General features: G+C 51.8%; 32 protein-coding genes and 2 pseudogenes. 21 read left to right on the top strand and 13 right to left on the bottom strand.

The window, feature by feature from the left end; all coding sequences use genetic code 11:
* The first annotated feature begins 147 nt into the window (after positions 1-147).
* Positions 148-684, top strand: coding sequence for a hypothetical protein (locus ACR0MQ_RS21325; RefSeq protein ID WP_170776203.1), 537 nt, complete (start codon positions 148-150; stop codon positions 682-684).
* A gap of 531 nt (positions 685-1,215) precedes the next feature.
* On the opposite strand, the gene ACR0MQ_RS21330 is transcribed toward ACR0MQ_RS21325, so the two are convergent.
* Both ACR0MQ_RS21330 and ACR0MQ_RS21335 read right to left on the bottom strand, forming a co-directional pair.
* Complete coding sequence (locus ACR0MQ_RS21330; RefSeq protein WP_170776201.1) at positions 1,216-2,481, bottom strand: NAD(P)/FAD-dependent oxidoreductase; 1,266 nt, start codon at positions 2,479-2,481, stop codon at positions 1,216-1,218.
* A 387-nt stretch (positions 2,482-2,868) separates the two neighbouring features.
* Positions 2,869-4,074 carry an aromatic ring-hydroxylating oxygenase subunit alpha gene (locus tag ACR0MQ_RS21335; RefSeq protein ID WP_170776200.1) on the bottom strand — a complete coding sequence of 402 codons (1,206 nt, stop codon included), beginning with the start codon at positions 4,072-4,074 and terminating at the stop codon, positions 2,869-2,871.
* A 465-nt stretch (positions 4,075-4,539) separates the two neighbouring features.
* Here ACR0MQ_RS21335 and ACR0MQ_RS21340 point away from each other — a divergent pair, with 465 nt between their 5' ends.
* From ACR0MQ_RS21340 to ACR0MQ_RS21360, 5 genes are all read left to right on the top strand, one after another.
* Complete coding sequence (locus ACR0MQ_RS21340) at positions 4,540-5,649, top strand: extracellular solute-binding protein (protein ID WP_170776199.1); 1,110 nt, start codon at positions 4,540-4,542, stop codon at positions 5,647-5,649.
* Between the two features lie 87 nt (positions 5,650-5,736).
* Positions 5,737-6,879: an ABC transporter ATP-binding protein gene (locus ACR0MQ_RS21345; RefSeq protein WP_480610673.1), complete on the top strand. Its 1,143-nt coding sequence runs from the start codon at positions 5,737-5,739 to the stop codon at positions 6,877-6,879.
* 17 nt (positions 6,880-6,896) lie between these two features.
* Positions 6,897-7,838, top strand: coding sequence for an ABC transporter permease subunit (locus ACR0MQ_RS21350; RefSeq protein WP_480610676.1), 942 nt, complete (start codon positions 6,897-6,899; stop codon positions 7,836-7,838).
* Positions 7,839-8,681 carry an ABC transporter permease subunit gene (locus ACR0MQ_RS21355; protein ID WP_480610679.1) on the top strand — a complete coding sequence of 281 codons (843 nt, stop codon included), beginning with the start codon at positions 7,839-7,841 and terminating at the stop codon, positions 8,679-8,681. It begins immediately after the preceding gene.
* A 70-nt stretch (positions 8,682-8,751) separates the two neighbouring features.
* Positions 8,752-9,315 (top strand): TetR/AcrR family transcriptional regulator, encoded by a 564-nt coding sequence (locus ACR0MQ_RS21360; RefSeq protein WP_480610728.1) that lies wholly within the window; start codon positions 8,752-8,754, stop codon positions 9,313-9,315.
* A 24-nt stretch (positions 9,316-9,339) separates the two neighbouring features.
* On the opposite strand, the gene ACR0MQ_RS21365 is transcribed toward ACR0MQ_RS21360, so the two are convergent.
* Positions 9,340-11,799: a GcvT family protein gene (locus ACR0MQ_RS21365; protein ID WP_480610682.1), complete on the bottom strand. Its 2,460-nt coding sequence runs from the start codon at positions 11,797-11,799 to the stop codon at positions 9,340-9,342.
* Between the two features lie 186 nt (positions 11,800-11,985).
* Here ACR0MQ_RS21365 and ACR0MQ_RS21370 point away from each other — a divergent pair, with 186 nt between their 5' ends.
* Positions 11,986-12,765: a class I SAM-dependent methyltransferase gene (locus tag ACR0MQ_RS21370; protein ID WP_480610685.1), complete on the top strand. Its 780-nt coding sequence runs from the start codon at positions 11,986-11,988 to the stop codon at positions 12,763-12,765.
* Between the two features lie 33 nt (positions 12,766-12,798).
* On the opposite strand, the gene ACR0MQ_RS21375 is transcribed toward ACR0MQ_RS21370, so the two are convergent.
* The 4 genes from ACR0MQ_RS21375 to ACR0MQ_RS21390 are packed head-to-tail and all read right to left on the bottom strand — an operon-like array spanning position 12,799 to position 18,530.
* Positions 12,799-14,178 (bottom strand): aminotransferase, encoded by a 1,380-nt coding sequence (locus tag ACR0MQ_RS21375; RefSeq protein ID WP_480610688.1) that lies wholly within the window; start codon positions 14,176-14,178, stop codon positions 12,799-12,801.
* A 13-nt stretch (positions 14,179-14,191) separates the two neighbouring features.
* Positions 14,192-15,367, bottom strand: coding sequence for an aminomethyl transferase family protein (locus tag ACR0MQ_RS21380; RefSeq protein ID WP_480610691.1), 1,176 nt, complete (start codon positions 15,365-15,367; stop codon positions 14,192-14,194).
* Positions 15,364-16,896 (bottom strand): phytoene desaturase family protein, encoded by a 1,533-nt coding sequence (locus tag ACR0MQ_RS21385; RefSeq protein WP_480610694.1) that lies wholly within the window; start codon positions 16,894-16,896, stop codon positions 15,364-15,366. Before ACR0MQ_RS21385 ends, ACR0MQ_RS21380 begins: the two co-directional genes overlap by 4 nt.
* On the bottom strand, positions 16,893-18,530 hold the full coding sequence (locus ACR0MQ_RS21390) for a phytoene desaturase family protein (protein ID WP_480610697.1): 1,638 nt from the start codon (positions 18,528-18,530) through the stop codon (positions 16,893-16,895). Before ACR0MQ_RS21390 ends, ACR0MQ_RS21385 begins: the two co-directional genes overlap by 4 nt.
* A 139-nt stretch (positions 18,531-18,669) precedes the next feature.
* Here ACR0MQ_RS21390 and ACR0MQ_RS21395 point away from each other — a divergent pair, with 139 nt between their 5' ends.
* Together ACR0MQ_RS21395 and ACR0MQ_RS21400 are read left to right on the top strand one after the other, a co-directional pair.
* Positions 18,670-19,308: a TetR family transcriptional regulator C-terminal domain-containing protein gene (locus tag ACR0MQ_RS21395; RefSeq protein WP_480610700.1), complete on the top strand. Its 639-nt coding sequence runs from the start codon at positions 18,670-18,672 to the stop codon at positions 19,306-19,308.
* Between the two features lie 78 nt (positions 19,309-19,386).
* Positions 19,387-20,688 carry an MATE family efflux transporter gene (locus ACR0MQ_RS21400; protein ID WP_480610703.1) on the top strand — a complete coding sequence of 434 codons (1,302 nt, stop codon included), beginning with the start codon at positions 19,387-19,389 and terminating at the stop codon, positions 20,686-20,688.
* A gap of 21 nt (positions 20,689-20,709) precedes the next feature.
* On the opposite strand, the gene ACR0MQ_RS21405 is transcribed toward ACR0MQ_RS21400, so the two are convergent.
* The gene (locus tag ACR0MQ_RS21405) at positions 20,710-22,002 is read right to left on the bottom strand and encodes an NAD(P)/FAD-dependent oxidoreductase (protein WP_480610706.1); all 1,293 of its coding nucleotides are present in this window, start codon (positions 22,000-22,002) and stop codon (positions 20,710-20,712) included.
* A 77-nt stretch (positions 22,003-22,079) separates the two neighbouring features.
* Here ACR0MQ_RS21405 and ACR0MQ_RS21410 point away from each other — a divergent pair, with 77 nt between their 5' ends.
* From ACR0MQ_RS21410 to ACR0MQ_RS21425, 4 genes are all read left to right on the top strand, one after another.
* On the top strand, positions 22,080-22,409 hold the full coding sequence (locus tag ACR0MQ_RS21410) for a DUF6614 family protein (RefSeq protein ID WP_170776171.1): 330 nt from the start codon (positions 22,080-22,082) through the stop codon (positions 22,407-22,409).
* Between the two features lie 172 nt (positions 22,410-22,581).
* Positions 22,582-23,250, top strand: coding sequence for a TetR/AcrR family transcriptional regulator (locus tag ACR0MQ_RS21415; protein ID WP_480610709.1), 669 nt, complete (start codon positions 22,582-22,584; stop codon positions 23,248-23,250).
* A 75-nt stretch (positions 23,251-23,325) separates the two neighbouring features.
* Positions 23,326-25,392, top strand: coding sequence for an oxidoreductase (locus ACR0MQ_RS21420; RefSeq protein WP_480610712.1), 2,067 nt, complete (start codon positions 23,326-23,328; stop codon positions 25,390-25,392).
* Positions 25,393-25,447: 55 nt separating this feature from the next.
* Positions 25,448-25,900: a GNAT family N-acetyltransferase gene (locus tag ACR0MQ_RS21425; protein WP_170477215.1), complete on the top strand. Its 453-nt coding sequence runs from the start codon at positions 25,448-25,450 to the stop codon at positions 25,898-25,900.
* A gap of 134 nt (positions 25,901-26,034) precedes the next feature.
* Here ACR0MQ_RS21425 and ACR0MQ_RS21430 read toward each other — a convergent pair whose 3' ends face one another.
* A complete protein-coding gene (locus ACR0MQ_RS21430) occupies positions 26,035-26,232 on the bottom strand; it encodes a CoA transferase (protein ID WP_480610731.1) in 198 nt (65 codons plus the stop codon).
* A 224-nt stretch (positions 26,233-26,456) separates the two neighbouring features.
* Here ACR0MQ_RS21430 and ACR0MQ_RS21435 point away from each other — a divergent pair, with 224 nt between their 5' ends.
* The 6 genes from ACR0MQ_RS21435 to ACR0MQ_RS21460 all read left to right on the top strand — a co-directional run bounded on the left by ACR0MQ_RS21435 (position 26,457) and on the right by ACR0MQ_RS21460 (position 33,915).
* Positions 26,457-28,253 (top strand): mechanosensitive ion channel family protein, encoded by a 1,797-nt coding sequence (locus ACR0MQ_RS21435; protein ID WP_480610715.1) that lies wholly within the window; start codon positions 26,457-26,459, stop codon positions 28,251-28,253.
* 417 nt (positions 28,254-28,670) lie between these two features.
* Entirely contained in the window at positions 28,671-28,844 is a 174-nt protein-coding gene (locus tag ACR0MQ_RS21440; protein WP_083828987.1) for a periplasmic nitrate reductase, NapE protein, read from the top strand.
* A 31-nt stretch (positions 28,845-28,875) separates the two neighbouring features.
* On the top strand, positions 28,876-30,063 hold the full coding sequence (gene torC / locus ACR0MQ_RS21445) for a pentaheme c-type cytochrome TorC (RefSeq protein ID WP_480610718.1): 1,188 nt from the start codon (positions 28,876-28,878) through the stop codon (positions 30,061-30,063).
* Between the two features lie 10 nt (positions 30,064-30,073).
* A complete protein-coding gene (gene torA / locus ACR0MQ_RS21450; protein WP_480610721.1) occupies positions 30,074-32,539 on the top strand; it encodes a trimethylamine-N-oxide reductase TorA in 2,466 nt (821 codons plus the stop codon).
* Positions 32,536-33,102, top strand: coding sequence for a molecular chaperone TorD family protein (locus tag ACR0MQ_RS21455; RefSeq protein WP_480610724.1), 567 nt, complete (start codon positions 32,536-32,538; stop codon positions 33,100-33,102). Before torA ends, ACR0MQ_RS21455 begins: the two co-directional genes overlap by 4 nt.
* 153 nt (positions 33,103-33,255) lie before the next feature.
* Positions 33,256-33,915, top strand: a complete 660-nt coding sequence (locus ACR0MQ_RS21460) for a universal stress protein (protein ID WP_170776157.1) — start codon at positions 33,256-33,258, stop codon at positions 33,913-33,915.
* Between the two features lie 77 nt (positions 33,916-33,992).
* On the opposite strand, the gene ACR0MQ_RS21465 is transcribed toward ACR0MQ_RS21460, so the two are convergent.
* Together ACR0MQ_RS21465 and ACR0MQ_RS21470 are read right to left on the bottom strand one after the other, a co-directional pair.
* Positions 33,993-34,556 carry a flavodoxin domain-containing protein gene (locus ACR0MQ_RS21465; RefSeq protein ID WP_170776155.1) on the bottom strand — a complete coding sequence of 188 codons (564 nt, stop codon included), beginning with the start codon at positions 34,554-34,556 and terminating at the stop codon, positions 33,993-33,995.
* Positions 34,557-34,892: 336 nt separating this feature from the next.
* Complete coding sequence (locus tag ACR0MQ_RS21470) at positions 34,893-36,197, bottom strand: ferredoxin reductase family protein (RefSeq protein ID WP_170776153.1); 1,305 nt, start codon at positions 36,195-36,197, stop codon at positions 34,893-34,895.
* 308 nt (positions 36,198-36,505) lie between these two features.
* Here ACR0MQ_RS21470 and ACR0MQ_RS21475 point away from each other — a divergent pair.
* Positions 36,506-37,213, top strand: a pseudogene (locus tag ACR0MQ_RS21475) (IS6 family transposase).
* Positions 37,214-37,481: 268 nt separating this feature from the next.
* Here the strand turns inward: ACR0MQ_RS21475 and ACR0MQ_RS21480 are convergent.
* Both ACR0MQ_RS21480 and ACR0MQ_RS21485 read right to left on the bottom strand, forming a co-directional pair.
* Positions 37,482-39,356, bottom strand: a complete 1,875-nt coding sequence (locus ACR0MQ_RS21480) for a DUF3604 domain-containing protein (RefSeq protein WP_170776102.1) — start codon at positions 39,354-39,356, stop codon at positions 37,482-37,484.
* 227 nt (positions 39,357-39,583) lie between these two features.
* Complete coding sequence (locus ACR0MQ_RS21485; protein ID WP_170776101.1) at positions 39,584-40,849, bottom strand: TAXI family TRAP transporter solute-binding subunit; 1,266 nt, start codon at positions 40,847-40,849, stop codon at positions 39,584-39,586.
* A 313-nt stretch (positions 40,850-41,162) separates the two neighbouring features.
* Here ACR0MQ_RS21485 and ACR0MQ_RS21490 point away from each other — a divergent pair.
* Positions 41,163-41,423: pseudogene (locus ACR0MQ_RS21490) on the top strand (IS6 family transposase); the annotation flags it as partial.

Genomic DNA, 41,423 nt, shown 5'->3' on the forward strand with positions numbered 1-41,423 from the left:
CGATCAGAGCCATGACAGCTTACAGCTACTTCGGAAACTCTGAGCCACCGGCCGGATTTGTCGTCGCCCTTCTTGGTGAAGACAGGTCCGAGTTTCTGATTTTTAGCAAAGGCTCGGCAAACTGGCTGGAATATGGGGACTACAGGTATGATCAATGCAATTGATACCTCCTTCCAACCAGCTTCCCAAATAGCGCGTCAGATGAAATGTTTGGTCGCCGGGATTGTGCTTGCTTCGGGCCTTGTTTGGACCTCACCGGCTGTTGCGGCTGATGTTTCGCAACTCCCGCCCGGTTTGCAGGCGAAGGTTGATCTGGCGGCACGAGCCTGCGCGTCGTTCAACGACGGTCAGTTTGACTTAGATTGGGGTGCGGTTGAGAGGGTCGATCTCGACGGAGATCTACAACGCGACTGGGTTCTGAATGAGTCGGGTTTCGCGTGTTCGAGCGCTGCATCACTTTACTGCGGTACTGGCGGATACATGTCGCACTTCTTGATTGAAGAGGAGGTTCACTCCTTGCTCAATCGAGGCTGGAAGGTCGTTGACTTCGGGCGTAAACGCATTGTCCTTACAGATGTCCACGGAACCAATTGTGACGGAATAAACCCGACGCCTTGCGCAACAGCCAGTGTTTGGGATTCGGAAGCTAAGACGTGGCGCTCGTCTGCTGGCGATTGGGAATAAGTTGCATTTGGGCACCGCAGATAAGCCTGACGACCTGTTTGTTCGATGAGTTCTCTGTAGCATGCAAACTCATGGGCAAAGTTCCAAGATTTTCTTTAATGAAATCAATGTCAGAAATGCAGCGTTATTAGCGCACCTAGATCCGATCTCGGAAATTGCAAAGTCTTTTTACGAATGTCCGCTTTGGGCTGACTGCGGTCCTTTGAATTAAGAATGCGGATGGCTGCAAAGTCCACAGAGCAGGCATAGTCGTTTTACTACACAAAGTCTGTTTTCGATCTTTAGCGGACAACCAGAAAACTGCTCAAGATAGAGAGTATTTGGTCTCCATCGAGCCACCCCGCTGAAACATAGTCAACTTTTGTGCTTCAAAAGTTTCGACTTCTTATCATCTGCCTGTGACCGGATAGCATACCCTGAATTGGCCGCGGAGCACGCTACAGATGAACTTGGACTTGCGACTTATAGTGAGAGGTTCATTCGAAGTTCTATGATTTTTCCACTTGCTGGATCAAGTTAATCGCCAGGTGTTCAGCGTAGCTGCGCCAACACATCTTCCGCGGCCCTTAGTCCTTCTAGGTGGGCTCCGCTGACCGAGCATTGTTGGTTAGGATGTGTCGCTTCACCGGCGAAGTGCACCCGCTCAGCATGACACTGACGTAAGACAGCGCGTTTGTCGTGGCCTCCTGGTCTGGCTCCAGCGTATGAACCACGCACATAAGGTTCATTTCGCCAAGCGGTGGCGTGGCCTTTGATGAAGGCTTTTCTGACTGTTGTGCCGAAGAAGCCAACCAGTGTTTCGAGCGCATGTTCTATGGCGCTTTCAGACCCCGCGTCCTGCAAGTCTTTGGAAAAGCTTCCAGAACTTTCAAAGCTAGTCAGACCGGTGTTTGAGATGTCGCAAAGAAAGCCACCTCCGTGGGCTACCCCATTGGCGTTGGGTTCTAAATGGTATGTCAGCCAAGTATCGGGTTGCACTGGCAAAGCTCCGGGGCGGAAAAGAAGGCCAGCGTGATTGTAGTCTCCCATAGTGATGAGCTCGAGCGCTGAGCGTCGGTCGGATTCTAGCGGGGGATCAAAGTGGATGATGTCTTCGGCTAAGACGCCGACGGAAACTGTAACAATTACGGTTCGAGCTTTGATCTTGCCAGTGGCCGTAGTTATCTGCACGCCTTCAGTGAGAGATTTTATTTCTGTGACCGGAGTGGCCAATTTAATTGGCAGCCCCTTTGCAGTGCATGCAATGAGGTGTCCGAAGCCTTCGCGGCAAAACCAATCGTCTCCGCCCTCCCAGGTACTGATGTCTCGCAGAGATGTATCCGGCAAATCTCTGGCAATTGACAACGCAAATGTCATCGCTGCTGTGAACGACCAATGCCCTTTGTTCTCCCAAATGTCTGCCAAGGACCGGTCTGTTGGAATTCCGGTACTTGCTTCAATTTCTGCATCGATGCGCGCCGCTTCATTGATCGTGCTTTGAAGCTCGTCGACTTCGTCCCACAGAACAGCGTCATCCTCCAAGCCATATGTCACCGCGTTGTGTGGGGCTGCATAGAGATCAAGACCAAGTGCTAGACCCGGAGCTTTCAGAGCGTTTGCATGTTCGGTGTGCATCCAATGCGCTCCCACGTCGAACGGAACGCCAAAGATTTCCGTGTCCGTGTGTGCGCGCCCCCCGACACGGTTGGATGCCTCGATGCAGACTACCGAGAGTCCCGCCGATTTGAGAGCACGAGTAGCTGCAATTCCTGCTGCTCCGGCACCAACGACAACGACGTCAAAGTCATAAACTTTCAATGTTTTCGCTCCAACACTTGGAGTGGCCTGTGAGACAATGTTCGGAGTAGTTTTTTGCTTTCTCAGCATCGTGAGAATTTACAAGGATCTGAATTGTCCAAGGATTTGGTCTTTTGCGCGCGAGAAGTCATCCGTCAGTTCTTGAGCTTAGATTGCAAACGAATTCTGGAATTGAAACGCCCTCGTATGTAGCCAGATCGAGCGGATCTTCTGCGTCAAACTTGCTGCATCTTCGGTATATTTCCAACATCTCGGCAGAAAGCTTGCCGTTCTTAAAAAAATACATGGCTGCGGCATACCTTGTGGCGCCAGAACCAGGTGTTCCGATCGTCGTTGTCAGGAACTGCCTTTGAGTTTCTGCTTCTGACGATTTGAAAACACCTTTAGTCACGATTTCGGCTCAGTGGACATTGCGTCATTCACCGCGGCAACTTCATCCTCTCCGGGCGTTACTTCAGAGTTATAGATGGGTAGTATTTTCCTCAAATGGTCGTGATGGGAGCGCACGCCGTACTCAAGATCAGAAAGATAGAAGCCCTCAAAAGCCTCTGAAGCCATGGCTTCGTTTGACCATATCGTCAGTTGAATATCTTCTTCCACTGTTTCTCGATCAATCCGGGCGGCAAGGTACCGCGCCGCTTTTTGTTGGCGGTCTTCGTTTGGGTTTCGGTATGTTGCGCTTCGAAGGATGGACTTTTCTGTCGTGACCGGAAATTCCTGATAAAACAGGGTTGTCTCAGGCGTGACCGCTATTACCGCATTCGGAAAAATGCCGTAGTAAAGCCAAGTTTTGTGCAAGTGCTCAGGTAGGTGAGGCTGTGGCTTTGTGAATTTCTTGTAGTTGCGAACGGCCCACCTACGGCCCTTCGTCGGAGTGAATTTTCCATCGGAGCGTGAGATACCATCGACATATGGTTCGTCTGCATAAGTCGAGCCATATAAGTCTTGAAGGGCAGGGTGCGCGAGAGGGACATGATACCCTTCGTTGTCGACATCTCTGATTGATTTCCAGTTTACCGGAGTTTCCTCCGTCCATATCCCGTCCGTCGGAATGTGTTCGGCCATTTTGTAGGCAGAGATTTCCTGTTCAATCGGGGCAAGAAGTTCCGCTACCGATGGCTGGGGGCCGGGCTTGAATCGGACAAAGACAAAACCCTGCCAGATTTCCATTTCGATTTCTTTCAGGCCAAACTCGTGCTTGTCTAGATCGGGGAAGGACTCCGGCCGGGCGGCGCCACGCAGTGTTCCATCAAGATTGTAAACCCAGCCGTGAAATGGGCAGACTAGAGCGTTTGCACATTTTCCTTGCTCTTTAGCGACCAGCCGAGAGCCGCGGTGACGACATACGTTTAGAAATGCGCGAATGTCCGAGTTACTGTCCTTCAAGATCAAGGCACGTTCACCGCACATGTCGAAACACAGAAAGCTACCGGGTTCCGGAAGATCCGAAACATGGCAGGCGATTTGCCAATGAGTTTTAAAGAGTTCGCTCTTCTCGAGTTCAAGAAGGGCATCGCTGTGATAGCACCACCCGGGCAACCCGCGTCGGTCCCAATTCGCGGGAATTTCTGTGTTTCTGGCTTCGTCACGCATCGGAACAACCCGCATAGTTTTAGTTTGGCCAATTGAGGTCTCATCTGGGGCAAAATCCAAGAACGATAAATTTGACTTTACTGGATCAGCCACCTTTCGACTGAGTGTAGGTGTCGCCTAAATTGATTTGCTCGTCAACTATTTCTGACTGAATGATCATTCAATACTGCGCTCTCAATCACTCCTGTAAGATTTCGTTGGTTGGTGTTTTTTGATATACACGCTCAATTTCGGTGCAAATCTAATGATTTGTAACGATATGATCAAAATCCACTCAGCCGAGCTTGACAGCGCGGATTTCCGCAGACTACCGTTCTGAATGATCAGTCAGACAAAGGTATGGCGACTGGAGGGATGGGGTGCATAGTGATTACGCCCGCAACGAAGGCGTGATCATTCGAGATAACAAACTAGCAAACAAGACAAAACAAATTCAGCCACCACTCAGGGAGAGGAAGCGAAGTTATGAACTCAATCAGAAAAATCGCCGGAATTACAGTTTTAGCAGCAACTACTACTGCAGTTTCTGGATCGGCATTCGCGCAAGAGCGTGTGCTGAAGGTTACGAATTGGGGAGAGTACATTGCTGAAGACACAATTTCGAACTTCGAAAAAGAATACGGCATCAAGGTCATTTATGATCCGTATGACTCTGCCGAAGCAATTGATGCCAAGTTGTTGGCAGGAAACAGCGGGTATGACGTTGTCAGCCATGCCGGTAGTGATACAGCTCGGCTGATTAAGGCGGGTATCGTCGCTCCGCTTGATATGTCCAAGCTCGATAACATTAAGCACATTGATCCGGCCATTTTGGAACAGCTGGCCAGCGAGTGGGATCCAGGCAACCAGCACTTCATTCCGTATATGTGGGGAACGCACGGGGTCACATACAACGAAGAATTGGTGAAGGAGACTTATCCAGATGCCCCCATCGGCTCGATGGATATGGTTTTCGATCCTATTCACATGAAAGAGTTGTCCAAGTGTGGCGTTTCATTCCTGGATTCCCCGGGCGACATCATTCCAATGGCATTGGCGCATATGGGCCTGGATGCGAACTCCACAAACAAGGAAGACTATGAGAAGGTTGGGGAGATGCTGGCTGAAATTCGGCCGTACATCAAAACCTTCGATAACTACGCCTATCAAAGGATGCCTCAGAAAGAGTTTTGTGTCTCAACCACTTGGGGGCCGGATGGTCTTCTTGCGATGTCCGGCGCAGCTGAGGCCGATACTGGTGTCGTGTTAGACTTCTTCTTGCCCGAAGGTGATCGCACAGCGCAGCTTTGGATTGATGGCTGGTTGATCCCGGAAGATGCTGCGAACAAAGAAGACGCTCATCTTTTCCTGAACTATATGATGCGTCCCGAGGTTGCAGCCAATGATAGTAACTTCACTTGGTATGCGACTGCCAACCTGACGGCCAAGCCGATGGTTGATGAGGCTGTCACCTCCAGCCCGGCCGCGTTCCCAACATCAGATCAGGTTGCCAAGATGTATACGACTGCCGTTCTTCCTCCCAAGGTCGAGCGTTTGCAGACGCGTACCTGGACTGACTTCAAGGCCGGTAATTGATCCACTCACACTGGCAAGTGCAGTAGCGGTTCTCACCGGATCGCTACTGCACCCTCCAATCCACACTGGCAGACTGCGAGGCCCAAATTGACCGTTTCCACAACTGTCAGTGCAGCACCTTGGCTCGAGCAAAAAGAGCAGCAACCCCTAGTTCAAATCAGAGGTGTAACCAAGAAATACGGTGAAGTGATCGCCGTCGATAACGTCGATCTGGACATCTACAAAGGAGAGTTATTCTGCCTTCTGGGTGGATCGGGATGCGGAAAGTCGACATTGCTTCGGATGCTTGCAGGGTTTGAGGAATTGAACGCGGGCACAATTACGATCGACGGTGTCGATATGGCTGATGTGCCCGCCTACGAACGTCCGACTAACATGATGTTTCAAAGCTATGCTTTGTTCCCACATATGACCGTGGAAAAAAACGTGGCTTTCGGGTTGGAGCAAGACCATGTCCCCAAGTTTGACATAGCGGACAGAGTTCACGACATCCTTAGGCTTGTTGAGTTGGAAGACTTCAAAAAGAGAAAGCCCAAGCAATTGTCTGGCGGACAACGTCAGCGCGTTGCGTTGGCACGGGCATTAGTCAAACGTCCTAAGCTGCTGCTTTTGGATGAACCTTTGGCGGCGCTTGACAAAAAACTACGTAAGCAAACGCAGTTTGAGCTTGCGAACATTCAGGACAAGGTCGGTGTTACGTTTATTGTTGTGACCCACGATCAGGAAGAAGCGATGACATTGTCCTCGCGAATGGCTGTCATGGACGCTGGGCGTTTCAAACAGATTGGAACGCCAACAGAGATTTATGAGTTCCCTGAAACCCGCTTTGTCGCTGACTTCATCGGATCAGCAAATATTTTTGAGGGCAGGGTAACTGAGGATGGGGCGGATCATGTTCGGGTTAAGACCGAGTTCTGCGAGGTTTTCATTGATCACGGCCATTCAGTGAAGGTTGGCAGCAAAATTTGGGTCGCTTTGAGGCCGGAGAAAATTCGACTTGAGAAATCGGATGAGGCCGCTGAAGGCTCTAACCAGACATCGGCAATCATCGACGACGTTGGGTATTTGGGAGAGACATCAATCTACAAGGTGAGGCTTCCCAATGACGAAGTCTTCGACGTCACTATGCCCAATCAATCTCGCCCGACGCATGCCACACAAAGAATAACTTGGGAAGACAAGGTGAATATCAGCTGGGATCCGTCTAGCGCCATGTTGCTCCACTCATGACGGATTTCACGGAGGATATGTCCGAACCGCTTCCGGATGAACGACAGCCCATGCTCCGTTTGGTCATGCGGCGCATACAAAATAAGTGGCGCCAGATCGTTACCGTCATACCGTTCTTCTGGCTGCTTTTTTTCTTTCTGGCACCGTTCTTTATTGTCGCCAAAATAAGCTTGGCTGAACTCGCGATTGCAAGCCCTCCATTCACCAGTTTGATTGAGTGGACGGGCGACGGGATCATGACGATCCGTCTGGTGTTCGACAATTTTATCTACATCTGGGAAGACAGCCTATACTTTGACACTTACGTCAATTCGCTCAAGATTTCAGTGACCTCCACGTTCTTGTGCCTCTTGTTTGGTTACCCCATCGCCTACGCAATTGTACGATCGGGGCCAGTCGCAAAACCGCTATTGTTGTTTGCTATTATTCTTCCGTTTTGGACGTCCTTCCTATTGCGTGTCTACTCATGGATGGGCCTGCTTGCGGATCAAGGCACGATCAACAATCTTCTGATAGCACTGGGTATAATCGACGAGCCAATCCGCATGCTGTACACGGAATTTGCCGTCTATATCGGGATCGTTTATACCTATATGCCTTTCATGATCCTGCCGCTCTACGCGAATATGGAAAAGTTGGACAACAGTCTGAACGAAGCGGCTGCTGATCTTGGGTCCCGGCCAACGAACACGTTTTTCAAAATTACTTTGCCGCTGACGATGCCCGGTATTGTCGCTGGTTCGTTGTTGGTCTTCATCCCTGCGACCGGGGAGTACGTTATCCCTGACCTGTTGGGGGGCGGGAATGTGCAGATGATTGGTCGCGTTCTCTACAATGAGTTCTCTAGAAACAGTGATTGGCCGGTCGCTGCGGCGGTGGCGATTGTTCTGCTTATCATTCTGGTGCTGCCTATCATGGTGTTCCAGCACTACCAGGGCAAAGCATCGGAGGAGCAATAAATGTACGCTAATCGCTCCCGCTTTTTGACCATCATGCTGACTTTGGGATTGGCATTCTTTTACATCCCGATGATCCTTTTGGTCATTTACTCGTTCAATTATTCCAAACTCGTACCTGTTTGGGGCGGATGGTCCATGCGTTGGTACAAGGAGCTCTTCCAATCTGCCGAAGTTTGGAGCGCTGTTTCACTCAGTCTTCAGATTGCTGTTGTCAATGCTACTTTTGCGACAGCGCTCGGCACATTGGCAGGGCTGGCTATGGTGCGCTTTGGGCGGTTCAAGGGGCGGACGTTGTTTGGTGGTATGTTGGTCGCGCCTTTGGTGATGCCCGAGGTGATAACCGGATTGTCCTTGTTGGTTTTCTTTATTTCCCTGAACCAGCTGATCGGATGGCCGGCAGAACGTGGTTTTGCGACGATTACGATCGCGCATATTACATTTTCAATGGCTTACGTGGCGGTCACAATTCAGGCGCGTTTGACCGGCGTGGGGCAAACTTTGGAAGAAGCGGCTGCCGATCTTGGAGCAAAACCGTTCAAAGTTCTGACTGCCATCACGATCCCTCAGCTGACACCAGCCCTAATTTCAGGCTGGCTATTGGCGTTTACTCTGTCGCTCGATGACCTGGTCATAGCAAGTTTTGTTACTGGCCCAGGTGCAAATACCTTGCCAATTTTGATCTTTTCGCGCATTCGACTAGGCCTCAGGCCGGATATTAATGCGCTGGCGACAATCATGATCCTTGTGATCGCCATTTGTGTCGCTATCGCAGCTATCGTTATGTTCCGGCAACAAAGGGCGGATTTGCTGGATAGGCAGATGGCAGAACGAGAGGAGAGTTAAATTGGAGACGCATGAGCTTCAGAAAAAACGACGCACCGAACCTCCTGAAGTTCGTCGCTTGCAGTTGATTATGGCTGCCATCGACTCGATCTCAAAGCGCGGGTTTTCTGACACGACGCTTAAACATGTGACCGAAACTGCAAATCTGTCCCATGGCGTTGTGAACTATCACTTCGACAGCAAGGAAGCACTGTATGACGCTGCGCTGGGTTTTCTTGCGCAAGAACACTATGAGAATTGGCTAAAGTCTTACGACGCTGCGAAACCCACTGCCGCACATAGGCTGGCTGCCATCATTCGAGCGGATTTTGACAAAAGCATCTGCACCCATAAGCGCTTGGCTGTCTGGTTTGCTTTCTGGGGTCAAGCGAAGTATCGCCCTAATTATTTGAAAATTCATAATAAATATGACAACGAAAGATACGGCCGAATCCTGCAACTGTGTGGTGAATTGATCGTCGATGGTGGTTACGCCGATCTCGATCCGGAAAAAACAGCCCGGGCTGTAGAGGCGATGTCTGATGGGGCCTGGCTCAGCTTGATGTTGTATCCCAAAGTGGCTGATCGTCGGGAATTCAGGGATGTTTGCATGCTTTCGCTGTCGCGGTTTTTCCCAAAACACTTTCCGGTTTGAAATACAGCACCGAACAACAATGCATCAGCACCTTATCTTGCGCATGTCGGGGTCATAAAGCGGCTTTAACGAGGCGGTCGCATCGTATTTCTCGTCTGCGATTTCGACCTGCCATTGCCCTGTTGCGACTACGTCGGCAGTCAACGGTTCGCCTATTTCTGCAAAACCAATACCGACCGCAGCGCCGAGAGTATGCCCATATCCACCAACTTGGATATATCCGACTTCCTTACCGTTTAGATAAATCATCTCGTTGCCGTACATGAGAGGCTTTGGGTCTTTTAGCAGGAACTGCAACATCCGGTTGTTGGGCGTGCCTTTCGCCTTGATCGTGGCGAGTGCTCCCCTACCGATGAAGCCACCGGGTTTGTCCAGTTTGACGGCAAAACCATGCCCGGCCTCAATTGGGTTGTCCGTGTTGTCCACGTCAATTCCGAAATCACGATAAGCCTTCTCTAGCCGTAGGGAGTTGAGAGTTTGCATTCCAGCATTGCGAACACCCAGATCTCGACCTGCTTCCATAATCAGATCGTAGGTCTGAATGGCCTGAGTGGCAGGTACGTGAATTTCCCAACCGAGTTCGCCAATAAACGTCACGCGATAGGCCATAACTACGGCGTACCCGATGTCAATTTCACGCGCCGTCATGAAGGGAAAACCTTCGTCCGACAAATCAGCTCCGGATATTCTGCTCAATAGTTCACGCGACTTTGGGCCGTGAACGTTGATTTGGCAGCGCCCTGCGGTGATGTCTGTTATAACTACGTTTTCATTGTCCAGGATGTGCTGTCGCATGCGCATCTCGGTATGACCCGCCGAGTTTTCTCCCACGATGACCCAGTATTTCTGATCGGATAGCCGGGTTACCGTAAGGTCAGCCTCAAACCCACCTCGTTCATTTACCCAGGCCGTGTAGACGACACGACCGGGTTCAACATCAACGTCATTGCAAGAAAGGCGAGACAGGAGGGCGCAGGCATCCGGTCCTTCGACGCTGAAACACGCCATTGATGTCATGTCCATTACGATGACATCCTCGCGTGCTGCCCGGTGTTCTTCAGCGTGCCATTCAAACCAATTTTGGCGATACCAACTGTATTTCTCGACCTTGGCCTCTTCGGGCGTCGGAGCAAACCAATCAGGTTGTTCCCAACCATTTCCTTCGCCGAAAAAGGCTCCGGCCGCTTTGAGACGGTCATAGAGCACTGAACGCTTAACGTTCCTGGCCGTTTTGTAGTTCTCATTGTGGTAGTGCTGACCAAAGAGCTTTCCCAGCAACTCAGGTGTTCTGTCGCGTCGAAAGGCCGGTGTCGCCATTTCACGGGAAAAGCGATTGACGTTGATGCCGGTAACATCGATGGGCGGCAAGCCGTCCACCATCCAATGGGCCAAGACCATTCCCGTACCCGCGCCATTCAGGATGCCAAGTGAGTTCATCCCACATGCAGCCCAGAGATTGCGCAGCTCAGGCGTCGGGCCAACAAGCGGCGCAAGATCAGGCGTAAAGCTCTCCGGACCGCAGAATAGTTTTTTGACACCGTAGTTCATGGTGTCAGGCACGCGCGAATAGGCTTTCTCCAGGTCGGGCCCAACACGTTCCCAATCTGGTTCAATCTCTCCGAATTGCCATTCATCCGGGATACCATCGAGCTTCCAAGCCGCAGCGCCGGGCTCAAAAAGCCCTAACATCATCCCGCCGACTTCTTCACGGTAGTAAGTGTAGGTGGAAGGGTCTTCGAGAACGGGTAGATCGCGAGGTAGGCCCGGGATACTTTCCGTTATCAAGTAGTAGTGTTCAGCCGCCTGGAGCGGTAGATTTACACCGTGTTTTGCACCAAGTTGGCGAGACCACATGCCTCCGCAGATCACAACGTTTTCGGCTGTTATGGTATGACCGTTCGCAGTGCGGACCCCGGTCGCAGTGCCGTTCCTGGCTAAAATCTCTTCAACCCGCACACCTTCAAAGAAACGTGCGCCTCTGTTTTTGGCTCCCTTGGTCAGAGACATTGTCACGTCCACCGGGTTGGCCCGACCGTCCTCCGGAATGAGGAACGCTCCAACGACGTCTGAGAGGTCCCCTATAGGGAACATATCCTGCGCTTCTTTGACTGAGACTTCGTGGTTGTTTATCCCAAAACGCCGCATGAAGGCTGCGACGCGGCGCATCTCGTGCAGGCGTTCTTCATTGGTTGCAATCTGCAGATAGCCAACGTCGCGGAAACCTGTGGATATACCGGTTTCCTTCTCTAGGTTCGCATAAAGGTCTCGACCGTGCGTGTAGATAGCGCACTCAGCTTCGGATTTGAGAAGGCCGGCTACGATCAGGCCGGCGGCATGCCAAGTGGTCCCTGATGTCAGTTGTCCCTGTTCCAGAACGACAACATCGGTATGGCCAAGCTTAGTCAAGTGATAGGCCGTGTTCGCGCCGATCGACCCCCCACCAATAATCACAGTTTGGGCATGCGTCGGTAGGGTGTCAGCCATTGCGATAAAATCCTTTTAGGCGTTCTTTTCTCCGAATACCAGTCAAATCACTTGCTGTCTACTGACTGAATGATCATTCAATTATGGCTGAATCTATGACCTGCGATTTCGCGATAAAGCTTGTCTGAGTTGAGAGAAAAGGTTTCACTGCAGTGACTGACTGACAATCAGATGCGGGGGAATCCTATGTCAGACGAGATCTTATATGACCAACAGGCAATCAGCTTTCTGGAGGAGCTTTGGGGAGAGGGATTTCTTTCACCGGGAGGCCCTGAAGAAGTTGCGCGTGTTGTTAAAGGGATTGATCTGAAAGATAAGCATATCCTTGATATCGGATGCGGATCTGGGGCCATTGCAGTGTTGATGGCACGGGAGTTCGGCGCCGCTAGAGTTACGGGGATTGATGTAGAGGCCCCGGTTTGCGCGGCTGCGAAAGAGCGAGTTAGGCAGGCGGATCTGGAGGGAAAGGTCGATATCATACAGGTCACTCCAGGTCCAATGCCATTCGAAGATGGTACTTTTGACGTAGTGTTTTCGAAGGACTCGATCATCCACATCCCCGACAAGGTAGCGATGGCTGCGGAAGCCTACCGTGTGCTAAAACCTGGTGGTTATTTCTCTGCTTCTGACTGGTTGACCAATCATGACGGTGAGATGTCACCGGAAATGGCGCACTACGTAAAGATGGAAGCCTTGGAGTTTCAGATGGCGTCGCCCTCTAAGTACCGCGCTGCAATGGAGCTGGCTGGCTTTGAAGACGTAGAGTTAGTCAACCGCAACGCTTGGTATGCTCAGGTATCAGCTGCTGAGCTGGTGGAATTGACCGGGCCAAACCGAGTCGACTGGGAAGCTCGTCATGGTGCGGAGTTTATTGAACATCAGATCGAGATCTGGGACGCTATGCAGCCAGTGTTGAAAACCGGAGAGCATTGCCCGCATCACATCCGCGGTTGGAAACCTGCCTGATCTGACTGGAACTTTGAATGGGCGCGACGACTGTTATGCGCCGTAATCCTTGCTGACCCGCTCCATCCCGGCTTCCATAATGTCGAACATTTCGTCTATCTGAGAGGGAGTGATAATAAGGGGGGGTGAAAACACGGCCATGTTTCCAAATGGGCGCAATAGCAATCCCATCTCCTCGCACGCATCGTCCAGTTTCTGCCCAAACTTCACATGCGCCTCGTAACTCTCGACGTTCAGTCCGGGGCGACATTCTATGCAACCGAGGAGCCCGTCACCGCGCACATCTCCAACAATCGGGAATTTTTCCTTTATTTGATGTAAGCGTTCCTGGAACTGGGGTGTGACGCGTTGAACGTGTCCCAGAATATCCTCGCGCTCCATGATTTCGATGTTTTTGATAGCAGCCGCGCAACTCACCGGGTGCCCTGAATAGGTATAACCATTATAGAAAACATCATCGCCCGGTGCTTCGGCAATTCGTTTCATTACTGCGTCCGAGATTACGCAAGCGCCTAGCGGCAGATAGCCGGAGGTTAAACCTTTTGCGCATGTAATGATGTCAGGGACGATACCAAAAACGTCTTCTGAAGCGAACCAATGGCCCAGCCTGCCAAAGCCAGTTACGACTTCATCCGAAATGTACAGAATGTCGTTTGCCCGGCAGATTTCGAGCGTGCGCTTGTGATAACCCGGAGGCGGAACGATCACGCCACCGGAACACAGGATCGGTTCGGCGATAAAGGCGGCAATGCGGTCGGCGCCTACGTCGGCAATCAGGTTCTCAAGGTCAGCAACTTTGGCGTCGCACCAGGCATCAACACTCATGCCTTCTGGCCGGTGGTAGGGATTCACGTCGGGAAGGAAACGCACCAGATCCTGAGCTTTTTCGAAGCTTGTTTCGAAACGCTCTTTTCCAGTAACAGTCGCGGCGAGAAAGGTAGATCCATGGTAGCCTTTTTCCCGGCCGATCACGATCCTCTTCTCCGGCCGGCCAAGCCGATTGTTCATGAAAAGCGCGGTCCGCAGCGCGGTATCAACGGCCGTAGACCCACCGGTTGTGAAGTGCACTGTGTTGAGATCACCTGGCGTGCGTTCTGCGATCATTCGTGCCAAAACGGCTGCGGGCTCAGTCGTAAACGACCAGGGCGATGCGTAAGGCATCTTCATAACCTGTTGGGAAATGGTATCGGCCATCTCTTGACGCCCGTATCCGATCTGTGTGCACCACATACCGCCGGGGCCATCGATATAGCGCTTCCCGGCAGCATCCCAAAGGTAGATACCATCCGCTGTATTTACCCGCATGTACTCGTCGGACCCAAAGCCATCGGTTCCGGCCCAAGGATGTAGGTGATGGTCGCGATCCCAAGCGACAAGGTCGCCGTCGGTTGGTGTATTGCCTAGGGTATTCACGTCTGCTTCTCCTTTAGGTGCGGGCCGGTGGCGTGGCACGTGCGCGGGGCGGTGCAAAAAAGGCTTTGGTGACAGGTGTAAGGCGCGCCATTCTGGTGTCCCATTTGCCTTCTTGCAGAGTGTAAATTTCCGCCTTTAAGCCGGATGACCGGCCTGCATCCGGCATACGGACATGTGCCAACGCGATATTGCGTTTGGCGGTCGGCGACCATATTCCGGACGTTATGTGCCCAACTTCTTTTTTGCGTCGGTTGTAGATCAATGACCCTTCCGAGGGTTTGAATCCTTCGACGTCGAAACGCATGAGCAGGCTTCTTGGAGTTTCACGCTTGGGCAGCAGCTCTCTTCGACCATTGAAATGACCTTTGTTGAAATCTACTAGCCGACCCAGACCGAGTTCAAAGGGTGTTTGTCCCCGATGCAATCGCTCGGTCGCATGAACTGGCTGAAAATCCACACCTGCGGTCAGAAACCCCGCTTCAATACGGGCCAAATTTACAGCTTCATATCCAATGGCGCGTAGTCCCTGATGTGCTCCACCTGTCCAAATACGGTCCCAAAGCGCTTCTGCTTTGTCCCAGTCGCACCAGAGTTCATAGCCCAGATCACCGGTAAAACCCGTCCGCGAAATCATGAGATCTTGGTCAACTTGAGCAAGATCGAATGGCTTCAGCTGGCTGACATCTAACCCGGCGGCCTCCAAAACTGCGTAGGAGGTCGGGCCCTGCAGCGAAAGTCCAGCGATACTGTGAGTTTCGTCGACGACTGAAACGTCAAAACCCCAAGCCGCGTCGAGTAGCCATGTCAGCATTTGTTCCTGACAGCAAAGGCGCCAATCGTTGTCGCCAAGATGGAAAAGGGTCCCGTCATCGATGACCATACCCTCTTCATCACACCAGATTGCGTACCCCACGCGACCAACGCCGATTTTTCGGATGTCCCGTGTCACTAGGCGATTGAGCATCGTTGTCGTATCCGGCCCAGTCAATCGGTACTTGTGCATTGGTGAGATGTCGAACAAGGATGCCTGATTGCGCAGCGCGAAGTACTCGAACTCGACACTGTCCAGCACGCCCGGGGCGGGATAACCCGCCCAATCGTACCAATTTTGCGCGCGATTTTGCTCTTCGAGTTTTTCGTGAAACGGCCCGGGGATCAAACCTAGTTTCGGATCGGTGAAGATGCTCATGCCTGTGCCTCCAGCGCTGCCAGCGCAGCATTGCGACCAGCGAGCCCCATGACATCACCGCCGGGGTGCGTTGCCGCACCACATTGGAATAGCCCCTTCGGCCCCATGGAATATCTGGCCATCCCGTTCGCGGGCCGAAGTGTCAGCAGTTGGTCCAAGGACATTTCCGCATGGTGCCAGTGCCCCCCTGGTGCTCCAGTCGCGCTTTCGATTTGATCCGGAGTTATGACCTGTTTGCCTGCGATTTGATCGCCCAAGCCGGGCAGGGCACGGCTAAGAGTTTCAACTGTGATTTGCGCAAGCTGTTCCTTGGCAGTCTCAGTCCAACCGCCTTCAATGTCAGATGGCGCATATTGCACTATTGTTGACAGCCAATTTGCCCCATCGGCTGTCTGCATTTTAAAGGCTTCAATCACCGGTGCTTTAGACATTTGACGGTACTTAGCTGGATTAAACGCTGCTTCGATGTACTCCACAGAAGGGGCATAGATCAGTCGTTCGTGGGCTAGTTCGCTAGGCAGACCGGGCAGGGCGGCGTCGTCTTTTAACCGTAGGTTGACCTTAGCCGCTGTTCCACGAGCTCGAATATTTCGAACTCGCCGCATTGCTTCGATGTCAAAAGCAGAGGGTCCGGTCATTCGGCTTGTTCGTCTTGGAGCAAGGTTGCTGAGCACAATGGGTGCGGTCAAAGTTCGTCCATCGTTAGTTGCCACTCCGGAGACTGTGTCGTCGTGCAACATAATGCGAGACACCTCAGTTTCCGGCATCAGCACGCACCCCGCCTTTTGTGCTGCTTCAACCATCAAATCGGTCAGCGCGGACATCCCACCTGCTGGTTGTGTGATGTTACCTCCGTGGCCAAGCCGATAAATCAGATTGAACACAGTGCCCGGAGATCTTGGGCCGGCGGCTGACCCCCAGATCGCATCAGCAGCAAGCATTCCAGCCACCGGTCCTTCCGGCAAGTCATCAAGTACAATGTCGTGGACATTGGATAAGACGACCTGCAAGAAACGCCGCATTTCATATTTGCCCAGCTTTTTCAGGCCTATGCCCAGTTTTGCCAGGCGCAAAAACTCTTTGAGCCCACCCCGTGAGAGGATGGCTTTTTGACCCCCGGGAGGTGGAGCCTCTGCGAGTTGGCGCAAAAGGTCTCCATACGTAGTCAACTGGCGTGTCAGATCAGACCAGGCGTCTGATTCCGGGTGTTTTGCCCCGTCGCTCCAATAGACGCCTTCGTTCTTGCAGACGATGTGCCGCCCATCCTCAGACAGAGAGACTGTGGAGACGGGTTTGCCGGACAGGACAGGGTGTTGAGTATCTATGCCGATATCACCCAAGGCCCGCGGGCTCAGGTTGTAAAGCGAGTGGGCGAGAGTCGGGCCGCCATCCACGGAATAAGACGCCATGCCGCCGAACCTGTTGGATTTCTCAATGATACAGACATTCTTGCCGCGTCGACTAAGGAGTGTTCCGGCAACCAGACCGTTAACGCCGCCGCCAATGACAATCGCATCAAATTGGCTCATGCGGCATACCCCTTCATTCGGCCATGCCGTGTTTCGTGCCTCAGGATTGCGCGGGCAGCGTTTGCACCAGGTGCTCCCATAACCCCTCCGCCCGGATGAGCGGATGAGCCGCACAAATAAAGCCCCTTGATGGGTAAATTGTACTGCGACCAACCCGGGACTGGCCGATTGAAGAAAAGCTGATCAAAAGTCAGTTCACCTTGGAAAATGTTGCCTTCTGTCAGGCCAACCTCGCGTTCGATTTCCAATGGTGAACGCACTTCCATATGAACAATGCGCTCGCGAATGTCAGGGCACGCCACGGACATCTGGTCGAGTACAGTTTCTGCCAACGTACTGCGCTGCTTTTCGTCCCAATTCTCTGCTGATCTAACGCCGTCAACTTCCAGGTCATAAGGAGCATATTGGACGAAAACCGTCATCATGTGGGCACCTGTCGGCGCCATAGTCGGATCAATCTGGCTGGGGATTAGCATGTCGATATAAGGCTTTTCCGACCAGCGCCCGACTTTCCAATCATCATAGGCCTTTTCAAGTTCAAAGAGGCTCTGCGACACATGCAAATCACCCCTGAGGAAGCTGGTGTGCTCGGGTGCTGCAGGGAAATTTGGAAAGCGGTCAAGTGCGATGTTGAGTTTCGCCGAAGAGCCACGAATTTTGAAGTTCCGCACCGCCTTCGTGAATTCATCCGGCAACTCGGCCGTATCAATATGGTGCAGAACAGTGCGTTTGATATCCATATTGGAGGCAACGACAGGGGCATAAAAAACCTTGCCGTCCTCCAAAGCTACGCCTTCAACGCGTCCATCTTTGCTGAGGATTTTCTCAATCCCCGAACCTGTGTGGATGGTACCGCCGTGATCCTTGAAAGAGGCTGCAATGGCATTCGAAATTGCACCCATCCCCCCACGTGCGAAACCCCATGCTCCGATGCCGCCGTCAATGTCACCCATGTAGTGGTGCAGCAGCACATATGCCGTGCCGGGTGAGTACACCCCAAGGCCGGTGCCGATAATGCCGGAGCCAGCCAAATGGGCCTTGATCAAGTCGTTCTCGAAATGCTCATCCAGAAAGTCACCAATGGACATTGTCCAGAATTTCAGTGTTTCGCCGAGCTCCCGACTGCCCAGCCCGTGTGCTTTTTTTACGAGATAAGCCAGTTCGCCGAGATCACGTGGATGGAGAGACGCCGGGTCCGGTGCATCTCGAAGCAGAAATGGACGGATAAAACGGCATTGCCGCATGATGGCTTGCGAATAACCGCGATAGGCGTCGGCATCTTTTGCAGAATGTCGCGCCATCTCGCGCTTAAGGGCGTTGTGATCGGAATAATAGGCGAAGTAATCCCCATCGCGCGTAAAGCTCGCGCCACCTTCATACGGAATAACCTGAAGTCCGTATTTCGGTAACTCGAGGTCCCGGGCAATCTCGCGTCGCAGAAGGGAGCAAACGTACGAGCAATTCGAGTACGTCCAACCATCGTGCAGTGAGCGGCTGACTGCAGCGCCTCCAATCCAATCGTTCTTTTCGACCACCAAAACACGCATGCCGGCACGTGCCAAATAGGCGGCGGCAGTCAATCCGTTGTGACCAGCACCGGCCACAATAACGTCGTATCTGTTCTCAACCGTCAAATTTTTCCATCCCTTTCTCTCTCGTTTACAGATCAGGTTCGAGTTCGTAAAGTTTATTTGAGCGCTCAAATAAACTTCAAGCTATTGACGCATCTTTTTTGCTCGCTGTAGATGGCTGTATTCGTCGAAGGAGCGGCAATTGGTCGAAGCAGATCGTAAACGTCCCCGGAAAGAGCGGAAGGAGAACGCAGATCGTCGTCGCCGACAGCTGCTGGACGCGGCTTGCCGCTCTATATTGGCTCATGGGTTGGCAAAAACGACGCTCGCAACGGTCGCGTCTGAAGCTGAGCTTTCTCAGGGTGTTGCGGCGTTTTACTTCAAGTCAAAGCTTGGTCTTCTGACCGAAGCTTTGCGCGACCTTTACCAGCGCTACGAAGACCACTGGACAGCTTCTTTAGAGCGATCAGGGGATAAGCCAGCCGAAAAGATAAGGGCTCTGATAAAAGCTGATTTCCACCCTGATGCATGTGGTCCGGATGTCTTACCCCTTTGGTATGCGTTTTGGGGCGAGCTTCGCTTTCAACTGAAGTACGATGAAGTTGCCGAGCATTTCGAAACACGTCGGAGAGAGACCTTGCGTGTAATCTGGAACGAATTGCTGCCCGACGATGAGGTTACTTCACCAGATCAAATGGCTGAATGGATGGAGACATTGACGGATGGCTATTGGCAGCGATTGCATCTTGCTCCTCAAGGCCTAAGCCGAAAGCAGGCGGAACAGGCTGCCTGGGGATGCCTTGTTCGCCTGGTCCCGGAATTACTTGGGGATACGGCTTAGTCAATTGCGACTGAAAGGCCCAACAATATGACGCATGTGCGGTTATCGCAGCAGCCTCGACCATCTTGGAGCGCGATCTTGAAGGAGGCGCGTTATCTTGCGCGGCTTGCTCTTCCGATAGTTATCTCTCTTGCTGCAGCTGCTTTGATTGGCGTCGTGGACACCGTGATGGTGGCTCCATTGGGAACACTTCCTTTGGCGGCGGTCTCGATCACAGCCTCGGTGCTGATCATCTTTTATTCAGCGCTCTACGGCTTTGTTTCCGCGATTGGTGTGCGAATGGCTGAAGCCTTTGGGAAAGCGAGTGACCGAGGGCTGGCATCGGCCACAAAAGCCGGAGTTTTTGTCTCCTTGGTCGTAGGGTCAGTCGGCGCTGCTGCGATGATCTGCCTTCAGCCTGCTCTTTCTTGGATTGGGCAACCGCTTGAAGTGGTTATCCTAATAGGCGGCTACTGGGTCGCGATGAGCCTTCTTTTGGTGCCCTTTACGGTTTTCTATACTCTTAAGGCTCTTTTTGACGCCATGAACCGTCCCTGGATTAGGGTTAGTCTTGCGTTTCTTGCGGTCGGTTTCAACATCCCTTCGAACTATGTTTTGATCCACGGAGTTGGTGGCTGGCCAGGTCTGGGTCTTGTTGGCGCCGGGATTGCAAGTCTGTTGTCTCAGATGGTGCCGTTGATCATGGCGCTCGTGATTATACGAGTATGGAAAAGAAAGAGAGGCCTTCTGAGAGCCGCGAGTTTCGACAGGTCCGAGGTCAAAGCGCAGATCAAAGAAGGATTCATTATCTCCGTTGGCTATTTGGGGGAGGGGGCCGCTTACGCAGTTGCCGGCCTTATGCTTGGTTTGTTCAGCGCCGCCGCGCTCGCCGCCCATCAAATCGTTTCGGCAGTCAGCGACGTCATTTACATGGTGCCATTAGGCGTTTCGATTGCGATTTCTATACGCGTAGCTCAAGCAATTGGTGCCGATGAAAGAGAAAGGTTGAAGTCGATCGTTTTAGCGTCTCTGTTGGTCGTCGTTGGTTGGATGACCGTGGTCGTCACTGGTATTTTGTTTGGCCGTGCCCCTTTGGCAAATAGCCTGTCAGATGACCCAGAGGTCGTTTCTCTCGCGATATCGATGTTCCTTGTGATTGCAGCAATGCAGATTGCAGATGGTGTGCAAGGGACAATGCTAGGCGCATTTCGGGGCATGATGGACAATCATGTTCCTGTCGCCATTACCCTGATTGCCTATTGGGTCTTTGCTTTACCGCTTGGATATGCGCTGGGCTTTTGGCTTGGGTTCGGTCCCAACGGAGTTTGGATCGGATACGGCTCAGGTCTCTCATTGGCCGCTATCGCGTTGACCTATCGCTTCTTCTCCCAAAACCGCTAAGCGGCGCTGTTTGCTGGCCTTCTAAAGGCCTAACTTGTCTAAGAGTTTCAGGCGCAGGATTTCCGCTTCGACCAGAGTCTCTTTCGCAAAGGAGAAAGGCAGTGGTCTGAGGGGGGTGACCGGAAATTCCAACTCGTCTGATTTGGTTCCACTCGCCCATTTAGCGAGGACGCGCCCCATTGTAGTAGCTATAGCAACGCCGCGCCCATTGTATCCCAAACCTGTCATAATCCCCGGTGTGAGCTCATGCAGATGTGGATAATGATCTTTGGTCAAAGCAACAAAGCCGCCCCACTCGTATTCCCACTGAACTCCAGATAAATGGGGGAAAAGTTCAACAGAAATGCGTTTCAACCGCTCAATTTGTTTGAGAGTGGACTTGTCGTTGTAGGTACCGCGTCCTCCCATAAGAAAGCGACCTTCCGCGTCTTGCCTGAAGTACAGAAGCAGGCGTCGTGCGTCTGACAAAGCGTTGCCTTCTGGCAGAATTGACTGGCGGACATTGTCGGACAGGGGCGCCGTAGCGACCTGGACCGAGCGAACGGGCAAAACGGATTTAGCCAAGCGCGGATGCAGATCTCCAGAATAGGCGTTCGTACAGATCAGCACTTTTTCTGAGATAACCGCTCCTTTGGGAGTTTCAATCCGAAAGCGACCGGCCTCTGACAAAATCTGCTTGGCGGGCGTTCCACCGAAAATTTGCACGCCATTGCGGCGACCTGCTTCGGCCAGCCCAAGTGCATAGTTTAACGGGTGCAATACTCCGCCGCGGCGATCCAGAACGCCGCCAAGGTAAGCTTCGGTCCCGGTCAGTCGCTGCATTTCGCTTTGATCAAGCCGCATCATGCCGCCGCCGTGGTTGTCCCAATCCTCGGCTAGTTTGTGCAGTTCTCTGAGTGTTTTTTGAGTATGCGCCGCGCGCAGCCAGCCAGGACGATTTGCGTCGCACTCAATCCCGTGCCGAGTTATTAAGTCAAACACAAGATCGGCGGCGTCACCGGCCATTCGGATCATTCTGGTTCCCCAGATGTCACCAAATTTGGTTTTGATGCCCGTCGGCCCGTCCTTTAGGCCTACATTGATTTGACCGCCATTACGTCCAGAAGCTCCCCAGCCCGGATGATGCGCATCGATGACAACAGCTTTGACGCCTTTCTCGGCCAGGTGAAGTGCTGCCGAAAGCCCGGTAAACCCGGCGCCAATCACGGTCACGTCAGAGTGCTGTGCGCCAACCAATTTTGGACATTCTGACGAATAGCCTGCTGTTGCTGACCACAGGCTATTTGCAATGACTGGGTTTTCGTTTCGGATCATCTAGTGGCCTCGCGCTTGCCTTGTGGGGGGAACTACGTAGGTTTGGCTCGTGATACTTGCCGGATAGTATGTGACGAATGCCCAGACTTTTGAACCAATTCGAATTGAAACCAACCGTCGAGCTCGATGCATTCGAGCAGGTGTGGAACGCGTTTGTCGAACACTTGATCAAGACGGACCTTGCCGCCGAAAGTACGCCTTTGTGCAGGCGCATTCCCGCAAGTGGTTACGATACCGACGAGCTGCGCAACCATACGCTTATGGCTGTTATAGAGTTCAGGGATCAATCGCAGGCAGAGGCGGCTTGGGCCGCCATTGAAGGCCGCGTTGAGCCTTTGGGGGCTTTGCATCGTAGAGTTATTTCTTTGGTGCACGATCCGGTTTTCACTTTTTGGTCGGAACTCTAGATCTACGATTGCGTACGTCCGGATGTTTTCACATCATTTTCTCTTTTCCATTGAATGATCGTTCAATCAATGGCATCTATCGCTTAGATGTCAATTGTCCACACGCTGAGTGAAAACGGCTGTTGGGGGCAGGCAAGACAAAAGAAGTGCTTAGTAGATGGGATGCATTTTGGTGAGACAATCGCCAATCGAAAAAACAAACCCTGAGGGACGGCGTCGTACCGAGTCCAAGGAGGTGAGGAGACAACAACTCATCGATGCGGCAATCGATTCGATTGCCGAAAACGGGATTGGTGGAACGACCATGTCCACAGTGACCGAGATTGCAGGTTTGTCATTGGGCATCGTCAACTTCCACTTCAAAAGTAAGCAGAACTTGCTGGAAGAAACGTTGCTGTTTCTAGCAAAGGAACACCACGAACAGTGGTTGGAAGCCTTTGACAATGCAGGATTGTCAGCGCCTGAAAAATTGTTGGCGATCGTCGATGCGCACTTTCACCCTCAGATTTGCACGCCCAAAAAGCTAGCTGTTTGGTTTGCGTTTTTTGGAGAGGCAGGACGGCGCGAAGTCTATCGCAGTCTGATCAATGACATCGATCAGGAGCGGTACGACGTAGCACTGAGACTGTGTTCAGAGATTGCTGAAGACGGTGGGTATGAAGACATGCCGCCAAGGCAAGTCGCCAATATTTTGGAAGCTCTTTACGACGGAATCTGGTTGGAACTTTTGACCTATCCCGAGAATTTTCAGCGTTCTGTCGCCCGGGATCACATCGCCGCCTTTCTTGCCAAGGTCTACCCGGGTCACTTTCAAATGCCCGCGTTCAACAACGGTGATTGAAGCAGAATGGCTCTCAGACCGGAAATTCCAGACAAGATCAGCCGGCGCATGGCGCAGCTAAATAAGGACAAATAAATGGGCAGGGACTCTCGCTACGACATCCTTTTCGAACCAGTCCAAATCGGGCCAGTTACTGCGCCAAACCGGTTTTATCAGGTGCCACACTGTACAGGTATGGGTTGGCAATACCCACGTACTCTTGCTGCTATGCGTAAAGTGAAGGCGCAAGGAGGGTGGGGCGTCATATGCACGGAATACAACTCGATCCACCCATCATCCGACGACCTTCCGCATCCCTACGCGTCGCTTTGGGATGACAGTGATGTTCGGGCGCACGCACTGATGACGGACGCGGTGCACGAATACGGCAGCCTTGCAGGTGCTGAACTATGGTACGGAGGCGCCAACTCGAACAACTTGTTCTCCCGGTTGCCGAGCATGGATGTGGACAGCCGGCCAAACACAAAAGGGCATCCATTTCAGACCCGCGCCATGGACAAGCAGGACATCCGGGATCTACGCCGTTGGCATCGAAAGGCCGCTTTGAGGGCACGAGACGCTGGATTTGACGTTGTCTATGTTTATGCAACGCACGGATACCTGATCTCGAATTTTTTGCATCCGCGCGTGAACACGCGCGGTGACGAATATGGTGGCAACTTAGAAAATAGGGTGCGTCTCACCCGAGAATTGATTCAGGAAACCAAGGACGCCGTTGGCGACCGGTGCGCCGTGGCCGTTCGGTTCTCGGCTGACGAAGAGATCGGCGAGGATGGCCAGCCGATCTATGGTGAGCGACGAGAGATGTTTGAGATGCTCTCTGATTTACCAGATTTGTGGGATATCAACATCGCAGATTACTCGGTCGAGATGGGTGTCTCCCGTTTTACAAAAGAAGCTGCTCTTGAACCCTATATGCATTGGGTCAAGTCCGTGACGGATAAGCCCGTGGTAACCGTTGGTCGCTTTACGTCACCGGATACAATGGTCTCGCAAGTCAGGCGGGGGGTAACTGATTTCATAGGTGCAGCGCGCCCGTCGGTTGCTGATCCTTACCTTCCAAAAAAGATCGAGGAAGGACGCTTGTCTGCGATCCGCGAGTGTATCGGATGCAATGTCTGTTACGCCAGCGACACGATCGGAGTACCTATTCGATGCACTCAGAACCCAACAATGGGGGAGGAGTGGCGCAAAGGTTGGCACCCTGAAATCATCCGAACGAAATCTTCAGACGCGCGCGTTCTGATCGTCGGAGCCGGGGCCGCCGGACTGGAAGCTGCACGGGCGCTTGGTGTGCGTGGGTATGACGTCCTATTGGCGGAAGCTTCTCGTGAGTTGGGTGGCAGGGTCTCGCGCGAAGCCGCTCTGCCTGGCATGAGCGAGTACATTCGCGTCAAAGACTATCGCGAACAGCAATTGATTGAGATGCCCAACGTTGAAATCTACCGTGAAAGTCCGCTGACAGTTGACGATGTCTTGGCTGTTGAGGCTGATCACGTAGCGATTGCGACCGGCGCGACTTGGCGAAAGGAGTATTTTGACGAAGAACGTTTCGTCCCGGTCGCAAAAGGGTCTGCCTTAGGTCGCGTCTTTACTCCCGATGACATAATGGATGGGAAGGTTCCCGATGGACCAACGCTCGTTTTTGATGGTGATGGCTACTACATGGCTAGTGTTATTGCTGAAAAAATCAGAACGCATGGACATGCCGTCACGCTGGTCACACCGACTGACAGTGTTTCTGACTGGGCAGGAAATACGTCCGAACGTTGGCGCATCCGAACGCATTTGCTTCGCTTAGGAGTCGAGACCCTGCCGTCAAAGTCGCTTAAACAATTTGATGGCGAAATCGCAGAGTTGGAGTGCGTCTATTGCGGTCCAAATGTGAATGTTCCGGTTGCCAACATAGTGATGGTTACTGCTCGGAAGCCAAATGATGGTCTCTACAGGGGATTGCTGGGGCGGGTGAGTTCCGAGGATTTGCCGTTCAGCCTTCGTCGCATAGGAGATTGCGACGCGCCGGCGATTATTGCAGCAGCGGTTTACTCAGGTCATCGATACGCCCAGGAATTGGACGAAGCAGTGGATGAGGACATTCCACTTAGACATGATCGTCTGGATGTCGAGCAGCAGCCGATTTGACTGCGCTGGGCGATCTCGGTTGTACGCACTCAAGGGAACGCAGGAGAAATCACCCATGCCGGAAGGCTTAATTATCCGTCCGCTTGAATTGAAAGACAACGAAGAGTGGCGCCGCTTATGGACGGCATATTTGGATTTCTACGAGACCTCTGTTTCAGAAGAAGTCTACGAGGTTTCGTTCAACAGATTGTTGTCAACAGATGTAGGTGAATACAATTGTCTCATCGCTGAGTTAGAAGGGAAACCGGTCGGATTGGCGCACTACCTTTACCATAGATTCATGTGGTCGGTGGAGGATACGTGTTATCTTATGGATCTTTTCGCTGATCCGCAGGTTAGGGGAAAAGGTGTTGGACGAGCTTTGATCGAATCTGTTTTTCAGATCGCTAAGCAGCACGGTGTTCCAACAACCTACTGGACAACTCAAGAATTTAACTATCCTGGTCGAGTTCTGTACGACAAAGTCGCTAAAAGAACGCCATTTATAGTTTATGAAAAAGATGAATAACTGGTAGAGACTTGCCAGAAAAACTTATCTTAGCGCTGGTCTTGTCAGAAGAACTTGTCTTGAGGTGGGCAGGGGTGTTGCGTAGCTTTCACGCATCCCGCAGCGAATTACTGCAACGAGTCCAATACCGCATTTCAAATAACTAAGTTCGTAACCGCTAAGAATTCGGGCGCCAGACCGATTTTAGCCAACGCCTCGTCCCGGAGATTCTCGACGAAGATGTACGAGTTCTTCAGAAGACCATGCAACTTGGCCAGATCATCAGCGTCTTGGATATTCAAAGTCACTGACTTCTGGCTGTGATTAAAAGTCAGAAAGAACCTAGTACCGATCTAGTTCAGCTTTTCTAGCTGAGTTAAGACAGCTTCCCACTTGTACAACAGTTACCCTTTCAACTGTCCTGATGGACCCAAGGCCGATCCGAACTACCTTTGCGTCGGATCTGAGATATTGCGCTATACAGTGATAAAAGACCAGCTTACCTCAGGGTATAAGAAAGGGGACTGTTATTAGGAGCTACATAAGCGCAACAATGCATGTAAGACGCTTTTGGCTTATGCTGATTGCGCTGTTGGTAGTTTTGGCATTTATCCCAAATTCTAGAGTGATTGCTCAGGAGCAGTTAGATGAATCAGCAGCGTTGAGTCTGGCGGCTCTTAACAACGAGAGCCCACGCGCCACACTCAGAAAGCTACTAACGCTGCGAACTTCTCTCGAGGAAGCAGTCGAAATCTATCGAAATCAACGAAATCGAGCGAACGGAAAACGTGTTAGGGAATTGGTAAGCGACCTGTCCTCGTTAATCGACCTTTCCAAAGTTCCGCCCGCAGCACAGCAAATTACCAGTATCGAGACAGTCAGTTATCTATTGAACATTGTTGCTCGAGTGCCGCTGCCGGAGTTATCGGATGTGCCTGGTGTTGATTCCTTTGACAGCAACGGTCGAGGGATCTATCGAATTCCGGGCACTCCTTTGAAAATTGTTCAAATGATCGATGGGCCGCGTGAACTCGAGTTTCTATTTAGTCCGGACACGGTGCAGGTTGCGCCTCGGATCCACAGCTCAGTATTTCATTTTCCAACAAAGCCAGAAGTCCGCATAAACGACTGGCGCGGGGAATTATTGCAGGGCACGGGACCGATGATACCTGGTTGGTTGCAGAGAAACGTCCCTTCAGCACTTACTAAGAGTATTTTAGATACACCATATTGGAAGGTATTGATCGGTCTGGTTGCAATACTGTTAGTCTCATCCGCACTGATACTCTGGCATAAGGTGACACGTAATTATTCCACCAAAAGTGTGCTCTCCGATACCCTGCTGCAAACTCTATCTCCAGTCGTAGTGATAATCGCGGCCAGTTCTCTAGCTCGATTTTTTGAGAACCAATTGTTGGTAGTCGGGCGCCTATCCTCGCTTGTTAGTTTAGTTCAAACCTTTGTCACCTACGTTGCGCTAGCATACATCATCTGGCTTTTAGTTATCGCTGCGATGCAAGGATTCATGCAGCGTGTGAATAGCGAACAAGAAAGCATAGACAGAAACATGCTTCGACTGATCGGTCGAGTTATTGGAGCAGTCGCTGCGATCATCGTCCTCGCTTTCGGAGCTGACGCTCTCGGGCTTCCTGTACTAAGTGTCATGGCCGGTTTGGGCATCGGAGGAATCGCGGTCGCGTTTGCAGTCCGTCCGACACTTGAGAACCTGATTGGTGGTTTCATTCTTTACATAGACCGGCCAATCCGTGTTGGTGATTTTTGCTCTTTCGGTGATAGGAGCGGAACAGTCGAGACGATCGGCGTACGTTCGACGCAGATTCGTGCGCTAGATAGGACACTTATCACAATCCCCAATGCTCAATTTGCTGACATGGAGCTGATAAACTGGGCCGAATGTGACCAAATGATGATCGATCACGTGATCGGCTTGCGCTACGAGACTGGCGCTGACCAGCTGCGCTATGTCCTAGCTAAGATCCGCGAAATGTTCCTTGGGCACCCAAGGATCGACAACGATACGATCCGCGTGCGGTTCTACGGCTACGGCGCAAGTTCGCTAGACATCCATATACGGATCTACGCAAGCACGCGGGAATGGAATGATTTTTATGCTGTCCGTGAGGATGTGATGCTACGCATAAAGGACATCGTGGAAGATTCCGGTACAAGTTTCGCTTTTCCTTCTAGCACACTCTATCTAAGCCGCGATGCCGGGCTCGATACTGAAAAAAGCACCAAGGCCGGCGATGAAGTTGACAAGTGGCGGCGAAGTAACCGTCTGCCTTTCCCTAGCTTTTCCAGTCCGGACGAAGCTAAAATGGAAGATCAGCTCTCCTATCCACCAATTGGGTAACCCGACTATGCCGCAACGAACGAAGAACTCGCTAGTGGTGGTGAGAGGCTTTCGGGAGCTGATCCCGAAGAAGAGTCTTGTACAAACGCTTCTAGCTCTTCACAAAAGACCTGACATGTGAGTTACATGCCAACTACGCTTTTTAGAAACGCGAGAGCGCTTTCAAGCGACCTGGGGTTGGATATCAAATCTTCGACCTCGAACGTCTGCGATGAAGCGCAAAGCTGCCGTTAGGGCTAATTGCAGCGAAGGTCTGCACCGAGCCCGGAGCCGACTTTTTTAAAGGTTAATATTCAAAGTCAGCAAGTTAAGTCGGCCTCTTTGTGCGACATTCCGACGCGCCGTTTGCTTCAGGCAAGTTTATCTATGATACTAATATTTCCATAATTGAATTTTTCTTAGCTGAGCGAGATAGCTATGTCAGACCAATCCGTCAGCAGCTCGAGAGGCGCAGCCAGACGCGAATGGCTGTCCTTCTTGTTTATTACTTTGATATTATTGCCAGGCATTACAGTCCTGGGAGTAGGAGCTTACGGTTTTACCGTTTGGATTCTGCAAATGATCTACGGCCCACCAACTGGATCTCTATAAGCCCAGAACATGAACCGAGGAGCACTTTCTCATGTCTCTGAAGTCCACATTGTCATCATTTTGGAGTACGGTTTCGCGCCCAGCTACGACGATTAGTCTTGGTGTAATCAGCCTCGGCGGCTTCATTACAGGGATAATTTTCTGGGGCGGTTTCAATACCGCGATGGAGCTTACCAACACAGAGCAATTCTGCGTTTCCTGCCATGCAATGCGCGATAATGTCTACGTGGAACTTCAGTCCACTGTCCACTGGGAGAACCGTACGGGTGTGCGTGCAACATGTCCGGATTGTCATGTGCCACACGAGTGGACCAATAAGGTTGCCAGAAAAATGCAAGCCTCGAAGGAGGTCTGGGCAGCTGTATTTGGAACCATAAACACCCGTGAAAAGTTTGAAGAGCGCCGTGCAGAATTGGCAAAACACGAATGGGCTCGACTGGAGGCAAACAACTCTCTCGAATGCCGCAATTGTCATGATTATGACAGCATGGATTGGGACGCTATGTCGGCCGAAGCGCGGTTTTACATGGAACCTGCAGCAGCACTAAATACCGGCTGCATCGAGTGTCACAAAGGCATAGCCCATCACTTGCCAGACAACGTTGCGGTCGGAAGCCCGGCCATGGCCAAATTGGAAAACAAGGCAAATTCTGGAAGTGTATCCGTCGGTGAAGACTACTTCGCTATTCGGGATATTCCCGTTTACGACAGCGCAGAGTCGACGGAACCAGTAGGCAACCTAACCCTCGGTGCCGCCGTCGAAATTCTGGATGAAAGCGGCGACCGTATTCAGTTTGCACTGAAAGCGTGGCGAAAAGATAAAGGGTTTGGCCGCGTCATATTTGACGAGTTTGGGCACAATATTCGGGTTGCGGTTCTGTCCAAGGACACCGCGCAAGACGCACAGTTGGTTGAGGCTTCTGCGCCCCAAACGGATGAGGCGACAGGGCTCGATTGGGCCCCTGTTACAGTGACCCTCTGGTCAGACAAACAGGGATACGTGGACGAGATAGATGAGCTTTGGACTGTGGCAGAGGAAAGCTATGCTTCAAATTGCTCGACTTGCCACGCACAACCGGACCCAGATCACTTTGGCACCAATTCCTGGCCAGCACAGTTCAACGGTATGGTCGGCTTTACCAACATGGATGAAGCTCAGGCCAATTTAGTGCTGACCTATTTGCAAAAACATTCCGCTGATTATGGCGGCTCTCATTGAGGAGAAACCAATGTCCACGCGCCGTGATTTTCTTAAAGGCACCGGGGCAGCAGGATTATCTGCTCTATTAGGCCCCAGCTTGCTCCAGCCAGCCGCTGCTCGAGCTGAGCAACTAACCTCTGCGGGCGTTTGGAAAACATCAGGTTCTCACTGGGGCGCTATTGAAGCTCTGGTAAAAGGCGGACAAGTTGCCGAAGTCCGCCCTCTCGCCGACGATCCGCATCCGACAGACATGGTGAACGGCATCCAGGGCCTGATCTATTCACCGTCCCGCGTCCGCTATCCCATGGCTCGTGCAGAATGGCTCGATAAACGCAAGGATGCTGATCGGACGTCTAGGGGCGACAACCGGTTCGTTCGTCTAACCTGGGACGAGGCTTTGGATTTGTTCTTTGAAGAGATTGAGCGAGTTCAGGTTTCACACGGGCCTTCGGGTCTCTATGCCGGTGCGACCGGGTGGCGGCAGACGGGTCAATTCCACTCGTGCATCAATCACATGAACCGGGCCGTATCCATGTATGGCGGATATGTGAAAAAAGCGGGTGACTATTCAACTGGCGCTGGTCAAACTATTCTTCCATATGTGCTGGGCTCCACTGAAGTGTACTCTCAGGGAACTAGTTGGCCACTGATCTTGGACAACGCCAAGACCATCATATTCTGGGCAAATGACCCGCTGAAAAACCTGCAAGTCGGCTGGACGTGCGAAACACACGAACCTTTTGAGTATTTTGATCAGTTGCGGGACAAGATCGCTTCTGGAGAAATCCGGTCCATCAGCGTGGATCCAGTGCGCACAAAAACGCAAAAACACATCGGAGCGGAGCAGCTCTATATCAATCCGATGACGGATGTACCTTTCATGTTAGCGTTGGCACACACACTTCACACCGAAGGCCTGCACGACCAAGAGTTCCTGAGTGTCTACACGCTCGGTTATGAACCTTTCATCGCCTACGTCATGGGTAAAGCTGAAGACGGAGTTGAAAAAACGCCCGAATGGGCTGCACCAATTTGTGGCGTGCCTGTTGATACGATTAAGGAGTTCGCTCGTCTTCTTGCTTCAGACCGAACTCAATTGATCTTCGGTTGGTCTGTCCAGCGGCAACAGCATGGCGAACAGCCGTATTGGATGGGAGCGATCATAGCGGCTATGCTGGGGCAAATCGGGCTGCCAGGTGGTGGTATTAGCTACTCTCACCATTATAGCGGTATCGGTGTAGCACCTTCCGGCGCCAGCATGCCTGGGGCGTTTCCCCTTAACTTGGATATTGGTGTCGATCCTGTGCGAACGGACGACAACTTCATGGGAGCAAGCAGTACGATCCCCGTCGCCAGATGGATTGATTGCCTGATGAACCCCGGTGGGACAGTCGAACACAACGGTCATACGGTTACTTATCCGGACATCCGTATGGCAATCTTCACTGGTTGCAATCCCTTTCATCATCATCAGGACCACAACAAAATGCGTGTGGCCATCCAAAAACTGGAGACCATTGTCGCAATAGACTATGCGTGGACTGCCACATGCAGACACGCAGATTTGGTACTGCCCGCGTGCACTCAGTTTGAGCGAAATGATATCGATAGCTACGGTTCCTATTCACGCTCCGGTGTGATCGCGATGAAGAAACTGGTCGATCCGTTGTTCCACTCCAAAACCGATTTTGAGATATTCTCGCTATTCTGCAAACGCTTCGATCGCGAAGAAGAATACACACGCGGTTGGGATGAAATGGAATGGGTTAAAAGCCTTTATGAAACGACCCGCAGCGCAAACGAGGGAAGCTATGAGATGCCGTCCTTCGACGAGTTTTGGGAAAAAGGCATCGTTCGGTTTGGGAGGGGTGAACCCTGGGTCAGGCACGCCGATTTCCGCGACGACCCGGAAATAAACGCTCTTGGAACGCCTTCAGGTTTTATTGAAATCTCCAGCCGTACTATCGGCAACTATGGGTACGATGATTGCGGAGAGCATCCTAAGTGGATGGAAAAAATCGAACGTTCTCATGGGGGGCCGGGGTCAGAGAAGTTTCCGCTGTGGCTACAATCCTGTCACCCTGATCAGCGACTTCATTCTCAAATGTGCGAGAGCGATCCATACCGCGCGACGTACGCGGTTAAGGATCGAGAGCCTGTATACGTCAACCCGGAAGACGCGGCCGAACGAGGTATAGAAGACGGGGATATCGTCCGTGTTTTTAATGATCGCGGTCAACTTTTGGCGGGTGCAGTTCTGAGTGAAGATTATCCGAGAGGAGTAATTCGCATTCATGAAGGTGCTTGGTACGGTCCAGTCGATGCATCGCCAAACGCTTTAGACACTTATGGTGATCCAAACACCGTCACTTTGGATGTGGGGGCCTCAAAACTTTCTCAAGCTACTTCAGCCAATACCTGTATAGTTGAGATGGAGAAGTTTGAAGGAGAAGTTCCGCAAGTAACGGCTTTTGGCGGGCCGACTAGTGTATGAAAGAAGTTTCCCCGGAACTGATACGCTTTCTATCGAATGCATTCGCGCGTGAACTTGGCTTGGCAACAATTGCGGCATGCTACAACGGAGTCGCAGACGAGCTTTTGCGTGGTGCTGCTGGAACAGATCAACTGATCCAGGAAATGAAAACGTGGTCCAATGCTCAGGAAACGCAAAGAAGGCTCGCAATCAGTTACGGAAGTGTGTTTCTGGCAGGTGGAAGGGAAGCGGCGCCACTATATGCCTCCGCCTGGCAAGGAAACGGGACACTCATGTCCACCCCACATTACAGAATGCTGTCACTTCTGAAGCAAGCCGGAAAAGAAGTTGCCAATAGCTACTCTGAACCGGCCGATCACTTGGCAATAATGCTCGAGTATCTAGCGATTTGTTTGGAAGGGCATCAAGCCGCAATAGACGCCGCACAATTTGCTTCCAGTGAGATATTGCCATGGTACAGAGTTTTCTCGAAAAAGGTCCATAGCCATAGCGGGTCCGATCCTTTTTACTTGTCGCTTGTGAAGATTACTGAAGCCGTGGTGGAGGGCTTAAAAAGAGTATAGTCAAAGTGGAATAAGCGTTTTGTGAAAAGATTATTTCTAGGCTAACGGGACATCTTGGTTTGCGTAGAAGAAGATCGGCCGGCATCTCAGGACCACATGGCGGCGAAGTATGGATCAAACAAGTTCGTTGAGGCGGGTCTGCCCGCAAACTAGTTGGACGTTCTTCACGCGAAAAATGCCGCCTTGAAGTCTCGCGCCGCTAGAGTTGAAGCGCTTCTGGTTGGGCGGGGCGTATCGGCAAATGTAGTTGCCTTTACGGGGCTTGGAGCAGAGTTACAGCAACTTGTAGCAGAACAAGCCAAATGCTCCGATATCGCCTTTCTAGACGCTGGATTGCGAAGAGATCCCGATTTATTTCACAAGATCGCGTGCGGAGTATTGTTTCATTCGCCTGTCGCTCTGATGATCAATGGAGATCCGTTTGCCCAACGCGACTGCATTTTTTTGGCATGGAATGACAGCTTGCCTGCGTCTAGGGCGACGCATTTAGCCTTACCCATTCTTCTGGCGGCCAATGAAGTTGTGATTGGGTGTTTTGATTTACCGACGCCTGAGGACTTAGAAGGTAGCGTGCCCGGAACTGACCTAGCTGAATGGCTCGGCCATCACGGTTGCGACGTGACCGTGTCGCAGTTCCAGTGCGGGGGAAATTCAATTGCAGACTGCATTCAAGAACGAGCAAGCGAAGCGGGGGCTGATCTCGTTGTTATGGGCGCTTATGGGCATTCCCATTTGCGAGAGTCAGTTTTTGGGGGCACGACGCAAGCAATGTTGGAGCAGACAAGTTTACCAGTGCTTTTCGGCCACCGATGAAGTGAGCTGACGACTGTGACTTTCTGGGAGCCAAAGCTATTAAAATTCATCGGTAAATACTTGAGAAACTATTTTTTTTAAGAGTTTGCTTGAGGTTGAAGCGTGTTCGCCCGACCGTTTTCGCCAAGGAAATCTATCACAATTGACTTTAGCTCATCCCAATCAGTAAACTCCCTTGCTCCTTCTCGTGGATCGATTTTTCGACCGAGCAAGACGACGTGCTTAAGGATCTCCCTCTCAAAATACCCGTAGTTTTCGGGCCTCACCGCGCCTGCGATCAAAGCCGTCGCATTTGGTTCAAAACCTGTTCGAAGAAGCATTTCGTCAAGATAGTCGCGTGCTTCTTCTCGACCTGACGCAAAAGCAGCTTTTAAACCGACGGAAAGCACGAGAGACTTTCGCTTCATTAAGGCATCTCTATTTGAGGCGATAAATGTCTCAAATGAATTGGGGTGCCTACGCTCGTGGACAGGGGCCAGAAGAACAACCTTGAGCGCATCGTCAAGCGAAACGTGGCTGGGCATTTCATCGGTATTGATCAGCTTTGTGTTGAAGCCGGCATTCTTTGCGAGATCGGTGATGAAGCGCGCAACCTTTGCTGTTTGGCCTTCGACCGTGGCGAAGGCGATGAGTACGGTCATTCCGATCCTCCCATAAATCGGTCTGAATAGATTGCTTATTATGAATAGGTGACCTGCGTTGCCCTTGATCTCCATCAAAGGCGTTTCATAGGGGCATATCTGGATCGTTGCGGTATTCTCATGCTGTCCACGCGGAGCATGTTTTTAAGGAAGTTCGTGACGGCATCCATCTCCAAGAAAACCTGCCTTTTCGGCCGGCAGCCTTGAAGCTAGCCAACCCCTGGTGGTCTAGCTTGTTACCTTAAGCAAAAGGCCAAGACAGCGACGAAGATTGTAATAACGATGAACCACACTGCGAATTTCACTTGCTTGCGTGCGGGCAGGTTTCTGATCAGTCTAATCATAGTCAAACCTTTCAGACAAAATCCGGTGTGACGCGGTGCCTCGCTCAATCAGATGATCTTCGACCGTGTCCATCATGGCAGGGGGGCCGCAGAGAACAAAAAGCCAGCTTTCAAATTGTTCAGAAGACAAATTGCGGTCCAACAGATGACCGTCGATCAAGCCTGTCTCTCCGGACCAATCCTCTGGCGGCTCGGATAGAACAAATACTGTTTCTTCTTTGGACAACTCCTGGCGAAAAGCAATCTGCTCCTCCACCCGGTTGCCATAGATAAGCTTGAGATCGTGTTGTGTTCCACTCAGTCGAACTTGACGCATAATGCTCGACATGGGCGCGATCCCGACACCACCTGCGATCAGAACAATGCCTGTCTCAGTGCGGTGGCTGATCGACAGGTTCCCGTGTGGGGCATCCAGATAGACTGTGGTTTGCGGAGCGATCTGTCCCAGACCGCATGTGAAATCCCCAAGCTCCTTTATCACGAATGAAACTTCGGGGCCTTCGGCGGGTGCTGAACTAATCGAGAATGGGTTCTCATGCAGCGAAAAAGCACTGTGGCCGACGTTTAGCCAGGCAAACTGCCCTGCTTCGAAGTTTAGTCCGTTGTGACCATCAGGCTTGAGACGCAACTCCCATTGCTTCGGTGTTAGTCGAGACACAGAAGTGACGCGCCACGGCCTTTTCCTCTGACGCAATGGGCGAACGAGATAGACATACAGTAAAGTTCCTACTGCAATACTGGTCAGGGCAAGCCAGAGATACGTCAATAGCGGATGCCCACCGTAGCGCCCAGCATAGACCGTGTGATGCAACAGCAGGCATGCGATCACCAAGGCTCCCAGCCCGTGTAAGAGGCGCCATGTTTCGTATTTGTAATCAAGGGATTTGCGGGCAATTGCCGAGGCGACTAAAATGAACAGCAATAAATATGCGCCGATGCCCGATACCAGCACAGAAAATTCGGTCGAAATCGTAAGTTGGTTTGTTTCATCCCACGGGCGGCGCCCGCCCGAAGGCGTGCCCTGATATAGCAGCGGGTGTATCAGCGCAAAGCCGAGTGCTGTACGCGCCATCAACTGATGCACTCGCATGGTTACATCCATACCCAGACCGGAAGAGATGAACCTGAACCGTCCAGACAGCAGGTACTCGACTAAGATTATTGAAAAAGCAAGCATCCCAAGCCCGGACGCGAGCTCTTGATGAAATGATCGTGGTGGCCATCCCAGAGACCAAGAAAAACCCAAAGGAGCCAAGATCAGCAAAACGTAAATCAGAGCCAGATAAGGCCATTTCATACGGTTTTGCTCCAGTGTGCTAAAGCTAAGCGGCTCGGGCTCATTCAGAATGAACGCTAAGCTGACCTGGGGTTCCGATCAAGACTACTGAGATTGGTGTTCACTCCGGCGCGACGCGGCAAGTTTGGTGGACGACGTTTCCCGTTTCTGTTCGTTCAGCCGCTGCGTTCTGTCTGGCTGATGCTGAGGATGCATGCTTGCGCAAGATCAAGGTCCTTGACCGTTTTTTCTGTCCGAATGTTGCGCGCGCGGGTCTTGTCAGAAGAACTTTGCTTGAGCGGGGTAGGGGTGTCGCGTAGCTTTTGCCCATGACCAATCCTGCCTCTTTCAAGTACTTCAAAACCAGTTCCGAGATCATCCGCCTTGCAGTGATGCTGTACATTCGTTTCCCGCTCTCGCTTCGGAATGTCGAAGACTTGTTGCACGAGCGAGGCATCGACGTGAGCCACGAAACTGTCCGGTATCGGTGGAATAGGTTTGGCCCGATGTTTGCTGCTGAGATCAGACGTAAGCGTGTTCAGCAGCTGCGCATATTCTCCAAACGGAAGTGGTAAGTGGATGAGGTTTTTGTGAAGGTAATTGGCAAGCGGCATTATCTTTGGCGGGCCGTGGATCATGAGGGCGAAGTGTTGGAAGCAGTTGTCACCAAACGTCGAAACAAAGCTGCAGCACTGAGATTCCTCAGGAAGTTGATGAAGCGACACGGTAAAGCGGTAAACGTCGTCACGGACCGCTTCGCATCGTACCGGGCCGCTCTCACAGAGCTTGGTGCTACCGAAAAACAGCAGACGGGCAGGTGGCTCAACAACCGCGTCGAGAACTCGCACCTGCCTTTCCGACGAAGAGAACGCGCGATGCAGCGTTTCAAGCGCATGCGAAATCGGCAGAAGTTCGCTTTCGTCCACTCCTCTGTCTACAACCACTTCAACTAGGAAAGATCGCTAGCCAGCCGAGACACCTTCAAGCTGACCCGCGCCGCCGCTCTCGCCGAGTGGCGCGGTCTTTGTGCTGAATAAAGGACAGCTCTACTGGCCTAGCTGAGACTGGTTCGAATTCGCCTGACAACACCTTTCAGGACAAGTTGCAAGCCCGACAGAAAGCGCCGGATGACCGCTTCGAGCCCAAAACGGTCTGTCAATAACGACAAGAGTTAGGCTCGTGCTGTTGTGCTGTGTCGCCGCCTAAGTATCTCTGGAGAGGTGTCAGACGTTTAGCAGATTGCAATGAATGTCTGCACCGAGCCCAGAGCAGACTAAGTGATACTTAGTCTTAACCTAATATCACTCATCCCTGAGGTGTGTACCAAATTGGTGATGTGTAGGCCCGCTCCTGTATCGAGCGCGGCGCTTCGTCTGGGATCTCCGTTCCGAACACCTTTGCATCGTATGTCGTCCAACGCGGCGTTGGTATTGCCAGCACTCTGACATAGTAAAACGCGCTTTGCGTCGGGTCGAAGTTCGGGTCTTTCCAATATCCGGCGAGAATTGCCTGGCCGATGTCATTTGTCCAATACGCGTTTTCTACATCCACCGTATTGCCAACCGGGCCGTCACACGCCGCGTTTACAAGTTCACGCCCGCCACAAGCAACATCATAAACACGTTCCGAAGTTGTGCCGTCACTGTTCAGCCAGCCTTTGACAATCTGAATACGGTCGAGGTTGGCCCCATCGGGGTCGCGGAGCGCACGGATGAGTAGGCGCGGAGATCGACCGTCTTTGTCCGCTGGCAAATCCGCCCCCATCGGGACGCCATTTTCATATCCATACGCGGCAAAATCCGCACGTGGCAGGTCTGTTTCGTCGAATTCAAATCCGGCAAAAACGCGAATACGCATGTGCGGCCCCGTGGTCGCATAAACCTCCTTCCGAGCAAAAGCATCCCAAATGGCCTCGCGTGTGTTTTCCCTTGCCCAAACGGCCGCCAAACCCGACGCCGAAGTCTGCCATGCATATTGGGCAACACTCTCGTCACCACCAATGCCGCCGACGACTTCTTCAAATCGGATCGGGTCAGCAGTAGGTTCAACAGCCGCGACTTTCCCGAAGAAATTGTCCTCGCCAACCGTGGACAGCGATGTATGAGCATCGGTTGAACCGATCACGCCAAATTTGAAAGGGTTTGTCCCTGTTTCCGCCTCGTATTCAAGCCCCCGCCGCAATGCTGCCCGCGCATACTCGCGTGGAAGCATCTCCGGTGTCTTGGGCTCTGGTCCAAGTTGTCCTCTGTCCCACGTTTCGAAGTCAGCAAATTCATCGTCTGGTGACAGCATGGGATGTGCTTCGCCGTCACCTTTCATTTGCGTGATTTCGTAGATCGGTTCCCACTTGGCACGCTGTTTGAAATACTCAACGTCGAACGCTTCGCCGGACAAGCGCACTTCGTCGAACATCAACCCGTTGGACAAATTGCCATTGTGCGGGATCGCGAGCAGCTTTTGGCCTGTTGTCTCTTCGGCTTGTTCCATCCATGCCCAAAGGTCTTCGGGGTCAAAGCTATCAAAGTTCGAGAACGGGATGATCTTGTCAGCGCCCTCTTTGTCACCGTTGAATATGACATTCCTGTGCAGATTGTTCCGCTGTGGGTTTGAGGTCCACTCGAACCCGATAAGCGCAGTAAACAAACCCGGTTGATTGTGAGCCTCAGCGGCAGAGGTAATGTTGCTCCACGCCGTTTGGTAAATCTCCTGATAATCCGCCAATGGGTCTGTGCCAGTGGACTTGGCTTGGCTCCAAATCGACCATGCGCCAACGGGATCACCGGCCTCGACAGCTGCGTTCAGTTGCTGGCCAAACGCCGTGGAGAGCAGCGTGGCATCTTTGGCTGAGAGCAACGGCGCGAGACCAAGGTTCTCGGCGTGATCGGCGATAACCAGAAAATCCAATGGTCGGCGCAACCTCGCTTCGACACCGGTGCTGGATGTAACGACTTCGCCTTTGGCAAACCTGTAAGCTTCATCAGGGCCAAGTACATTCCCGATCATGCCGGCATCAGCAGAGTACGATGTATGCAAATGGGTGTCACCGAAAAAGACCTGATTAGGGAAGTCTTGCTGTGGGTAAGGGGAATACTCTCTGTCGCCAGGTTGAGTGCTTGGGACGTCCTCAGCGTGCGCACCAGCCGCAAGCGCGATAGTCAGAATAGATGCTAAACGGATCATTTCCTAACCTCATATTTTGTTCAAACCTAACAACGCTCAATACAAGTAACTATGACGCATAATCTGAACTCTATTCGTTCAGCACAGCCGCCGCTAAATAAATCTCTGCGAACGATGGCTGCGACCCCAAAGCGGCGTACACGCAATAACTAAAGCACACACCTGTATCGAAGTCTCAAATTAAAAAGGTATTTTAGCGTGGTTTGCTTGCGAACGTTGAGGTTTCATCAACTTTTTGCAGTTTGACGACGCGCAATCTCCTGTCGAATTAGGTCTATGTGCAAACGTGCATCATATGCCCCCCGGCGGTATGCGAGCGGCAGATTCAGATTTGCAAGGGCGGTGTCCACGTTTTCGATATTTTTGGCGACTTCTTCAACCTCAGTTGAGGTCTGTGCCTTGCTGAGTTCCTCCTCAAGCGCCATGATACGCTGATAAAAACGCCAGACCCGGCGCTTTTGAAACCACACGTAACTGGACGGGACTATCCGCAAAAACGGTACTAAGAACAACAAAGGCAACAGCAATAACAGTACGCTGCCAAACTGCGCTGCGATCCAATATGGCAAGACGCCATGCAAAAAGTTTGGCCCAGAGTTTATGAGTTCTGTGGCAATTTTGTTCAGTGGTACAGGAGGTGAAGCCGTGTTCGGATACTCGCGCGCACTTTGCAAAATATTAGGTTGGCTATGAATGTTCTTTGCTGCATTCACTAACCTATCGGTTACTGCAGGGTGCAGATCGGATGCGGCGATAAGTGAAGCTCGCAATGCTAAGATCTTGACGTCCTCTGGTGGTCTCGGAGGGTCAAGTGTGATTGATCCTGCCGGTACAGTTACCGAATTCGCTCCGGAAAGTTTCAATGCAAGGGCATCGACCAAAGCCATAGGGACGAAAATGATTTCTGGATCAAAAATTGCATCCATAAGGTAAGGTGCATCGAGTGGAGCGACAAACAACGCCGCATCCGCTTCGTTGGCATATAACGCCTTTATCGCATCATTGCCCCCGACATCGACGAGGTTTATGCCGACATTTTGCAACTCGGCGGCCTCAATTAGTGCTAAAGCGGCGGCGCGAGTACCGGACGCCTTGGTTCCTGCAGCTAAGCGAATGTCTCCCCATTCTCCTGCATTGGCCCCGACTGGACTAGACTTTCCGCGGAACACCACCATGGGTTCAAGAAAAATGGCGCCCAAAGACTGTAAGTTTTCGTCCTGAGGTAATTCCAGGCCACCCTGAACAAATGCGGCATCCACTTCGCCAGAAACAAGTTTCTGAATGTTCTCAACGGACCCCTCAGTTTCAACTAAAATTACCTGAATGCCGTCACGTGCAAGTTCTGCTTTGTAGAGTTGTCCAACTTGCCAATATCCGCCGCCGCTTATGCCAGCGGCCAGCTTAATACTGTTGGGCGGTTTCAAGCCAAAGATCAGAAAAACAAGCAACCCGATAAACATAATCGGAAAGAGAATGAAAAGAGCTAAGCGCATTTATTCTCACATTCAGATGATCGGAACCGATAATTCGTTCTCATTTGATAGCAGTCTTTTTGCCAACGAGAAACCGATCACAGTGGGTAGCACTCGAAAGTTCGAGTTCTTCGGTTCAAGTATCCCTGAAGAATAAGTTGGTTGCGCAAAAAAACAAGAGCGCTTGAACGAGGTTGAAATCAAAAACTGGCCGTCTAAGCAACGGTTTATCCTATCGTAAACCAGAGTTTTAGTTTTGTCTTATTGTCGGCAATGTCCCGCAGGTATTGTCAGAAGAACTTGGCTTGAGGCGGGCAGGGTGGTTGCGTGGCTTTTGCCCATAACCAATCTTGCCTCTTTTAAGTACTTCAAAACCAGTCCCGAGATCATCCGTCTTGCGGTGATGCTTTACATCCGTTTCCCACTCTCGCTTCGAAATGTCGAAGATTTGTTACACGAGCGAGGCATCGACGTGAGCCACGAAACTGTCCGGTATCGGTGGATCAGGTTTGGCCCAATGTTTGCGTCAGAGATCCGAAGAAAGCGTGTTCAGCAATTGAGAGCTTACTCCAAATGGAAGTGGCACGTGGACGAG

This window comes from Ruegeria sp. AN6 (assembly GCF_056540425.1).

Bases quoted from the DNA above. Each gene is read 5' to 3' on its own strand.
- ACR0MQ_RS21325 (WP_170776203.1), top strand. From the start codon at position 148: ATGATCAATGCAATTGATACCTCCTTCCAACCAGCTTCCCAAATAGCG.
- ACR0MQ_RS21335 (WP_170776200.1), bottom strand. From the start codon at position 4,074: ATGCGTGACGAAGCCAGAAACACAGAAATTCCCGCGAATTGGGACCGA.
- ACR0MQ_RS21340 (WP_170776199.1), top strand. From the start codon at position 4,540: ATGAACTCAATCAGAAAAATCGCCGGAATTACAGTTTTAGCAGCAACT.
- ACR0MQ_RS21350 (WP_480610676.1), top strand. From the start codon at position 6,897: ATGTCCGAACCGCTTCCGGATGAACGACAGCCCATGCTCCGTTTGGTC.
- ACR0MQ_RS21355 (WP_480610679.1), top strand. From the start codon at position 7,839: ATGTACGCTAATCGCTCCCGCTTTTTGACCATCATGCTGACTTTGGGA.
- ACR0MQ_RS21360 (WP_480610728.1), top strand. From the start codon at position 8,752: ATGGCTGCCATCGACTCGATCTCAAAGCGCGGGTTTTCTGACACGACG.
- ACR0MQ_RS21365 (WP_480610682.1), bottom strand. From the start codon at position 11,799: ATGGCTGACACCCTACCGACGCATGCCCAAACTGTGATTATTGGTGGG.
- ACR0MQ_RS21370 (WP_480610685.1), top strand. From the start codon at position 11,986: ATGTCAGACGAGATCTTATATGACCAACAGGCAATCAGCTTTCTGGAG.
- ACR0MQ_RS21380 (WP_480610691.1), bottom strand. From the start codon at position 15,367: ATGAGCATCTTCACCGATCCGAAACTAGGTTTGATCCCCGGGCCGTTT.
- ACR0MQ_RS21385 (WP_480610694.1), bottom strand. From the start codon at position 16,896: ATGAGCCAATTTGATGCGATTGTCATTGGCGGCGGCGTTAACGGTCTG.
- ACR0MQ_RS21405 (WP_480610706.1), bottom strand. From the start codon at position 22,002: ATGATCCGAAACGAAAACCCAGTCATTGCAAATAGCCTGTGGTCAGCA.
- ACR0MQ_RS21410 (WP_170776171.1), top strand. From the start codon at position 22,080: ATGCCCAGACTTTTGAACCAATTCGAATTGAAACCAACCGTCGAGCTC.
- ACR0MQ_RS21420 (WP_480610712.1), top strand. From the start codon at position 23,326: ATGGGCAGGGACTCTCGCTACGACATCCTTTTCGAACCAGTCCAAATC.
- ACR0MQ_RS21425 (WP_170477215.1), top strand. From the start codon at position 25,448: ATGCCGGAAGGCTTAATTATCCGTCCGCTTGAATTGAAAGACAACGAA.
- ACR0MQ_RS21435 (WP_480610715.1), top strand. From the start codon at position 26,457: ATGCTGATTGCGCTGTTGGTAGTTTTGGCATTTATCCCAAATTCTAGA.
- ACR0MQ_RS21440 (WP_083828987.1), top strand. From the start codon at position 28,671: ATGTCAGACCAATCCGTCAGCAGCTCGAGAGGCGCAGCCAGACGCGAA.
- torC (WP_480610718.1), top strand. From the start codon at position 28,876: ATGTCTCTGAAGTCCACATTGTCATCATTTTGGAGTACGGTTTCGCGC.
- torA (WP_480610721.1), top strand. From the start codon at position 30,074: ATGTCCACGCGCCGTGATTTTCTTAAAGGCACCGGGGCAGCAGGATTA.
- ACR0MQ_RS21455 (WP_480610724.1), top strand. From the start codon at position 32,536: ATGAAAGAAGTTTCCCCGGAACTGATACGCTTTCTATCGAATGCATTC.
- ACR0MQ_RS21465 (WP_170776155.1), bottom strand. From the start codon at position 34,556: ATGACCGTACTCATCGCCTTCGCCACGGTCGAAGGCCAAACAGCAAAG.
- ACR0MQ_RS21470 (WP_170776153.1), bottom strand. From the start codon at position 36,197: ATGAAATGGCCTTATCTGGCTCTGATTTACGTTTTGCTGATCTTGGCT.
- ACR0MQ_RS21480 (WP_170776102.1), bottom strand. From the start codon at position 39,356: ATGATCCGTTTAGCATCTATTCTGACTATCGCGCTTGCGGCTGGTGCG.
- ACR0MQ_RS21485 (WP_170776101.1), bottom strand. From the start codon at position 40,849: ATGCGCTTAGCTCTTTTCATTCTCTTTCCGATTATGTTTATCGGGTTG.